46 protein-coding genes and 1 pseudogene (2 of these 47 cut by a window edge) are annotated in these 57,671 nt (G+C 68.7%); 28 read left to right on the top strand and 19 right to left on the bottom strand.

Annotation, left to right across the window (positions count from 1 at the left end; genetic code table 11):
- Positions 1 to 437, bottom strand: partial view of an EspA/EspE family type VII secretion system effector gene (locus A5680_RS02720; protein ID WP_067815858.1) — the 5' portion only. 904 nt of this gene lie to the left of the window's left edge; 437 of the gene's 1,341 nt are visible here — the first part of the coding sequence; its start codon is at positions 435 to 437; its stop codon lies beyond the left edge, outside the window.
- 158 nt (positions 438 to 595) lie between these two features.
- On the opposite strand from A5680_RS02720, the gene A5680_RS02715 reads away from it, so the two are divergent.
- Together A5680_RS02715 and cobN are read left to right on the top strand one after the other, a co-directional pair.
- Positions 596 to 1,264, top strand: coding sequence for a S9 family peptidase (locus tag A5680_RS02715; protein WP_067815856.1), 669 nt, complete (start codon positions 596 to 598; stop codon positions 1,262 to 1,264).
- Positions 1,265 to 1,267: 3 nt separating this feature from the next.
- Complete coding sequence (gene cobN, locus A5680_RS02710) at positions 1,268 to 4,840, top strand: cobaltochelatase subunit CobN (protein WP_067815853.1); 3,573 nt, start codon at positions 1,268 to 1,270, stop codon at positions 4,838 to 4,840.
- A 75-nt stretch (positions 4,841 to 4,915) separates the two neighbouring features.
- Here the strand turns inward: cobN and A5680_RS02705 are convergent, their stop codons facing one another.
- Complete coding sequence (locus tag A5680_RS02705; RefSeq protein WP_231977547.1) at positions 4,916 to 5,422, bottom strand: nitroreductase/quinone reductase family protein; 507 nt, start codon at positions 5,420 to 5,422, stop codon at positions 4,916 to 4,918.
- A 71-nt stretch (positions 5,423 to 5,493) separates the two neighbouring features.
- Between A5680_RS02705 and A5680_RS02700 the strand changes: the two genes are divergently transcribed.
- The 3 genes from A5680_RS02700 to A5680_RS02690 are packed head-to-tail and all read left to right on the top strand — an operon-like array spanning position 5,494 to position 7,300.
- Positions 5,494 to 6,048 carry a TetR/AcrR family transcriptional regulator gene (locus tag A5680_RS02700; RefSeq protein WP_067815850.1) on the top strand — a complete coding sequence of 185 codons (555 nt, stop codon included), beginning with the start codon at positions 5,494 to 5,496 and terminating at the stop codon, positions 6,046 to 6,048.
- A gap of 4 nt (positions 6,049 to 6,052) precedes the next feature.
- Positions 6,053 to 6,439, top strand: a complete 387-nt coding sequence (locus tag A5680_RS02695) for a PPOX class F420-dependent oxidoreductase (protein ID WP_067815847.1) — start codon at positions 6,053 to 6,055, stop codon at positions 6,437 to 6,439.
- A 6-nt stretch (positions 6,440 to 6,445) separates the two neighbouring features.
- Positions 6,446 to 7,300, top strand: coding sequence for a type 1 glutamine amidotransferase domain-containing protein (locus tag A5680_RS02690; RefSeq protein ID WP_067815843.1), 855 nt, complete (start codon positions 6,446 to 6,448; stop codon positions 7,298 to 7,300).
- 5 nt (positions 7,301 to 7,305) lie between these two features.
- Here A5680_RS02690 and A5680_RS02685 read toward each other — a convergent pair whose 3' ends face one another.
- A complete protein-coding gene (locus A5680_RS02685) occupies positions 7,306 to 8,010 on the bottom strand; it encodes a dienelactone hydrolase family protein (RefSeq protein WP_067815840.1) in 705 nt (234 codons plus the stop codon).
- 73 nt (positions 8,011 to 8,083) lie between these two features.
- On the opposite strand from A5680_RS02685, the gene A5680_RS02680 reads away from it, so the two are divergent.
- From A5680_RS02680 to lnt, 3 genes and pseudogenes are all read left to right on the top strand, one after another.
- The gene (locus A5680_RS02680; RefSeq protein ID WP_067815837.1) at positions 8,084 to 8,620 is read left to right on the top strand and encodes an FxsA family protein; all 537 of its coding nucleotides are present in this window, start codon (positions 8,084 to 8,086) and stop codon (positions 8,618 to 8,620) included.
- Positions 8,621 to 8,718: 98 nt separating this feature from the next.
- On the top strand, positions 8,719 to 10,251 hold the full coding sequence (locus A5680_RS02675) for an amidohydrolase (protein ID WP_067815932.1): 1,533 nt from the start codon (positions 8,719 to 8,721) through the stop codon (positions 10,249 to 10,251).
- A 220-nt stretch (positions 10,252 to 10,471) separates the two neighbouring features.
- Positions 10,472 to 13,056 (top strand): annotated as a pseudogene (gene lnt / locus A5680_RS02670) (apolipoprotein N-acyltransferase).
- Positions 13,057 to 13,066: 10 nt separating this feature from the next.
- Here the strand turns inward: lnt and rbpA are convergent.
- Positions 13,067 to 13,402: an RNA polymerase-binding protein RbpA gene (rbpA, locus tag A5680_RS02660; RefSeq protein ID WP_007170328.1), complete on the bottom strand. Its 336-nt coding sequence runs from the start codon at positions 13,400 to 13,402 to the stop codon at positions 13,067 to 13,069.
- A gap of 158 nt (positions 13,403 to 13,560) precedes the next feature.
- Here rbpA and A5680_RS02655 point away from each other — a divergent pair, with 158 nt between their 5' ends.
- The 3 genes from A5680_RS02655 (at position 13,561) to A5680_RS02645 (ending at position 29,369) form a co-directional block, all read left to right on the top strand.
- Entirely contained in the window at positions 13,561 to 13,920 is a 360-nt protein-coding gene (locus tag A5680_RS02655; protein WP_082459704.1) for a hypothetical protein, read from the top strand.
- A 313-nt stretch (positions 13,921 to 14,233) separates the two neighbouring features.
- The gene (locus A5680_RS02650) at positions 14,234 to 26,752 is read left to right on the top strand and encodes a type I polyketide synthase (protein ID WP_067815831.1); all 12,519 of its coding nucleotides are present in this window, start codon (positions 14,234 to 14,236) and stop codon (positions 26,750 to 26,752) included.
- Positions 26,753 to 26,777: 25 nt separating this feature from the next.
- Entirely contained in the window at positions 26,778 to 29,369 is a 2,592-nt protein-coding gene (locus A5680_RS02645; RefSeq protein WP_067815828.1) for a sugar epimerase family protein, read from the top strand.
- A gap of 9 nt (positions 29,370 to 29,378) precedes the next feature.
- On the opposite strand, the gene A5680_RS02640 is transcribed toward A5680_RS02645, so the two are convergent.
- The 9 genes from A5680_RS02640 to A5680_RS02605 all read right to left on the bottom strand — a co-directional run bounded on the left by A5680_RS02640 (position 29,379) and on the right by A5680_RS02605 (position 36,656).
- Positions 29,379 to 29,798, bottom strand: coding sequence for a hypothetical protein (locus tag A5680_RS02640; protein ID WP_055399459.1), 420 nt, complete (start codon positions 29,796 to 29,798; stop codon positions 29,379 to 29,381).
- Entirely contained in the window at positions 29,791 to 31,071 is a 1,281-nt protein-coding gene (locus A5680_RS02635; protein WP_067815825.1) for a cytochrome P450, read from the bottom strand. Before A5680_RS02635 ends, A5680_RS02640 begins: the two co-directional genes overlap by 8 nt.
- 15 nt (positions 31,072 to 31,086) lie before the next feature.
- On the bottom strand, positions 31,087 to 32,139 hold the full coding sequence (locus A5680_RS02630) for a dihydrodipicolinate reductase (RefSeq protein ID WP_067815822.1): 1,053 nt from the start codon (positions 32,137 to 32,139) through the stop codon (positions 31,087 to 31,089).
- Complete coding sequence (locus tag A5680_RS02625) at positions 32,136 to 32,558, bottom strand: hypothetical protein (RefSeq protein WP_055399465.1); 423 nt, start codon at positions 32,556 to 32,558, stop codon at positions 32,136 to 32,138. Before A5680_RS02625 ends, A5680_RS02630 begins: the two co-directional genes overlap by 4 nt.
- A gap of 17 nt (positions 32,559 to 32,575) precedes the next feature.
- Positions 32,576 to 33,181 carry a hypothetical protein gene (locus tag A5680_RS02620; RefSeq protein ID WP_231977549.1) on the bottom strand — a complete coding sequence of 202 codons (606 nt, stop codon included), beginning with the start codon at positions 33,179 to 33,181 and terminating at the stop codon, positions 32,576 to 32,578.
- An 89-nt stretch (positions 33,182 to 33,270) separates the two neighbouring features.
- Positions 33,271 to 33,399 carry a hypothetical protein gene (locus A5680_RS26435; RefSeq protein WP_255353594.1) on the bottom strand — a complete coding sequence of 43 codons (129 nt, stop codon included), beginning with the start codon at positions 33,397 to 33,399 and terminating at the stop codon, positions 33,271 to 33,273.
- A gap of 16 nt (positions 33,400 to 33,415) precedes the next feature.
- A complete protein-coding gene (locus tag A5680_RS02615; protein ID WP_055399468.1) occupies positions 33,416 to 34,222 on the bottom strand; it encodes a CbbQ/NirQ/NorQ/GpvN family protein in 807 nt (268 codons plus the stop codon).
- Positions 34,219 to 35,739: a nitric oxide reductase activation protein NorD gene (locus A5680_RS02610; RefSeq protein ID WP_067815929.1), complete on the bottom strand. Its 1,521-nt coding sequence runs from the start codon at positions 35,737 to 35,739 to the stop codon at positions 34,219 to 34,221. Before A5680_RS02610 ends, A5680_RS02615 begins: the two co-directional genes overlap by 4 nt.
- A 188-nt stretch (positions 35,740 to 35,927) precedes the next feature.
- Complete coding sequence (locus tag A5680_RS02605; protein WP_369827594.1) at positions 35,928 to 36,656, bottom strand: hypothetical protein; 729 nt, start codon at positions 36,654 to 36,656, stop codon at positions 35,928 to 35,930.
- 238 nt (positions 36,657 to 36,894) lie between these two features.
- Here A5680_RS02605 and A5680_RS02600 point away from each other — a divergent pair, with 238 nt between their 5' ends.
- On the top strand, positions 36,895 to 37,185 hold the full coding sequence (locus A5680_RS02600; protein WP_067815816.1) for a hypothetical protein: 291 nt from the start codon (positions 36,895 to 36,897) through the stop codon (positions 37,183 to 37,185).
- Between the two features lie 19 nt (positions 37,186 to 37,204).
- Here A5680_RS02600 and A5680_RS02595 read toward each other — a convergent pair whose 3' ends face one another.
- Positions 37,205 to 37,804 (bottom strand): TetR/AcrR family transcriptional regulator, encoded by a 600-nt coding sequence (locus tag A5680_RS02595; RefSeq protein ID WP_067815813.1) that lies wholly within the window; start codon positions 37,802 to 37,804, stop codon positions 37,205 to 37,207.
- A gap of 211 nt (positions 37,805 to 38,015) precedes the next feature.
- Here A5680_RS02595 and A5680_RS02590 point away from each other — a divergent pair, with 211 nt between their 5' ends.
- From A5680_RS02590 to A5680_RS02580, 3 genes are read left to right on the top strand one after another with little or no spacing between them, the layout of a single operon-like run.
- The gene (locus tag A5680_RS02590) at positions 38,016 to 38,804 is read left to right on the top strand and encodes an SDR family NAD(P)-dependent oxidoreductase (RefSeq protein ID WP_067815810.1); all 789 of its coding nucleotides are present in this window, start codon (positions 38,016 to 38,018) and stop codon (positions 38,802 to 38,804) included.
- A 59-nt stretch (positions 38,805 to 38,863) separates the two neighbouring features.
- On the top strand, positions 38,864 to 39,946 hold the full coding sequence (locus A5680_RS02585) for a dihydrodipicolinate reductase (RefSeq protein WP_067815807.1): 1,083 nt from the start codon (positions 38,864 to 38,866) through the stop codon (positions 39,944 to 39,946).
- 4 nt (positions 39,947 to 39,950) lie between these two features.
- On the top strand, positions 39,951 to 40,766 hold the full coding sequence (locus tag A5680_RS02580; RefSeq protein WP_067815804.1) for a mycofactocin-coupled SDR family oxidoreductase: 816 nt from the start codon (positions 39,951 to 39,953) through the stop codon (positions 40,764 to 40,766).
- Between the two features lie 5 nt (positions 40,767 to 40,771).
- Here the strand turns inward: A5680_RS02580 and A5680_RS02575 are convergent, their stop codons facing one another.
- Positions 40,772 to 41,401, bottom strand: coding sequence for a TetR/AcrR family transcriptional regulator (locus A5680_RS02575; RefSeq protein ID WP_067815800.1), 630 nt, complete (start codon positions 41,399 to 41,401; stop codon positions 40,772 to 40,774).
- A gap of 92 nt (positions 41,402 to 41,493) precedes the next feature.
- Here A5680_RS02575 and A5680_RS26150 point away from each other — a divergent pair, with 92 nt between their 5' ends.
- Both A5680_RS26150 and A5680_RS02565 read left to right on the top strand, forming a co-directional pair.
- Positions 41,494 to 42,708, top strand: a complete 1,215-nt coding sequence (locus A5680_RS26150; RefSeq protein ID WP_067815797.1) for a cytochrome P450 — start codon at positions 41,494 to 41,496, stop codon at positions 42,706 to 42,708.
- Complete coding sequence (locus A5680_RS02565) at positions 42,705 to 43,664, top strand: SDR family NAD(P)-dependent oxidoreductase (RefSeq protein WP_067815795.1); 960 nt, start codon at positions 42,705 to 42,707, stop codon at positions 43,662 to 43,664. The genes A5680_RS26150 and A5680_RS02565 overlap by 4 nt, the downstream gene beginning before the upstream one ends.
- Here A5680_RS02565 and A5680_RS02560 read toward each other — a convergent pair.
- Entirely contained in the window at positions 43,651 to 44,322 is a 672-nt protein-coding gene (locus tag A5680_RS02560) for a hypothetical protein (protein ID WP_067815792.1), read from the bottom strand. The genes A5680_RS02565 and A5680_RS02560 overlap by 14 nt on opposite strands.
- Before the next feature lie 80 nt (positions 44,323 to 44,402).
- Between A5680_RS02560 and A5680_RS02555 the strand changes: the two genes are divergently transcribed.
- From A5680_RS02555 to A5680_RS02545, 3 genes are read left to right on the top strand one after another with little or no spacing between them, the layout of a single operon-like run.
- Positions 44,403 to 45,908 carry a carboxylesterase/lipase family protein gene (locus A5680_RS02555; protein ID WP_067815789.1) on the top strand — a complete coding sequence of 502 codons (1,506 nt, stop codon included), beginning with the start codon at positions 44,403 to 44,405 and terminating at the stop codon, positions 45,906 to 45,908.
- A gap of 18 nt (positions 45,909 to 45,926) precedes the next feature.
- Positions 45,927 to 47,939, top strand: coding sequence for a phosphotransferase (locus A5680_RS02550; RefSeq protein ID WP_067815786.1), 2,013 nt, complete (start codon positions 45,927 to 45,929; stop codon positions 47,937 to 47,939).
- Positions 47,906 to 48,442, top strand: a complete 537-nt coding sequence (locus A5680_RS02545) for a gluconokinase (protein WP_369817978.1) — start codon at positions 47,906 to 47,908, stop codon at positions 48,440 to 48,442. Before A5680_RS02550 ends, A5680_RS02545 begins: the two co-directional genes overlap by 34 nt.
- Here A5680_RS02545 and A5680_RS02540 read toward each other — a convergent pair.
- A complete protein-coding gene (locus A5680_RS02540) occupies positions 48,414 to 49,370 on the bottom strand; it encodes a DoxX family protein (RefSeq protein ID WP_055404999.1) in 957 nt (318 codons plus the stop codon). The two genes, A5680_RS02545 and A5680_RS02540, sit on opposite strands and share 29 nt — an antisense overlap.
- A gap of 95 nt (positions 49,371 to 49,465) precedes the next feature.
- Between A5680_RS02540 and pncA the strand changes: the two genes are divergently transcribed.
- Both pncA and A5680_RS02530 read left to right on the top strand, forming a co-directional pair.
- Positions 49,466 to 50,026, top strand: coding sequence for a pyrazinamidase PncA (pncA, locus tag A5680_RS02535; RefSeq protein WP_082970242.1), 561 nt, complete (start codon positions 49,466 to 49,468; stop codon positions 50,024 to 50,026).
- A complete protein-coding gene (locus tag A5680_RS02530; protein ID WP_067815922.1) occupies positions 50,020 to 50,820 on the top strand; it encodes a ketosteroid isomerase family protein in 801 nt (266 codons plus the stop codon). The genes pncA and A5680_RS02530 overlap by 7 nt, the downstream gene beginning before the upstream one ends.
- A 6-nt stretch (positions 50,821 to 50,826) precedes the next feature.
- On the opposite strand, the gene A5680_RS02525 is transcribed toward A5680_RS02530, so the two are convergent.
- Entirely contained in the window at positions 50,827 to 51,177 is a 351-nt protein-coding gene (locus tag A5680_RS02525) for a DoxX family protein (protein ID WP_067815777.1), read from the bottom strand.
- A 159-nt stretch (positions 51,178 to 51,336) separates the two neighbouring features.
- Between A5680_RS02525 and A5680_RS02520 the strand changes: the two genes are divergently transcribed.
- From A5680_RS02520 to A5680_RS02495, 6 genes are read left to right on the top strand one after another with little or no spacing between them, the layout of a single operon-like run.
- The gene (locus tag A5680_RS02520) at positions 51,337 to 52,332 is read left to right on the top strand and encodes a sigma-70 family RNA polymerase sigma factor (RefSeq protein ID WP_067815774.1); all 996 of its coding nucleotides are present in this window, start codon (positions 51,337 to 51,339) and stop codon (positions 52,330 to 52,332) included.
- Complete coding sequence (locus tag A5680_RS02515) at positions 52,322 to 53,644, top strand: sugar ABC transporter substrate-binding protein (protein WP_055405003.1); 1,323 nt, start codon at positions 52,322 to 52,324, stop codon at positions 53,642 to 53,644. The genes A5680_RS02520 and A5680_RS02515 overlap by 11 nt, the downstream gene beginning before the upstream one ends.
- Positions 53,641 to 54,600, top strand: coding sequence for a carbohydrate ABC transporter permease (locus A5680_RS02510; protein WP_067815772.1), 960 nt, complete (start codon positions 53,641 to 53,643; stop codon positions 54,598 to 54,600). Before A5680_RS02515 ends, A5680_RS02510 begins: the two co-directional genes overlap by 4 nt.
- A 22-nt stretch (positions 54,601 to 54,622) precedes the next feature.
- Complete coding sequence (locus A5680_RS02505; RefSeq protein ID WP_067815769.1) at positions 54,623 to 55,429, top strand: carbohydrate ABC transporter permease; 807 nt, start codon at positions 54,623 to 54,625, stop codon at positions 55,427 to 55,429.
- A 3-nt stretch (positions 55,430 to 55,432) separates the two neighbouring features.
- A complete protein-coding gene (locus A5680_RS02500; RefSeq protein ID WP_067815766.1) occupies positions 55,433 to 56,503 on the top strand; it encodes an ABC transporter ATP-binding protein in 1,071 nt (356 codons plus the stop codon).
- Between the two features lie 12 nt (positions 56,504 to 56,515).
- A complete protein-coding gene (locus tag A5680_RS02495; RefSeq protein ID WP_067815760.1) occupies positions 56,516 to 57,481 on the top strand; it encodes a patatin-like phospholipase family protein in 966 nt (321 codons plus the stop codon).
- 24 nt (positions 57,482 to 57,505) lie between these two features.
- Here A5680_RS02495 and A5680_RS02490 read toward each other — a convergent pair whose 3' ends face one another.
- On the bottom strand, positions 57,506 to 57,671 hold the 3' portion of the coding sequence (locus A5680_RS02490; protein ID WP_055405008.1) for a DUF3349 domain-containing protein. The gene runs 122 nt beyond the window's last position; only the last 166 of its 288 coding nucleotides appear in the window; its start codon lies beyond the right edge, outside the window; the stop codon is at positions 57,506 to 57,508.

Here is a 57,671-nt window from a genome sequence, read left to right as displayed (position 1 = left end):
TTTCCCTCGTTAGGAGGGCCGAATCCCGTCAGCAGTTCCAAGTACCCGACAACGCTGGCCGTCCAGGGGAGGATATTTACCGCTGCGCCCGTACGGCCTTGCATAGGGTTTGCCACATTGAAACCCGGCTTGCCCCGCAAAGCGGTCTGCACCCTGTCGTTTGGGTTGTACAAATACTTGGTATGTTTCGCCCATCTCGCGTCACTGAAATTAGTTCTGACCCCTTTGTTGCGGTCGTATTGCGTGACGAAATCGGTCGCCTTATATACCCCGCCGAGAATTTGACGCGACGTAAATGAGCTTCCCAGACCGCCGGTCATGCCGGTCACGCTGGCTGCCAGGTATTCGCTGCCGCCGTCGGTGTCGGAGGTGGGCGGCGTGAGTTTGGCGTCCAGTCCGATGAACTGCGATCCGAAGTTTCCCAAGTTGGTGAGCATGCGGAGTGCATCGGCAACTATTGACATTCGGCCGTCCTCGGGTCAGCTTGTCGTTCTTGACGTTCAAACAACGCTAACACCGGCTAAGGCACGCGAGCGTCACTAATTTTTTCCGGGTCGGGGATTGGATCGGTGCCGCGCCGGGCACACTCGTCCGCATGCAGACGGTCGAATACGCGCCAGGCCGGTTGGTCGATGTCTACGGCGATCCGGCGCAGCCCACGGTCCTGTTATGGCACGGCATGCAGACGGATGCGCGCGCGTCTTTCGGGCCCCTCGCCGGCATGCTCGCCGAGCGCGGCGCGGCGGTCGTGGCGCCGGACTGGAACTCCCACGCCGAGGACGGCGGCCGCGCGGACCTGTTGGGATCGCTCGACTTCGCGCGCAAGCACGCCGCCGAACCCGACGCCATCGTGCTCGTCGGGTGGTCGATGGGAGGCGTGGCGGCGGCGGCGCTGGCCGTCAGCGGCGATGTGCAGTTGGCGCATACCGTCTGTTTGGCAGGCGCGTTCATGGTCCCCGACCCGATTTTCGGTCGGCGCGTCAGCGACGAACTCTCCCCGGAGCGTGTCGGCGCGCCGTTCACGTTGCTGCACGGCCTGGGCGACGACGTCGTACCGGTGGCGGTCAGCACGGAGTTCGCCGCCAGCCTCCAACGGGTCGGGTGGCCGGTGGAGCTGGTGGAGCTGGCCGCCGACCACGGGTCCATCGCCGGCGCCGACTACGACGCCGCGGCGGATCGCTACGAGCCGGGCAAAAGCGAGGAGGCGCTGCGGGTCGCCGAGGAGGTCGCCGCCCGGATCGCGGGGACGTTCCGGTACGAATAGGGGGTGGCTGAGCCGACCATCCTGCTGCTCTCGACGTCCGACACGGACCTGATCAGCGCCCGCTCCAGCGGAAAAAATTATCGGTGGGCCAACCCATCCCGCCTGGATGAAGCCGATCTGCCCGACCTGCTGTCCGACGCCGCGATCGTCGTGGTCCGCATCCTCGGGGGCTACCGCGCCTGGCAGAGCGGCATCGATGCGGTGATCGCCAGCGGCGTGCCGACGGTGCTGGTCAGCGGCGAGCAGGCCGCCGATGCCGAGCTGACCGGCCTGTCCACGCTCGCGGCCGGCATCGCGGTGCAGGCGCACATCTACCTCGCGCACGGCGGTGTCGAAAACCTGCGCCAGCTGCATGCCTTCCTGTCCGACACCGTGCTGATGACCGGCTTCGGGTTCGGGCCGCCCGTCGTCACCCCCACGTGGGGCGAGCTGGAGCGGCCCGCCGCCGTCGGCGACGGCCCCGCGATCGCCGTCCTGTACTACCGCGCGCAACAGCTGGCCGGCAACACCGGCTACATCGAGGCGCTGTGCCGCGCCATCGAGGACGCCGGCGGGCGGCCGTTGCCGGTGTACTGCGCGTCGCTGCGCACCGCCGAACCCGAACTGCTGCAACGACTGGGCGACGCCGACGCCATGGTGGTCACCGTCCTGGCCGCCGGGGGACTGAAACCGGCCACGGCGTCCGCCGGCGGAGACGATGACAGCTGGAACGTCGAACACCTTGCCGCCCTGGATATTCCGATCCTGCAGGGATTGTGCCTGACGAGCTCTCGGGCCCAGTGGAGCGACAACGACGACGGGCTCAGCCCGCTCGACGTGGCCACCCAGGTGGCGGTGCCCGAGTTCGACGGCCGCATCATCACCGTCCCGTTCTCGTTCAAGGAGATCGACGACGACGGGCTGATCTCCTATGTCGCCGACCCGGAACGATGCGCGCGAGTCGCGGGTCTGGCGATTCGGCACGCGCGGCTGCGCCACATCGCCGCGGCCGACAAGCGAGTGGCCCTGGTGTTCTCGGCGTACCCCACCAAACACGCGCGGATCGGCAACGCCGTCGGCCTGGACACCCCGGCGAGCGCGGTCGCGTTGCTGCGGGCGATGCGCGAGCGCGGATACCGGGTGGGCGACGTGCCCGGGGTCGACGCCGACGATGGTGACGCGCTGATCCACGCATTGATCGAGCGCGGCGGGCAGGACCCCGACTGGCTCACCGAGGGTCAACTGGCCGGCAACCCAATTCGGGTGTCCGCCAAGGACTACCGGGACTGGTTCGCCACGCTGCCCGCGGAGCTGACCGACGCGGTGACAAAGCACTGGGGCCCGCCGCCCGGGGACCTGTTCGTGGACCGCACCAATGACCCCGACGGTGAAATCGTCATTGCCGCAATGCAAGCGGGCAATCTGGTGCTGATGGTCCAGCCGCCCCGGGGTTTCGGCGAGAACCCGGTGGCGATCTATCACGACCCCGACCTGCCGCCCAGCCACCACTACCTGGCCGCCTACCACTGGCTCGACGCCGGCTTCGGTGCGCACGCCGTCGTCCACCTGGGCAAGCACGGCAACCTGGAGTGGCTGCCCGGAAAGACCCTCGGGATGTCGGCGGCCTGCGGATCCGACGCCGCGCTGGGCAACCTGCCGATGATCTACCCCTTCCTGGTCAACGACCCCGGCGAGGGCACCCAGGCCAAGAGGCGGGCGCACGCGGTGCTCGTCGACCACCTCATCCCGCCGATGGCGCGCGCCGAAACCTACGGTGACATCGCCCGGTTGGAGCAATTGCTCGACGAGCACGCCAACGTCGCGGCGCTGGACCCCGGCAAGCTGCCCGCCATCCGCCAACAGATCTGGACGCTGATCCGGGCCGCCAAGATGGACCACGATCTCGGGCTCACCGAGCGGCCCCCGGAGGACTCGTTCGACGACATGCTGCTGCACGTCGACGGTTGGCTGTGCGAGATCAAGGACGTGCAAATCCGCGACGGCCTGCACATCCTCGGGCAAAAGCCCTCGGGCGAAACCGAACTCGACCTCGTGCTGGCGATCCTGCGGGCCCGCCAACTGTTCGGCGGCGAACACGCCATTCCGGGTTTGCGGCAGGCGTTGGGCCTGGCCGAGGACGGCACCGATGAGCGTGGCGTGGTCGATCGGACGGAAGCGGCCGCCCGTGAGCTCGTCGCGGCCCTACAGGCCGGCGGCTGGGATCCCGATGCGGCCGAACGCATCACCGACAACCCCGAGGTGGCGGAAGTGCTGCGGTTCGCCGCCACCGAGGTGGTGCCCCGGCTGGCCGGCACCGCCGCCGAGATCGACCAGGTCCTCAATGCCTTGGACGGCCACTTCATCCCCGCCGGCCCGTCCGGATCGCCACTGCGCGGTCTGGTGAACGTGCTGCCCACCGGGCGCAACTTCTACTCCGTCGACCCCAAGGCGGTGCCGTCGCGGCTGGCCTGGGAAGCCGGTGTGGCCCTGGCCGATTCGCTGCTCACCCGCTACCGCGACGACCACGGGCGGTGGCCGCAATCGGTGGGGCTGTCGGTGTGGGGCACCTCGGCGATGCGCACCGCTGGCGACGACATCGCCGAAGTGCTTGCGCTGCTGGGTGTTCGGCCGGTCTGGGACGACGCGTCGCGGCGCGTCGTCGACCTCGCCGCCATTCCGCTGGCCGAACTGGGCCGCCCGCGTATCGACGTGACCGTGCGGATCTCCGGGTTCTTCCGCGATGCCTTCCCACATGTGGTGACCATGCTCGACGACGCGGTGCGGCTGGTCGCCGAACTCGACGAGCCCGCGGACGACAACTACGTGCGTGCACACGCCCAGGCCGACCTCGCCCAGCACGGCGACCAGCGGCGCTCGACGACAAGGATTTTCGGCTCCAAGCCGGGCACCTACGGCGCCGGACTGCTGCAGCTGATCGACAGCCGCAACTGGCGCGACGACGCCGATCTGGCGCAGGTGTACACCGCGTGGGGTGGCTTCGCCTACGGCCGCGACCTGGACGGTCGCGAGGCCGTCGACGACATGAACCGTCAGTACCGGCGAATCGCGGTGGCCGCCAAGAACACCGACACCCGCGAACACGACATCGCCGACTCCGACGACTATTTCCAGTACCACGGCGGCATGGTCGCCACGGTGCGGGCGTTGACCGGCCAGGCGCCGGCCGCCTACATCGGCGACAACACCAGACCCGACGCCATCCGCACTCGCACGCTGTCCGAGGAGACCACGCGGGTCTTCCGTGCCCGCGTCGTCAACCCACGCTGGATGGCCGCCATGCGCCGGCACGGCTACAAGGGCGCATTCGAGATGGCGGCCACCGTGGATTACCTGTTCGGTTACGACGCGACCGCGGGCGTGATGGCGGACTGGATGTACGAACAGCTCACCGAGCGCTACGTGCTGGATCCCGAGAACCGCAAGTTCATGGCGGAGTCCAACCCCTGGGCGCTGCATGGGATGGCCGAACGGCTGCTGGAGGCCGCCGGCCGCGGCATGTGGGCACAGCCCGACCAGGAGACCCTGGACGGGCTGCGCCAGGCCCTGCTCGAGACCGAGGGCGACCTGGAGGGCTAAGTTTCCCTGCGCGAGCAGACGCAAAATCGCATAAATAAGACCATTCCCGTGCGATTTTGCGTCTGCTCGCGGGGGTCAGTCCGTGAAGTCGATTCGGACGCTGATCGGGTCGGACTGCAGGGCGCGGAAGGTTGCGGCGACGACCGGTGACCACAGCCGCGATGTCGCGAAGGTGCGGGCCCGCTTCGCAGGATCATCGTCGGGCGCGAACCGGGCGATGCCGGAACGCCACCGGTTCCGTTGCCGGATACGCACTTTCGGGTCGGCCGCGACGTTGAGCGCCCAGCCGGAGCGTCGTCCGTGCTGGGAAATCACCCAGGCTCCTTGATCGTCGAACTTAGCGGCAACCGGAACGCGGCGGCGGTTCCCGGATTTTCGCCCGGTCGTTTCGAGCTCGGTCGCGAACGTCGTCCGGACGCCGAGCCGGCTGAGTAACGCCACCACCGGGTTGGCGACGTAACGCCCGATGAGGCGTTCCCTTCGGAATTTTCGGACGGCCTGTCGGGTCGTGATCGTGTCGTCCGCGTTGCTCGACATCGGTAGCCTCCGGTCCTCGTCGCGGTAGATCGGTCGGTCTACCATTGGCGCTAATCTAGTAGAATGATCGGTCTACCGCAAGTGAGTGAGCCGAACTGCGAAGGTGAGGAAAGTCGATGTCTGCACGGGAGCGGTTGATTGCCAGCGCGATTGCGCTCGTTCGCACCGCCGGAGTCGCCGGCGCGAGCGTCTCGGCGCTACTCGACCACTCGGGCCTGGCGCGCAGAACGCTCTACCTGAACTTCCCCGGTGGCAAACCGGAACTCGTGGAGGCGGCAACCGAAACCGCTGCCGCCGAGCTCACCGGAACCATCCAGAACTGCATGAATGACGCCGATCCCGCGCGAGCGGTGGGCGCCTTCCTGCAGAAGTGGGAAGCGATGCTGGCCGACACCGACTACACGGCCGGCTGCCCGATCGTGGCGGCGACGCTGGGCCGCGGGGAGGCGCCCGCCGCCGCCGATGCCGCGGCGGCGGCATTCAGCACGTGGGAAGGCATGCTGGCCCAGTTACTCCGCGAAGCGGGCATGGAACGGTCGGCGGCCGCCGATCTGGCCACCACCGCGGTTGCCGCCGTGGAGGGCGCGGTCATCATGTCTGTGGCGCAGCGGTCACCGAGCCCGCTGCGACGGGTGAGGCGTGTGCTCGCCGCCCAATTTGCCGTAGGTTGACAGCGTGACACCCACCTTCGCCGATCTCGCCAAGGCGCAATACATCCTGCTGACCACCTTCACCAAGGACGGCAAGCCCAAGCCGACGCCGATCTGGGCGGCCCCGGACAAGGACCGGCTCCTGGTCATCACCCAGGAAAAGTCGTGGAAGGTCAAGCGGATCCGCAACACGCCGCGGGTCACGTTGGCCACCTGCACGATGCAGGGCAAGCCGACCAGCGAGGCCGTCGAAGGCACCGCGGCCATCCTCGACAAGTCGCAGACGGCGGCGGTTTACGACGCGATCGGGCAGCGCTACGGCGTCGTGGGAAAGGTGTTCAACTTCGTCAGCAAGCTGCGCGGCGGCATGGAGAACAACGTCGGCCTCGAGTTGAAGGTGGCACAGGCCTAGGGCCTCATGGGCACCGTCCTCGTCCCCATCCCGGACCGCGACTTCGACCCCACCGAGGTCGCCGTCAGCTGGCGCGTCCTGACCCGCGACGGTCATCGGGTGGTGTTCGCCACCGAGAGCGGCACGCCGGGCTCGGCCGATGACATCATGGTGACCGGCCGCGGACTGAACGCCTGGTCCGCCCTGCCGGTGCTCGGCGCCATCCCGCTGATCGGGCTGATGCTCAGGGCCAACAGGGACGGGCGCGCCGCCTATCGAGACATGTTGGCGTCAAACGAGTTTCAGCATCCGATTGCCTGGTCCCAAGCCGGTCTCGACGGCATCGACGCGCTGTTGCTGCCCGGTGGCCATCGCGCCCGCGGAATGCGCAGCTACATAGACAGCGACATCCTGCACCGGCTCGTCGTGGACGTCTTCGCCCGCGGGCTGGTCGTGGGCGCCATCTGCCACGGTGTGCTGCTCGCCGCGCGCAGCATCGACCCCGCGACGGGCCGCTCGGTGCTCTACGGCCGCAAGACCACGGCGTTGACGTGGGCGATGGAGGGCCTGGCGTGGCGATTGACGCGGGTGACCCGATTCTGGGACCGGGACTACTACCGCACCTACACCGAGCAACCCGGCCAGGCGAATCGCTACATGTCGGTGCAGGCGGAAGTGACTCGCGCGCTTGCAGATCCAACGGATTTCCGCGACGTGGTGCGCGGTTCACCGGGCTGGCGGCGCAAGGCCTCGGGCATGGCGCGCGACACCGCGACCGATTCGCGGCCCGCATTCGTCGTCGACGACGGCAGCTACGTGTCGGCCCGTTGGCCCGGCGACACCCACACCTTTGCCGCCGCCTTGTCGCGAAAGCTCAACTGACGCAACTAGGTTGAGGCGCTCGCCAAATGTTCGCCGAAGAACGCGAAAACGCGGCGCCAGGCGTCCTCGGTGGCGGCCTCGTCATAGCCGAAACCGGTGATCCTGAGCAGTGATTGGGCGGGCAGATCGTTGGCGAAGCTGTGCCCGACGCCGGGATAGACCTTAACGTCGGCCGTGATGTTCTTTCTGGCGATGACCTCGTTCAGCTTCTCGGGCGCGCCTCGGCCCAGCGGGTCCTTCGCGCCGAAGCTGGCCACGATCGGGCACGCCCCGTCCAGCGTCTTGTCGAGGTTGCGGGGCAGGGGAGCGCCATAGAACGGTGCGGAGGCGCCGAACCCCTTGGGCGACATCACCAGTGCGAACTGGCCGCCCATGCAGAAACCCGCGATGCCGATTTGACCCGAACATTCGGGCATGGCCTTCAGGTGATCGCGGGCGGCCAGGATGTCGGAGAGGGCGCGGCCGCGCTGCGTCTGCAGCTCCTTCATCACCCGGGTGATGCAACGGATCCGGCCGCCCCGCGCGTACATGTTCGGGGTGATCGACACATAGCCGGCCTCAGCGATGCGCTTGTTCGTCGACTCTTTGTCCCGGCCGTATCCGAACGCGTCGTGAACCACCACGACACCGGGCCACGGGCCCGGGCCCGAGGGCAGGTCCAGCAGCGCGTCGATCGGTCCTTCGGGCGTGTCGATCTCAATCGTGGTCATAGCGTCATCTAACTGCAATCGACCCGGACATCACCATGGGAACTTCGACGCGGTCGGCGGACGTTGGCCAGACATGCTGTCACGGCTGTTTGTCATCTACGCCGTCGTGGAGCTGGCGGCGAGCATCGCCCTGGCTTCGGCGATCGGATGGGGCTGGACTGTGCTGGCGTTGCTGGGCGCCTTCCTGCTCGGCTGGGGCCTGATGGTGCCGATGATGGGATCGCGCGTCCTACGCCAGATCGCTCACCTGCGATCCGGCCTGGCCGCTCCCCGCACCGCGGCGAGCGACGGCGCGCTCTTCGCCCTGGCCGCACTCCTGGTGCTGGTGCCCGGGCTGGTCACCACGGCGTTGGGGCTGTTGCTGCTGGTCCGGCCCGTCCGTTCGGCCGTCGGCCCGGGACTGGCGGCGGTCGCGATGCGCGGGCTGCGGCGGCGGATGCCGTTGCTCGCGGACGCGACGCTGTTCGGCGCGGGCCCGCGCCAGGGCGGCGCCCCCGCGGGCGCCGACTACATCGACGGTGAGGTGGTGGACGTGCGGGATTTCAAACCGCCCGCCCTGCCGAACGAGCCGGTGCGCGGTGGATTCCCGGGACGGCCCGGCTGGGACTGAACATCGCCCGCCGCCCCACGTAGTTTTGCCCTGTGACTGCAACCACGCTGCTGGTCAACGGCCGGGTGCACAGCCCGACCCATCCCGACGCCACCGCCATGGCGGTGCGGGACGGCGTCGTGGCGTGGCTGGGCAGCGATGACATCGGCCGCAGCCTGTTCCCGGCGGCGGACATCGAGGACCTGGACGGCGGTTTCGTGGCGCCCGGCTTCGTCGACAGCCACATCCACCTGACCGCCACCGGCCTGACGCTGAGCGGGCTGGACCTGCGCACGGCGGGGTCGCGCGCGCAGTGCATCCAGATGGTCGCCGACTACGCGGTCGCCCACCCCGGCCGGCCGGTGTGGGGACACGGGTGGGACGAATCGTCGTGGCCGGAGAACGCCGCGCCCGCGACCGCCGACCTGGACGCTGTCCTCGGGGACCGGCCCGCCTATTTGTCCAGGGTGGACGTCCACTCCGCGCTGGCCTCGACCGGACTGCGCCGGCTGGCCGCCGACCTGCCGGCGGCGCCGGGCTTCAGCCCCGACGGTCCGCTCAGCGGCGACGCCCATCACCTGGTCCGCGCCGTCGCGCGCGGCCTGCTGGCCCCCGAGCAACTCGCGGAGGCCCGTGGGGCCGCCCTGCGGGCGGCCGCGGCGGCCGGCGTCGTCGCGGTGCACGAATGCGCCGGACCCGAGATCGGCGGGCTGGACGACTGGCTGCAGCTGCGGGCGCTGGAGCACGGCGTCGAGGTGACCGGCTATTGGGGCGAGGCGGTGACCACCCCCGAGCGGGCGCGCGCGCTCATCGAGGAGACCGGCGCCCGCGGGCTGGCCGGCGACCTCTTCGTCGACGGCGCACTCGGGTCGCGCACCGCCTGGCTGCACGAGCCGTACGCCGACGCCGAGGACCGGCGCGGCACCTGCTACCTCGACCCCGACCTCATCGAGGCGCACGTGCGGGCGTGCACCGAGGCGCGGGTGACCGCGGGCTTTCATGTCATCGGCGACGCCGCCGTCACGGCGGTGGTCGCGGCCTTCGAACGGGTCGTCGCGCGGCTCGGGTCGGTGGCCGTCGCCCGGTGCGGGCACCGCGTCGAGCACCTCGAGATGGTGACCGCCGAGCAGGCCAACCGCCTGGGGCAGTGGGGCGTCATCGCGAGCGTGCAGCCCAACTTCGACGCGCTGTGGGGCGGCGCCGACGGCATGTACGCGCGGCGTCTGGGCGCCGAGCGAGGCAGTCAGCTCAACCCGCTCGCGCTGTTAGCATCCCAAGGCGTGCCCCTCGCGCTAGGTACCGACGCACCGGTAACGGGCCTAGACCCGTGGGCGAGCGTGCGCGCGGCGGTCAACCATCACACCCCCGGCAGCGCGGTGTCCGCGCGGGCCGCCTTCGCCGCCGCGACCCGCGGCGGCTGGCGGGCCGGCGGGGTGCACGACGGCAGGACCGGGACCCTGGTGCCCGGCGCGCCGGCCTCCTACGCCGTCTGGGACGCCGGGGCCCTGGACGTCCACGCGCCCCGCGACGCCGTTCAGCGCTGGTCGACCGACCCGCGCGCCCGGGTGCCGGCCCTGCCCCGCCTGGGCCCGACCGACGCCTTGCCGCGGTGCCGGCGGACCGTGCATCGGGGCGCTGTCATCCATGGCTAGGGACGACGACCCCGTGGACGATCTCGGCGCAACTCGCGATAGCGACCCGATCAGCGACGAAGCGGAATCGGAACGCGACGACGAGCCCGCCGCCGTCGAGCCCCGGCCCGAAACCGACACTTCCGACGCCGGAGCCCGGCCGACCGCGGCCCGTCTGCAAGCCGTGCCGGGCCGGCTGGGCGGGGCGGTGCTCGCGCGGCTGCCCGCCGTCCGGGCCGCCATGCGGCCGCGGCTGGCCCGGCTGGGGTGCGCCACCGCGGGCGGTGTGCTGCTGTTCACCAGCTTCCCCTCCCTGAACTGGTGGTGGGCCGCGGTCGTCGCGTCCGCGCTGCTGGCCTGGGTGCTCAAACACCCCGCGACCACGCCGGCGGGCGGTCTGGGCTACGGGTTCTTGTTCGGGCTCGCCTTCTATCTGCCGCTGCTGCCCTGGATCAGCACCCTCGTCGGCGCCGTGCCCTGGGCGGTGTTGGCGATGACATGCGCGCTGTTCCCCGCCCTGTTCGGGCTGTGCGCCGTGCTGGTGCGCGGGTTGCCGGGCTGGCCCGTCTGGTTCGCCCTGGTGTGGACCGCCCAGGAGTGGCTGAAATCCACCCTGCCGTTCGGCGGCTTCCCTTGGGGCGTGGTGGCATTCGGCCAGGCCCAGGGCCCCTTCCTGCCGCTGGCAAAGCTTGGCGGCGCCGCGCTGCTCTCCCTGGCGATCGTGCTGATCGGCTTCAGCGCGACCGCCATCGCAATCGAGATCGTGAAGTGGTGGCACGCGGGCCGGCGGGCGCGAAGCGGCGAAGAACCGCCGAACGCCGATGCGGCACCGCCGGCGGTGGTCCTGCCGGGCGTCTGCATATGCCTGATGTTGTTCGCGTCGGTCATCGTCTGGCCGCAGGTGCGGCACGCGGGCACCGGGTCGGGCGGCGAGCCCTCGGTCACCGTCGCGGCGGTGCAGGGCAATGTGCCGCGACTGGGCCTCGACTTCAACGCGCAACGCCGGGCGGTGCTCGACAACCACGTCCACGAGACGCTGCGGCTGGCGGAGGACGTGCGCTCCGGGCAGGCGCCGCAGCCGCAATTCGTCATCTGGCCGGAAGACTCGTCGGACATCGATCCGCTGGCCAACGTCGACGCCGCGCTGGAGATATCGCAGGCTGCGACCGCGATCGGCGCCCCGATCCTGATCGGCACGGTGTCCGAAGTGCCGGGCAGCCCACCGGACAACCCGCAATACACCAACACGATGATCGTGTGGAACCCGTCGACCGGCCCCGCGGACCGGCACGACAAGGAGATCGTGCAACCGTTCGGCGAATACCTGCCGATGCCCTGGCTGTTTCGGCATCTCTCCGGCTATGCCAACCGCGCCGGGAACATGGTGCCCCGGCCGGGCAGCGACGTCGTGCACATCGCCGGGGTGCCGGTCGGGGTGGCCACCTGCTGGGAAGTGATCTTCGACCGGGTCCCGCGCAAGGCGGTGCTCAACGGTGCCCAGTTGCTGGCCGTGCCGAGCAACAACGCCACCTTCAACAAGACGATGAGCGAACAGCAGCTGGGATTCGCCAAGGTGCGCGCGGTCGAGCACGACCGATACGTGGTGGTCGCCGGCACCACGGGGATCAGCGCGGTGATCGCGCCGGACGGCGCCGAACTGGTGCGCACGGACTTCTTCCAGCCCGACTACCTGGACATCCAGGTGCGGCTGAAGACCAAACTGACGCCGGCGACGCGGTGGGGCCCGCTGCTGCAGTGGCTCCTGGTCGCGGCGGCCGGAGCGGCCATCCTGGCCGGGATACGGCACAATAGATGGTTCCCGCGTCCCATTCGTCAGAGGTCCGAGGCCCCGGACGAATCCCCGAACGGCGGTGCGCCCGCGGGCGACAGCCCGCCCGACGAGGCCGACTCAGCCAGTCCGCCCGAGGAGGGCGGGGACCAGACGCCGCCGGACACCGACGGTGACTACACTCCGCCCCACGAGGGCGGCCGACGACCGTCGCGCCATTCCGGCCGACACAGAGGAGCTACATGACCACCGGCCAGCCGGCGCCCCGGGTCCCGGGGAGCCGTCCCAGCGAACGCGTCCTGGTGATCATCCCCACCTACAACGAGCGGGAGAACCTGCCGGTGATCCACCGGCGGCTGAAGGACGCCTGCCCCCACGTGCACCTGCTCATCGTCGACGACAGCAGCCCCGACGGCACGGGCGAGCTCGCCGAGGAACTTGCGGCCGCCGATGCCGGTCGCACCCACGTGATGCACCGCACCGCCAAGGACGGGCTGGGCGCCGCCTACCTGGCGGGCTTCGCCTGGGGGCTGAGCCGCGACTACTCGGTGCTGGTCGAAATGGACGCCGACGGCAGCCACGCCCCCGAGCAGCTGCACCTGCTGCTGGACGCCGTCGACGCCGGAGCCGATCTGGCCATCGGTTCCCGCTACGTGGAGGGCGGGGCGGTGCGAAATTGGCCGTGGCGGCGCTGGGCGCTGTCGTGGACGGCCAACACCTATGCGCGGCTCGCGCTGGGTATCGGTGTGCATGACATCACCGCCGGTTACCGCGCCTACCGCCGCGAGGTCCTCGAGGCGATCGGGCTCGAAGCGGTCGATTCCAAGGGCTACTGCTTCCAGATCGACCTGACCTGGCGCACCGTCTGCGGCGGGTTCGTCATCACCGAGGTGCCCATCACCTTCACCGAACGCGAGCTCGGCGTCTCCAAGATGAGCGGATCCAACATCCGCGAGGCGCTGGTCAAGGTGACCCGCTGGGGCATCGAGGGCCGCAGGACCCGCGCCGGCAGCCAGCGCGCCGACAACCGCACCTAAGCGGCCGGGCTCAGCCCCGGCGGCGGGTGCGGATGATTTCGAGCCGCTCCTTGAGCAGCTCTTCGAGTTCTTCGACGCTGCGACGCTCGAGCAACATGTCCCAGTGCGTGCGCGGCGGCTTCACCTTCTTGGGCTCGGGCAGGTCGCCCTCGATCAGGGTGCCTTCCATGCCGTTGCGGCACAGCCAGGTGCCGGGGATCTCGGCGTCGTCGGCGAAGGGGACCTCGAACTCCTCGCCGTTCTCGGTGCGGTACCGCGCGATCTGGCGCGGCGCGAGGTCGTGGTTGCGGTCGGTCTCGTAGCTCACGGCTCCGAGGCGACTGCCCCTAAGAACGCGATCAGCCATGTTGCTACTCCTCTGGGTCCTCTGAGCTGTCGGGCAAGTATGTCCGTTCGGCAAACGTTGCGGCGCTCCGCGTAGTTCCCGCGATGGGCCGCCGGCGTACGCGACGCGGCCTTCAATGATACCGGGATCGCCGCGCAATCCCGATAAAGTCGGCAGGCGTGAGCCGTCGCACCCACCCGCAGCCGTGCCGCTGGTGCGGTCGAGACGTGTCCGACGCCGGGATGGGACGGCGCCGCCAGTACTGCCGGCAGTCGTGCCGGCAGCGGGCATACGAACAGCGCGCCTCGCTGACGCGGGGCGGCGGCGGAGCCGGCCTGGCGCTACCCGCCGACGCGATCGTGCTGTCGGCCGACGACGCGGCCGACCTGTCGGACCGGGTCTACCAGGTGCGGTGCGCCGCGGAAGACGTCGCCACCGCCCTGGAAGAGGGGGCTCCAGCGACCGAACTGCGAGAATTGTGCGACGTGCTGATCAGCGCCGCCCGGGCCGCCGACGGCTGGCGCCGGGCGGGTGTCTGACCGCTCTGACCACCAGCGATGCTCAGCCGGGTACAGTCGCGCCATGGACGGCGCGTCAGTTGTACCGCGGTGCACTCGGGTCCGGGCAGGCCACGAGACCCGCGGGCGCAGCGGCGCGTCGCGCGCGCCAAAGACGGTCCTCCTGTAGCAGCCGGGAGCATCGGACGTTTTGAAATCCCGTCGGAGTTGGCCATACTCACCAGCGACATTCTTGGGCCGGAGAGCAGCACGACTTCGCATCGTGCAGCAATTTCCGTGACTCGGCGAGAGTCGCATCGGGGCAGCTGACGGCCAAGTTAGGCGAGAGGTAGTGATGGTGGATCAACTCCAGCATGCGACCGAAGCGCTGCGCAAAGCGCTGGTCCAGGTCGAGCGCCTGAAACGCACCAACCGTGCGCTGCTGGAGCGGTCGAGCGAGCCGATCGCGATCGTCGGCATGTCCTGCCGGTTCCCCGGCGGAGTCGAGACCCCAGAAGACCTGTGGCAGATGGTCGCCGACGGCCGCGACGTCATCACCGAATTCCCCACCGATCGCGGCTGGGACCTGGCGAGCCTTTTCGACCCGGACCCCGACGCCCGCCACAAGACGTACGCGCAGACCGGCGGTTTCGTGGACGGTGTCGCCGACTTCGATCCGGCGTTCTTCGGCATCGCGCCGAGCGAGGCGCTCGCCATGGATCCGCAGCACCGGATGCTGCTGGAGCTGTCCTGGGAGGCCCTGGAGCGGGCCGGGATCGATCCGAGTGGCCTGCGGGGCAGCGCCACCGGCGTGTTCGCCGGCCTCATCGTCCAGGGCTACGGCATGCTCGCCGAGGAGATCGAGGGCTACCGCCTGACCGGCATGACCTCCAGCGTCGCTTCGGGCCGGGTGTCGTACGTGCTGGGGCTGGAGGGCCCGGCGGTCTCGGTGGACACCGCTTGCTCGTCGTCGCTGGTGGCGTTGCACATGGCGGTGCAGTCGCTGCGCTCGGGCGAGTGCGATCTGGCGCTTGCCGGGGGCGCGACCGTCAACGCCACCCCGACCGTGTTCGTCGAGTTCAGTCGCCACCGCGGGCTGGCCCCGGACGGCCGCTGCAAGGCCTACGCCGGAGCGGCCGACGGCGTCGGTTGGTCGGAGGGCGGCGCGATGCTGGTCGTCGAACGACTCTCGGATGCGCGGCGGCTGGGCCATCCGGTGCTGGCGGTGGTGCGCGGCTCGGCGGTCAACCAGGATGGTGCGTCGAACGGGTTGACCGCGCCCAACGGTCCGTCGCAGCAGCGGGTGGTGCGCGCGGCGCTGGCCAACGCCGGCTTGTCGCCGGCCGACGTCGACGTCGTCGAGGGCCATGGCACGGGCACCACGCTGGGTGACCCCATCGAGGCCCAGGCGCTGTTGGCGACCTACGGCCAGGATCGCCCCGAGCCGCTGTGGCTGGGTTCGATCAAGTCGAACATGGGTCACACCCAGGCCGCCGCCGGCGTGGCCGGGGTGATCAAGATGGTCCAAGCCATGCGCCACGAGATGTTGCCTGCCACATTGCATGTCGACGCGCCCAGCCCGCACGTGGATTGGTCGGCGGGATCGGTGGCACTGCTGACTGAGGCGCAACCCTGGGCGGCCGAACGGCCGCGTAGGGCCGGCGTGTCGTCGTTCGGCATCAGCGGCACCAACGCGCACGTGATCGTCGAGGCGGCGCCGGCGCCCGAGCCGCCGGAGGACCGCCCGAAGCCGGCGGTGGTGCCGTGGGTGGTGTCGGCGAAGTCGTTGTCGGCGTTGAGGTCTCAGGCCGCCCGGCTGGCCGCGCATATTCGCGGCCACGAGAAGCTCGAGGTCGCCGACGTGGCCTGGACGCTGGCCGGCCGCGCGACCTTCGAGCATCGGGCCGTCGTCGTCGGTGGCGACCGGGACCGATTGCTGGCCGGGCTGGACGAATTGGCCGGCTCCGAGATGGCGGACCTCTCCGGTTCGGTGATCCAGGGCTCCGCGGTGCCGGCGGGCAAGAACGTCTTCGTGTTCCCCGGCCAGGGTTCGCAGTGGCTGGGCATGGGCGTCGAATTGCTGGACGCCGCACCGATATTCGCCCAGCAGATCGATGCGTGCGCCGAAGCGTTCTCGGAATTCGTCGACTGGTCGCTGATCGACGTCCTGCGCGGCGCACCCGGGGCTCCGGGTATGGACCGCGTGGACGTGGTGCAGCCGGTGCTGTTCGCCGTGATGGTCTCGCTGGCCGAACTGTGGAAGTCGGTCGGGGTTAGCCCGGACGCGGTGATCGGCCATTCGCAGGGTGAGATCGCCGCGGCGTATGTCGCCGGCGCCTTATCGCTGCGCGATGCGGCCCGGGTGGTCACGCTGCGCAGCCAACTGCTGCGATCGCTGGCCCACTCCGGGGGCATGCTGTCGATCGCGTGCAGCACCGATCGCGCGCGGGAACTGTTGGCGCCCTACGGCAATCGCGTCAGCATCGCCGCCGTCAACGGCCGCTCCGCGGTGGTGGTATCGGGTGACGTGGCGGCCCTCGACGAGCTCGTCGGGTTCTGCGCCGACCTGGAGCTGCGCACCCGACGGATCGACGTGGACTACGCGTCGCACTCGGTCGAGGTCGAGGCCATCCGTGACGAGCTGGCCGAGGCCCTGGCCGGTATCGAGCCGCGTTCCTCGCGCATCGCCTTCTTCTCCACGGTCACCGGAAATCGTTTGGACACGGCCGGTTTGGACGCCGCCTACTGGTATCGCAACATCCGGCAGACCGTGCAGTTCGACCAGGCGGTGCGCGCCGCATGCGAGCACGGCTACCGCACGTTCATCGAGTCCAGCCCGCATCCCGCGCTGATCGCCGGTGTCGAAGACACCGCCACCGACTGCCTGAAAAACGCCGCCGGCGACTCCGAGGCCATCGTGGTTCCCACCCTGGGCCGCGAGGACGGCGGACTCGGGCGGTTCCTGACGTCGGCCGCCGTCGCGTTCGCCGCGGGCGTCAGCGTGAGGTGGCGCGGCGTGTTGGCCGGCGCGAGCTTCGTGGAGCTGCCGACGTACGCCTTTGACCGGCGCAGGTTTTGGCTGTCCGGCGAGGGCATCGGGGCGGACGCCGCGGGTCTGGGCCTGGGGACCAGCGAGCACGCCTTGCTCAGCGCGGTCGTGGAGCTGCCGGCCTCGGACGGGGTGCTGCTGACGGGTCGGCTGTCGCCGAGCCTGCAGGGCTGGCTGGCCGATCACGCCGTCTCCGGTGCCGCGGTGTTCCCGGGCGCGGGCTTCGTCGAGCTGGCGATCCGGGCCGGCGACGAAGTCGGTTGTCCGGTGGTGGACGAGTTGACGCTGCAGGCGCCCCTGATGCTGTCCGCCTCGAGTTCGGTTGCCGTACAGGTGGTTGTCGGCGCCGGCGACGAATCGGGCCGGCGCGCCGTGTCGGTGTTTTCCCGCGCCGACGCCGGTTCGGGATGGGTATGCCACGCCGAAGGCATGCTGAGCTCCCGGTCGATCGAGGCCGCCGCCGACCTGTCGGTGTGGCCGCCCGAGGGTGCGGTCGCGGTGGACCTGGCCGACGGCTACGACCAGTTGGCGGCGCACGGATACGGTTACGGCCCGGCGTTTCGGGGGCTGACGGCGACGTGGATCCGCGGCGACGAAGTGTTCGCCGAAGTGCGGCTGCCGGACGCGGCGGGAGGCGTCAGCGGGTTCGGCGTCCACCCGGCATTGCTCGACGCGGCAATGCACGCCGTCATCATGGCCCAGCAGGCGGCGGGCCGGCCCGTCGATGTGATGTTGCCGTTCTCGTGGCAGGACGTCTCGCTGCATGCCGCGGGCGCGACCGCGGTCCGGGCGCGGATCGCGCCCACCGCCCGGCAGGGCGGCGGGGGCACCACCGCGATCTCGATCGAGCTCGCCGACGGGCTGGGCTTGCCGGTGTTGTCGGTCGGCGCGATGGTTGCCCGTCCGGTCAGCGAGCGCCAGCTGCGGGCGGCGGTGTCGAGCTCGGGTCCCGAGCGACTCTTTGAGGTCGCCTGGACGCCTTCGGCCGGCCCGGCCGCCACCAACCCGGCGCCCTCCTACGAGATCGTGGAATCCGTTGTCACCGAACAGGATCCCGTCACCGCGAGCTACCAGCGCACCCACGAGGCGCTCAGCGCGGTGCAAGCCTGGTTGGCCGAGCGCGACTCCGGGGTGTTGATCGTTGCGACCCGCGGCGCGGTGGGATTGGCGGGCGAGGACGTCAGCGACCTGGCTGGCTCTGCCGTATGGGGCCTGGTGCGCTCGGCGCAAACGGAACACCCGGGCCGCATCGTCCTGGTGGATTCCGATGTGCCGCTGGATGATCAGGCGGCGGCGTCGGTGATCGCGGCCGGCGAGCCGCAGGTACTGTTGCGCGGCGGCCAGCTTTACACCCCACGCGTGCGGCCCAGCCGCGCAGCCGACGACCTTCTGGTGCCCCCGGCCGAGGGACCCTGGCGACTGGGCATCAGCAGCGCCGGCACCTTCGAAAACCTAAGGCTGGAGCCGGTTCCCAACGCCGGCGCGCCGTTGGAGCCGGGCCAGGTCCGCGTCGCGCTGCGCGCCATCGCCGCCAACTTCCGCGACATCATGATCACCCTGGGCATGTTCACCCACGACGCGCTGCTCGGCGGTGAGGGCGCCGGCGTGGTCACCGAAGTCGGCCCGGGCGTCACCGATTTCGCGGTCGGCGACTCGGTGTACGGGTTCTTCCCCGACGGCAGCGGCACGCTGGTCGCCGGCGATGTGCGGCTGCTGCAGCCGATGCCGGCTGATTGGTCGTACGCCGAAGCCGCCGCCATCTCGGCCGTCTTCACCACCGCGTACATGGCCTTCGTGCACCTGGCCCAGGTCAAGCCGGGGCAGCGGGTGCTGGTGCACGCCGCCGCCGGCGGCGTGGGCATGGCCGCCGTTCAGTTGGGCCGGCACCTAGGCCTCGAGATCTTCGCGACGGCCAGCCGGGGCAAGTGGGACACGTTGCGAGCCATGGGTTTCGACGACGACCACATCTCGGATTCCCGCAGCCTGGAATTCGAGGACAAATTCCGCGCGGTGACCGGTGGCCGCGGCATGGACGTGGTGCTGGATTCGCTGGCAGGCGATTTCGTGGATGCCTCGCTGCGGCTGGTGGCCCCCGGCGGCATGTTCCTGGAGATGGGCAAGACCGACATCCGCGATCCCGGTGTGATCGCGCAGGAGTATCCGGGCGTGCGCTACCGCGCCTTCGACCTCTTCGAGCCCGGCCGGCCGCGGATGCACCAGTGGATGATCGAGCTGGCCGGTCTTTTCGACGCCGGCGTGCTGCGGCCACTGCCGGTGACCACCTTCGACATTCGGCGCGCTCGGGCGGCGTTGCGATACCTGAGCCAGGCCCGCCACATCGGCAAGGTAGTCATGACGCTTCCCGTCCCGTGGACCGCGGGCACCCTGCTGATCACCGGCGGGACCGGAATGGCGGGTTCGACGCTCGCCCGGCACCTGGTGACCGAACACGGGGTGCAGAACCTGGTGTTGCTGAGCCGCAGCGGTTCCGCCGCGGCCGGGTCGGCCGAGTTGGTCGCCGAGTTGGAGCGCGCCGGCGCCCGGACGCGGGTGGTCGCGTGCGACGCCGCCGACCGGGAGGCGCTGGCCGCCGTGCTCGCCGAGATACCGGTGAGCCACCCGCTGACCGGGGTCATCCATGCCGCCGGCGTCCTCGAAGACGCGGTCGTCACCTCGTTGACTCCGGAACGCGTGGATGCGGTGTTGCGCGCCAAAGTGAATGCCGCCTGGAACCTGCACGAGCTCACCCGCGGTCTCGACCTTTCGGTGTTCGTCATGTTCTCGTCGATGGCCGGCCTCGTCGGGTCGTCGGGGCAAGCCAACTATGCGGCGGCCAACTCCTTCCTCGACGGACTCGCCGCGCACCGGCGGGCCCACGGGCTGCCGGCCATCTCGCTGGGATGGGGGCTGTGGGATCAGGCCAGCGCGATGACCGGTGGGTTGGACGCCGCCGACCTCGCGCGGCTGGGTCGCGACGGCATCCTGGCGTTGTCGTCGGACGAGGCGATGGAATTGTTCGACACCGCGGTGATCCTCGACGAGCCGTTCCTGGCCCCCGCCCGCATCGACCTGAACGCGCTGCGCGCGCACGCCGCCGCGGTGCCACCCATGTTCGCCGACCTGGTCAACGCGCCCGCGCGGCGCCAGGTCGACGACTCGCTCGCGGCCGCCAAGTCGAAATCGGCTCTGGCCCACCGTCTGCACGGGCTGCCCGAGGCCGAACAGCAGGCCGTGCTGCTGGGCCTGGTGCGCTCGCATATCGCCACCGTCTTGGGCAACACCACGCCGGAGGCGATCGACCCGGACAAGGCGTTCCAGGACCTGGGCTTCGACTCGCTGACCGCGGTCGAAATGCGCAACCGGCTGAAAACCGCCACTGGTCTTGCGCTTTCACCCACCCTCATCTTCGACTACCCGACGCCCAACAGCCTGGCGGGCTACATCCGCGGCGAACTCGCCGGGGTGCCGCAGGAGATTGCGCCCGCCCCGATCGCCCGCCAGGTCGGCGACGACCCGATCGTGATCGTCGGCATGTCTTGCCACTATCCGGGCGGGGTGAATTCCCCCGACGACCTGTGGCAGATGCTTGTCGATCGCCGCGACGTGCTCTCGGAGTTCCCCACCGACCGCGGCTGGGACCTGGCCGGCATCTACAGCCCGGATCCCGACGTCCCGGGCACCTGCTACACCCGCACCGGCGGCTTTGTGGACGGCGTCGCGGACTTCGACCCGGCGTTCTTCGGCATCGCGCCCAGCGAGGCGCTGGCGATGGACCCGCAGCAGCGGATGTTCCTGGAGCTGTCCTGGGAAGCGTTGGAGCGGGCCGGAATTGACCCCGCCGCGTTGCGGGGCAGCGCGACCGGAATGTTCGCCGGCGTGTACACCCAGGGCTACGGCATGGGGGCCGCCCCGGCCGCCGAGGGCTTCCGCCTGACCGGGCAGTCGTCGAGCGTGGCGTCGGGACGGGTGTCATACGTGCTGGGGCTGGAGGGCCCCGCGGTGTCGGTCGACACGGCGTGCTCGTCGTCGTTGGTGGCGCTGCACATGGCGGCGCAGTCGCTGCGCTCGGGCGAGTGCGACCTGGCGCTTGCGGGTGGCGTCACCGTCAACGCCACACCCGACATCTTCGTGGAGTTCAGCCGCATGCGGGGGTTGTCCGCCGATGGCCGGTGCAAGGCGTACGCGGGGGCAGCCGATGGCACCGGGTTCTCCGAGGGCGGCGGAATGCTTGTCCTGGAACGCCTGTCGGACGCGCAGCGACTGGGCCACCCGGTGCTGGCGGTGGTGCGCGGTTCGGCGATCAACTCCGACGGCGCATCCAACGGCCTGACCGCCCCCAACGGCCCGTCCCAGCAACGTGTGGTCCGTGCGGCGCTGGCCAACGCCGGGTTGTCCGCGGCCGAGGTCGACGCGGTCGAGGGCCACGGCACGGGCACCACGTTGGGTGATCCCATCGAGGCCCAGGCGTTGCTGGCCACCTACGGGCAGGACCGCGCCGAGCCGCTGCTGTTGGGATCGATCAAGTCGAACATGGGTCACACCCAGGCCGCCGCAGGCGTGGCCGGTGTCATCAAGATGGTGCTGGCGATGCGCCACGACCTACTGCCGGCCACCCTGCACGTCGACGAGCCCAGCCCGCACGTCGACTGGTCGGCGGGATCGGTGTCGCTGCTGACCGAACACCGGGCCTGGCCGGCTATTCGCCCGCGCCGCGCCGGCGTGTCGTCGTTCGGAATCAGCGGCACCAATGCCCACGTCATCATCGAGGCCGCACCCGTCCAGGACGCACCCGCCGCCGACCGTGAGCGGCCGCCGGTGTTGCCGTGGGCGGTCTCGGCAAAGTCGCTGCCCGCGTTGAGCTCTCAAGCCCATCGGCTGGCCGCGCACCTGCGCGGGCACGGCGAGCTCGACATCGCCGATGTGGCATGGTCGCTGGCGGGCCGCTCCCACTTCGAACATCGGGCCGTGGTCGTCGGTGGCGACCGCGGGCAGCTGATGGCGGGCCTGGACGAGGTGGCGACCGGTCAAGTCGTTTCGGTCGTTCAGGGGACGGCGACGCCCGGCGGCAAGACCGTCTTCGTCTTCCCCGGCCAGGGCGCCCAAATGCTCGGTATGGGAAGGGGTTTGCACGGCGCGTACCCAGTGTTCGCCGAGGCGTTCGACAGCGTCGTGGCGGAGCTGGACCGGCATCTGTTGCGGCCCCTGCGCGACGTCATGTGGGGAGCCGACGAAAACGTCCTGAACACCACCGAATTCGCGCAGCCGGCGTTGTTCGCGGTGGAAGTCGCCCTGTTCCGGCTGCTCGAATCCTGGGGCATTCGCCCCGACTTCGTGCTCGGCCACTCGATCGGGGAGCTGGCCGCCGCGCACGTCGCCGGCGTCCTGTCGCTACAGAATGCGGCGGTGTTGGTCGCCGCCCGGGGCCGCTTCATGCAAGCCCTGCCCGAGGGCGGGGCGATGGTCGCCGTGCAGGCCACCGAGGAGGAAGTGCGCCCGCTGCTCGTGCCAGAGGTCGGCATAGCCGCGGTCAACGGGCCTGCGTCCGTGGTCATTTCGGGCGCCGAGGACGCAGTGAGCGCGATCGCGGACCAACTCCGCGCCGACGGCCGCCGCGTCCATCGGTTGGCGGTGTCGCACGCGTTCCACTCGCCGCTGATTGAACCGATGATCGACGAGTTCGGCACGGTCGCCGCCGGGCTCGCGGTCGGCAAACCGACGATACCGATCGTGTCGAACGTGACCGGGCAGCTGGCGGCCGACGATTTCGCCTCGCCCGCCTACTGGAAGCGGCACATTCGCGAAGCGGTGCGGTTCGCCGACAGCGTCCGCTACGTGCACGCGGCCAGTGGCAACCGCTTCTTCGAGGTCGGCCCCGGCGGTGGACTCACGGCTTCGATCGAGGAGACGCTTCCGGACGCGCCGGTGATCACCATGTCGGCGCTGCGCAAGGACCGCCCGGAGCCGGTGACGCTGACCAACGCGGTCGCGCAGGGGTTCGTAGCCGGGATGGACGTAGATTGGCGCGCCGTGGTCGGCGACGCCCATTTCGTGGAGCTGCCCACCTATGCCTTCGAGCGCCGCAGGTTCTGGCTCTCCGGTGACGGCGCGACGGTTGACGCCGCGGGGCTGGGCCTGGCGCCCGGCGAGCACGCGCTGCTCGGCGCGGTGGTCGAGCTGCCGGCATCCGGTGGAGTGGTGCTGACCGGCCGGTTGTCGCCCGGCGCACAGGGCTGGTTGGCCGACCACGCCGTCGGCGGCGTGGTGCTGTTCCCCGGCGCGGGATTCGTCGAGCTGGCCATCCGCGCCGGCGACGAGGTGGGCTGCGGAATTGTCGACGAACTGAATCTGGCTGCGCCGCTGGTGCTTCCGGACTCGGGCTCGGTTGCGGTCCAGGTCGTGGTCGGCGGCGCCGATGACTCGGGTGCCCGCGCGGTGTCGGTGTTCTCGCGTGGCGATGCGGGTGCGGGTTGGTCGTTGCACGCCGAGGGTGTGCTGCGGCCCGGGTCGGTGCAGCCGAGCGCCGACCTGTCGGCGTGGCCGCCGTTGGGTGCCGCCCCGGTGGACATCGGCGACGGCTATCAGCTGCTGGCCGAGCGCGGGTATGGGTACGGGCCCGCGTTCCGTGGCCTCACCTCCATGTGGCGCCGCGGCGACGAGGTGTTCGCGGAAGTGACCCTGCCCGCCGACGCGGGGGTGTCCGCCGCCGGATTCGGCGTCCACCCGGCGATGCTCGATGCCGCGCTGCACGCGGTGATCTTGGCGTCGGGCGGCGACGAGCTCCCCGAAGGTTCGATGCTGGTGCCGTTCTCCTGGCAGCAGGTCTCCCTGCACGCCGCGGGCGCGACGGCGGTGCGGGCGCGGATCGTGCCGGTGAGTGAGTCGGCCGTGTCGATCGAACTCGCCGACGGGCTGGGCCTGCCCGTGCTCTCGGTGGCGTCGATGGTGGCCCGACCCGTGACCGATCAGCAGCTGCTGGCGGCGGTGTCCAGCTCGGGCCCCGACCGCCTCTTCGAGGTCATCTGGTCGGCGCAACGGTCGACCTCGGTGCAGCCGGTCTCGATCTCGCTCTGGGGCGCAACGGAATCGGACAACTTCGAAGCACAACCGTCGGCGGTCGTGTTCGAGTCGGTGCCGGTGGCGACCGACGTCGTCGCCGACGTCTACGCGGCCACGCGTGCGGTGCTGCCGGTGCTGCAGTCCTGGCTGGCCCGCGACGGGGCGGGCACCTTGGTGGTGGCGACCCGCGGCGCGATGGCGTTGCCGGGGGAGGACGTCACCGACCTGGCGGGCGCGGCGGTGTGGGGACTGGTGCGCTCGGCGCAGACCGAACACCCCGGCCGGATCGTGCTGGTGGACACCGACGGCGCCCTGGACGAGGAGTCGGTCGCCGCGGCTCTGTCGGTCGGCGAGCCGCAGGTATTGCTGCGCGGCGGGGCGGTATACACCGCCCGGGTGCATGGCAGTCGCGCCGTCGGCGGCCTGCTGGTGCCGCCGGGTGACGAGCCGTGGCGGCTCGGCATGAGCAGCCCCGGCACGTTCGAGAATCTACGGCTGGAGCGCATTCCCGACGCCGACGCCCCGCTGGCGCCGGGACAGGTCCGGGTCGCGGTCTCGGCCCTGGCCGCGAACTTCCGCGACGTGATGATCGCGCTCGGGTTGTATCCCGACCCCGACGCCGTCATGGGCATCGAGGCCTCCGGCGTCGTCATCGAAACCGCCTCGGAGGATGGACGTTTCGCGGTCGGTGACCGCGTCATGGGACTGTTCCCCGATGGCACGGGCACGATCGCCAGGACCGACCACCGGCTGCTGGCCAAGATGCCGGTCGGCTGGTCGCACACGGCCGCCGCGACGACCACGGTGGTTTTCGCCACCGCCTTCTATGCCCTGGTTGATCTGGCCGCGGCCAAGCGCGGCCAGCGGGTGCTGGTGCACGCCGCCGCCGGCGGCGTGGGGATGGCCGCGGTGCAGTTGGCCCGCCACCTCGGCCTGGAGGTCTTCGCCACCGCCAGCCGCGGCAAGTGGGACACCCTGCGGGCCATGGGCTTTGACGACGACCACATCTCGGACTCCCGCAGCCTGGAATTCGAGGACAAGTTCCGCGCCGTCACCGGCGGGCGTGGCGTGGACCTCGTGCTGGACTCGCTGTCCGGCGACTTCGTCGATGCCTCCCTGCGCCTCGTCGCCCCGGGCGGCGTGTTCCTGGAGATGGGCAAGACCGACATGCGCGCACCCGAGGCGGTCGCCGAGGCGCACCCGGGGGTGCGCTACCGCGCCTTCGATCTGTTCGAGGCCGGCCCGGACCGCATCGCCCAGATCCTCGACGAGCTGACCGCGTTGTTCGCCGATGACGTGCTGCGGCCGTTGCCGGTGACCAGGTTTGACGTACGACGGGCGGCGGCGGCGCTGCGGTATCTGAGCCAGGCCCGCCACGTGGGCAAGGTCGTGATGACTGTGCCTACTGCGCCAGGTGGTGCCCTGGGGGCCGGCACGGTGTTGATCACCGGGGCCACGGGAATGGCGGGTTCGGCGTTGGCCCGCCACGTGGTGAGCCACCACGACGCGCGCAACTTGGTGTTGGTGAGCCGGCGCGGCCTGGACGCGCCGGGCGCCGCGGAGTTGACGACCGAGCTGACGGCCGCCGGTGCCGAGGTGCACGTGGTGGCCTGCGATGCCGCCGACGGCGAGGCGCTGGCGAAGGTGATTGCCGATATCCCGGTGCACCGGCCGCTTTCGGGGGTGATCCACGCGGCCGGTGTGCTCGACGACGCGGTGATTTCCTCGCTCACCCCCGAACGGGTGGAGGCGGTGTTGCGGGCCAAGGTCGACGCGGCGTGGAACCTGCACGAGCTGACCCGCGACCTGGATATCTCTGCGTTCGTGATGTTCTCGTCGATGGCGGGGCTGGCGGGAGCGTCGGGCCAGGCCAACTACGCGGCGGCAAACTCGTTCCTGGACGGGCTGGCCGTGCACCGGCGGATGCATGGCCTGCCGGCGATGTCGCTGGCCTGGGGCCTGTGGGATCAGGCCAGCGCCATGACCGGTGCGCTCGGGGCGGCCGATCGCGCCCGCTTCGGCCGCGACGGCATTGTCGCGATGTCCTCCGACGAGGCGCTGGAACTCATGGACACCGCGCTCATCGTCGACGAGCCGTTCCTGTTGCCCGCCCACATCGACCTCGCCGCCCTGCGGGTCAAGTTCGACAACGGGACGTTGCCGCCGATGTTCGTCGATCTGATCAACGCACCGACCCGGCGCCAGGTCGACGATTCGCTCGCCGCGGCGAAATCGAAATCGGCTCTGCTGCAACGCCTCGAAGGACTGCCCGAGGACGAGCAGCAGGCGGTGCTGCTGGACCTGGTGCGGGCCAACATCGCCACCGTGCTCGGCAGCTCCAGCCCCGAGTCCATCGACCCGGACCGCGCGTTCCAGGAGCTGGGCTTCGATTCGCTCACCGCAGTCGAGATGCGCAACCGCCTCAAATCCGCCACCGGCCTGGCGCTGTCGCCCACGCTGATCTTCGACTACCCGAACTCCGCCGCGCTGGCCGGTTACATGCACTCCGAACTCGTCGGCACGGCCGAGCAACGGGGTCCGGCCGCCGCGCCGGGGGAGGCGGAGATTCAGCGCGCCGTGGGGTCCATTCCGGTCAAGCGCCTGCGACAGGCCGGGGTGCTGGAGCTGTTGCTCGCGTTGGCGAACGAAGCCGACGGCGGTCGTGTCGACAAACAGGCACCGGCCGACGCCGCGACCTCGGAGAAGGACATCGCGGACATGGACCTCGAGGATCTCCTCAACGCGGCGCTGATGGACGACGACGAATAGCCATGAGCCTGGGCAAGGGTAGCCAGTGAGGATCGCCGTCACCGGGGCCGGCGGCGTGCTCGGCCGGGGCCTCACGTCCCGCCTGCTCAGCGAGGGCCACGACGTCATCGGAATCGCCCGCCATCGGCCTGAAAGCTGGCCGAGCGCAGCCGGATTGGTCGCCGCCGACGTCCGGGACGCCGCGGTGGTCAACCGCGCGCTGGCCGGTGCGGAGGTCGTCGCTCACTTCGCTTGGGCGCACGACGATCGGGCCGGGCGGCAAGTCAACGTCGACGGCACCCGCAACGTCCTGGCGGCGGCGGCCGAGACCGGGGCCAGGAGAATCGTTTTCGCGTCGTCGCCGCGCGTTTATGGCGGCGGCGACGCGCCGAAGACCGAGCACGACCTGAAAGCGCCGGTCGGCGCCGACGGCGAAGACAAGGCGCGGGCCGAACGGATGCTCGAGGAATCGGGTCTGGAATGGGTCACGGTCCGTTCCGCGCTGATTCTCGGCCGGGGCGTCGACAACTGGGTGCGCCGGCTGCTGGCGCTGCCGGCCTTCCCCGATGGGACGGTCGACCGACTCATGCAGGTCGTCCACCTCGACGACGCGCTCCGGTTATTCTGCCGGGCAATCGTGGACGGCGAAATCGGCAGCGGCGCGGTCAATCTCGCAGCTCCCGGTGAACTGACCTTCCGGCGCGTCGCCGCGGCACTCGGACGCCCGATCGTGCCGTTCGGCGTTGAATCGGCCGGGCTGAAGCTGGTGCGCGGCGCCCCGTTCATGGATACCGCGCGGTTGCGCGAGCAGTGGGACTTTCGCCCGGCGTGGAACTCCGCCGAGTGCGTAGAGGATTTCGCGCTCGCGGTACGCGGTCGGATCACGCTGGGCAGGCGGGTGATATCGCTGCCGTGGCGCATGACCTTCATCGCGGACCTGCCCGCTGTCGACGCGCCGAGCGAAGACGGCGTGAAGCCCGAATGGGCCGGCCCACCGGGGGATAACGGGGAGTTCGACACCCCGATCGACCCGCGCTTTCCGACGTTTCTGGCGACCAACTTGTCGGAGGCACTGCCCGGCCCGTTCTCGCCGGCGTCGGCCTCGGTGACCGTGCGCGGGCTGCGCGCCGGCGGCGTGGCCATAGCCGAGCGGCTGCGCCCCGGCGGCATCATCCAGCGCGAGATCGCGATGCGCACGGTCGCGGTGTTCGCCAATCGACTCTACGGCGCAATCACCTCCGCGCACTTCATGGCCGAAACCGTGCCCTTTGCCAAACCCGCGACGATCGTCAGCAACAGCGGATTCTTCGGCCCCAGCATGGCGTCGCTGCCGATCTTCGGGGACGAACGTCCACGCTCCGAAACCAGCCGCACCCGACGACAACTGCGGACCGTTCGGAACATCGGGGTCTTCGGCGTCAACCTCATCGGGTTGTCCGCCGGCTCGTCCAGGGACACCCACGAATTCGTGGCCGATGTCGATCGCCTGGAGCGCCTGGCCGACGACATCACCAGGTTGGACGATCGCCGGCTGCTCAGCCTGATCTCGCTGGCGCGCGACGATGTGGTCCACGGCTGGGTGCTGGCCTCGGCGTCGTTCATGCTGTGTGCCGCGTTCAACGTCCTGCTGCGCGGTCTGTGCGGGCGTGACACCGCCGCGCCGGCGGGGCCGGAATTGGTCAGTGCCCGATCGGTCGAGGCCATGCAGCGATTGGTGGTCGCGGCGCGGCGCGACCCGAAAGTGACGGCGCTGCTTGCCGAACCGGGGGAGCGGCTGGGCAAGCTTGCGGTGGAGGCCCCGGAGTTTCACGCCGCCGTGCTGGCCGAGCTGGCGCTGATCGGGCATCGCGGCCCGGCCGAACTCGAGATGCTGTCCATCAGCTACGCCGACGATCCCGAGTTGCTCGTCCGGATGGTGACCAGGGCGATGAGCGCGCCTGAAACGCCTCAGCCGCAGCACGCCCGAATTCCGTTGCACGCCAGGCCCATTGCGCAGCTGGCGGCGCGCCAGCTCCGCGACCGCGAAGTCCGTCGCGACAAAGTGGTGCGGGCCAACTGGGTGCTGCGCAACCTGATGCGCGAGTACGGGCGCCGGTTGGTTCAGGCCCAAATGGTCGAAACCGCCGATGACGTGTTCTATCTCCTCGTCGACGAACTCGATGCGCTGCCGGCGGATGTCGGCGCGTTGGTGGCCCGGCGCCGTGCCGAGCAACGCCGGCTGGCCGGCGTGGTCCCGCCGACGGTGTTCAGCGGCAGCTGGCAACCGACCACAACCGCCACGGCGGTTCTCGCCAGCGGCGACACCCTGCGCGGGGTCGGGGTGTGCGGCGGCAAGGTTCGCGGCCGGGTGCGGATCGTGCGGCCCGAGACCATCGACGACCTGGAACCGGGCGAGATACTGGTCGCCGAGGTCACCGACGTCGGATACACCGCGGCGTTCTGCTACGCCGCGGCGGTGGTGACCGAACTCGGCGGCCCGATGTCGCATGCCGCTGTGGTGGCCCGCGAATTCGGGTTCCCTTGCGTGGTGGACGTGCAGGGAGCCACCAAGTCGCTGCCGCCCGGCGCACTCGTCGAGGTCGACGGCGCGTCGGGCGAGATCCGGGTGCTGGAAGTGGATCAACCGCTAACCGGCTGAGCCGGCGCCTCAGGGCAGGTTGGTCGACAGGAAGGTCAGCGGCAGGCCGCACACCGAAAGGTCGATTTCCTCCAGGTAATTGCCCTCGCCCTCGAAGCCTTGCCGAAAGCGGGTGATGGAGCCATAACGCTTGGCGACTGCGTCGGCTTGCGACGCCCCTTCGACCTGCAGCACCACCGTGTAGACGCCGTCGCCGTGGCTCGCCAGGAACTCGGCCACCGAGGCGGCCACCCCGGCGGTGGAGGCGGGGTGCGGGCTGATCAGCTCGATTCCCCGGTTCCAATCCAGGAGCACCCGGAGCCCCAGTTCGTCCAGGCTGATCTCGTCGAAGCTGAAGCCCAGCTCCGTGAACAGCTGACCCACGGCGTCATGTCGCTCGCGCGCGACGGCGAAGACGACGTGATGCAGGCGCGGCGACGAGTCATTCATCGGTGACCTCCAGCGGTGCTCGCGAGATGGTGATCGGCCGGGAGAACTCCACGAGAAGGCTTGTCGGACCGCTCATGCCGAGCATCGGCTTCCACGGGGCCGGTCCGACGCGGTGGGCGTCCGGCAGCCGCTGCGCCAAAATCCGCAAACCTTCGGCCAGCTCCAGCCTCGCCAGGTTGGCGCCCAGGCAATAGTGGACGCCGCCGCCGAACGTGAGCACGGCCGGTGCCTCCGTGCGGGTGATGTCGAAGCGGTCCGGATCGGGATAGATGGCCGGATCACGATTGGCGGCAAAAGAATTCACCAGAATGTGGGTGCCGGCGGGAAACGTGTAGCCGCCCAATTCCACGTCCTCGTGCACCGTGCGGATCGTGTTGCACACCGCGGGGGAGTGGCGCATGCTCTCCTCGACCGCGGGCGCGGCGAGTTCGGGGTGCGCGCTCAACATCGCCCACTGCTCGGGGTGATCGAGGAGTACCTGCATCGAGGCGGCCAGCTGGTTGCGGGTGGTGTCCGTTCCGGCCAGCAACAGTCCGGCCACGGTCATCCGAAGTTCGTCCGCGGTGAGCCGGTCGCCTCGACGAGTCGGGTCCTCGGCGCGGATGAGATCGGAGAGTAGGTCGTCCGTCAGGCGGTGTCGTCGCTCGGCCACCATGGCATCGACATAGGCGTCGAGCTCGGCCCAGCCTTGCAGGACCACGGGCATTTCGTCGACGAGGTTCACCGAGAAGTTCACCATCTTGAAGATCGTTTCGGCCCAGTGGGAGAACTGTTCCCAGCTGCCGCGGGGAGCGCCCAGCAGTGCGCAGATGATGGGGATCGGGTACTGCCGGGCGATGTCGGTGACAACGTCACAGCGGCCGGCGCCGGCGACGCCATCGACGAGTTCGTTGACGACTTCGCCGATGGTGTTGTGCAACCGCGCGGTGGCCCGCGGTGTGAAGGCCCTCGACACCAGGCTTCGCAGGCGATGATGTTCGGCGCCCTCGGCGCAGATGATGCTGCCGACGACCCTGTCCCAGAGCGGACCTGAGGTCACGCCTTGCGCCGTCAGATGCAACCCGGGGGGAATCACGAACCGGGTGTCGCGCATGATGCTGCGGGCCAGCTCGTAGGACAGGACTTCGGGTCCGATCGGGCCGATGGCGATCGGGCCTTGCCGCTGCGCGGCCCGGATGCGGGGGTAGACCTCGTGCGGCGATTCGGTGAGGTCGTATTCGAGCGTTGGGAGCCCGGCCTCGAAGACGCTGGGCGCACCGGTTGTCGCGGTCATTTCACTCACGTCCTCTCAGTTGCGTGCCAGCACTCCGCGCGGCAGGAGCAGCGGTAGGTCGTTGTAGGTGGCGATGCCGGGCGGGGCGGCGACGACGGCGGGTATCGCGGTGATCGCCGGCATGGCGGTGATGGTGAGACCCAGCATGATGTAGTCGTCCAACGTATCGCCCTGAAAGTCCGGCGGTGGAAGGAAACTCAGCGTTGTCTTGATGGTCGGTCGCCCGTGGACCTCGATGGTGTAGCCCATATCCAGCGGCCAATCGGGATCCAATGTTTGGCCCTTGCGCCAGCGCCCACGGATCTCGATGACCTCGCGGTCGCCGACGATCCCCTTCCACCGGACGTCCACGCCGGCGACGCACCCCTTTGCGATCGTCCAGTCGCCGGGAAGATGCAGGTCTTCGGTGGTCCGGGCGTATTCGACTTCGCAGCGCACGTCGTCGAGTTCGGCGCCCAGAGCTTCGGCGACCAGCAGCACGCCGTCCCGGAAGACACCCGACCCCTTCGCCGTGATGCCCGGAAGATCGGGCTGGTCGACGGGATACCCGAAGCCCATGGGTATTTCGGTGGCCGGAGAGTTGTAGACCGTCGTGTCAACGGATTCCAGCATGGAAACCTTGTCGACTCGATCCGAGAGCCCCGCCGACACGATCGCGAACAGTTGGACGAATCCCGGGTTGATGCCGCTGCCGAAGATGGTCGATCCGCCCCGCCGGCAGGCCTCGGCGATGCGATCGCGGCCCGCGCCGAGGAAGTGGCCGGTGACGAACCCGGCCGTGCCAACGACGTTGACGCCCGCAGCGAGGATGCGGACCAATTCGTCGACGTCGGCGAACATCGGGTTGTAGACCACGCAGTCGGGTTTCAGCGCGAGCAGCGCCTCGATGTCGTTGGTGGCCTTCACATTGAGCGGTTCGATCCCGCACAGCTCGCCCACATCGCGGCCGGCCTTTTCGGGCGACCAGGCGTAACATCCGACGAGTTCCAGCGCGGGGTTGGCGGCGATCGCCCGGACCGAACTCTTGCCGACGTTGCCGGTCGTCCATTGCACCACCCGGTAGGTCACGGGTGCGCCGAATGCCGTTGAGCCTCCTGGCGGGCGATCCGGTCGTTGTGGATCTTGACGAGTTCGCGGAACCCGAGCCGGTGATACTTCGGTATCGGCTGGATGCCCCAGACGTCCTGCGCGGTGGCCTTCCCCTCGGCGCCCTCCGGCGGCCCGAACGGCGGGTACGGATACTTGCATTCCAGGGTGTCGTTCGAGTAGCGAATCTTGAGCAGCTCGCTGCAGATCTGGGTGAGGCTGAGCGTGGGGTAACCGTAATAGACCGCCATGAACGGCAACGTGAAAGCGCCTTCGATGACCAGTGCCACCAGGCACACCAAGACGGCGCGCTTGATCCATTTGTGCATGCGCGCGTAGTACGGCGTGGTCCCCGGCTCGAGATCCGTAGCCGGTTGCTGTTCTTCGGATGTGGCGGTCATCGCAGGCGCTCCTTGAGCTAGTCGGTGAAGATCTCTCGGTTGACGGTGTGCAGATAGGGGATGGCGAGGAAGGGGGTGATGTAAAAGATGTCGTAGAGCCACCAGCCGACGACGGGGAATACGACGCCGGCGTAACGCACGTCGGCGAACATGGTCATGTTGAACACGTAGGCGCACCAGATCACCACGCCCATCCAGCAGGTGACCACCATCCACTGATGGCCCCACCGCTTCATTTGCAGGAACCCGATCGCAGCGGCCACCCGCATGGAGAACACCGTGAGGATCAAGCCGGCCACATAGGCCTTCTCGCCCGGCCCCGCCGCACCGCCGACCCAGAGTTGGTTGTAATGCCAAAAGTAGCCGGCATCAAACATGTTGCCCCACCCGACCATCAGAACCCGATTGATCAGCGTGTGGTTGGCGACCAGGTCCAGGGCCCAGCCGAGGCTGTTGAGCATGCCGTCGATCAGGACCAGATAACCGATCAGGGTCACGATCATGGGCCGGACGGACAGGCCCGCGCGCAGCGCTTGCCGCTGCAGCCACACCCCGCGCATGAAGATGGGAAATCCGACCAGACCGGGGGCCCACATGCCCATCAACGCGGCGCCGACGATCATCCACTTGTCGGCGCGGCGCTGCGCCCGGTGGGACTCATCGTGGTGATCGTCCAGGCCGGCCGAGCTAACTGGTTGCTCGACAACAGGTTTCACAAGTCCCACCACCCACGGGCGAACGACATGTACAGCTGAATGCCGAACATCACCAGCAGGTAGCCGTAGATGAAGATCTGGAAGACGATCAGCGCCCTCTTGCGCTTCTCCTCCTGTCGGTCCATGCCGTCAGCTCCTTTCCTAGGGCCGTGCACCCGGGGCGTCGGTGGTGGCCAGGCTGGCCGCCGCGACTTCGCGTAGACCGTCGGTGACCGCGCCGTCGGTGCTCAGCGGCGCGAGTATGCACGCTTCGGCCGCATCCAGTTCGGTTGCGCCGGCGGTGATCAGGTGACCCGCCGTGACCAACACCCTGGTCGACGGCGGCTCGAAGTGAAATGCTTCGTCGGCGGTGCGGATCGCGACCGCGCAGTCGACCAGGCGCCGAGCCGTGGCCGGCGGAACGCCGGCTTCGGCGACAATCACTTCGGCCTCGCGCTCGGGCGGCAGGTATGTCATCGCGAGCGTGACGAACCGTTGGCGGAACGACGGTTTGAGCTCCTTGAGCGAGCTGCGATATGCGGGGTTGTACGAACACACCAGCATGAACTCCCCGGGCGCCGTCACCACTTCGCCGGCCCGGTCGAGGAACAGCGATCGCCGGTGATCGGTGAGCGAGTGCAGGATGGCCAGCGAGTCGTGGCGGGCCTCGACGACTTCGTCCAGGTAGCAGATCGCGCCGGCCTTGACCGCCCGGGTCAGCGGGCCGTCGGTCCACACCACGTCACCGCCGGTCACCATGAAGCGGCCGACCAGGTCGGAACTGGTCAGGTCGTCGTGGCAACTGATGGTGACGACCGGTCGTTGCAACAGCAGCCCCATGTGCTCGACGAACCGCGTCTTGCCGCAACCGGTCGGTCCGGTGAGCATCACGGGCATGCGCTGGCGGAAGGCCTGTTCGAACAACTCGACCTCGTTGCCGTTCGCGAAATAACCGTCGACGGCGCTCATGCGGCAACCAGTTCACGATGAACGTGAGCCAACACCCGCGGCAGCTCCTCGATGCGCCTGATCCGCTGAGAACGCCTGGGCCCGAACACCTCCGGCAGCGGATCGACCCGGGTTGGTCCGACGCCGACGTAATACACCGATACCCCGGCGTCGTTGGCCTCCTCGACGGCGTGCGCGGCATCCGCCCATGCGTAGCGGCCCTCGTAGCCCTCATCGGAAATCAGCCCGTCGCCGATGACGATCAGCAGGCGCCGCTCGGAGGCCTGTGCGAGGAGCCGGTTGGTCAAGTGGCGCAGCGGCGCGCCGAGCCTGGTGTATCCGCGGGTGGACAGCCCGAGCCCGCTCGGCACCACCAATCGGCGGTCCTCGAAGTCCTTCAGGCACTGGACTTCGACCCGGTGGCGGGTATTGCCGGTGAAGACGAACACACCGTGCCGCTCGTGCGCGTGCGTCATGGCGCGGGAAAGCGCGTCGGCGCAGGCCAATTCCAGTTCGAAGACGCGCCCGCCGTGCACCCCCAGCGACGAACTGCCGTCGAGCAGCACGGCCGTGGTGACGTCGCGGCCGCTGGGCAGCAACTCACGGAAGATCTTCGGCTCCTTGGCCTCGCCGGTGGTCAGGTCGATGTAATGGTTGACGTATTGGTCGACATCGAGATCGGAGCCGTCTTCGCGGCGGTTTGTCATCGCGCGATGCGTGTGCTCTTCGAACCACTTGCGTACGTCAACGGCGATGGGCACCGGGCGGGCAGCGCGCCGGACGTCCGCACGCTCGAGCACCGCCACGTGATCGCGCATGAAGCGCCGGGTCCACATGTTCCATTCGGGATAGGGGATCCCGGGCCGGTGTTCGGGGGTGACGTCGAAATCGTTGTCCTGCGGGCGGCTCGGTGGCGGCAGGTTCGGGTTGCGGACGCCCCCGTCGCCCCCGACGGGAACCGAGTACGGTCGCGGAAGGCGCTTTTGCGTTGTGGTCCATGGCATCCGGCCGAAGCTGCGCCGTAACCGGTCGGCTAGCCCCCGCGGCATCGTGTGGGCGAGCGGCAGATGGCCCAGCAGCGGATGAATCGTCAAGGCTCCCCTCGTGGCCGCCAACGCAATCGCGCGCTCCAGCATCTGTTCGGCGGGCGTATCGCCGGGTTCGGGATGCAGTTCGGGGAGCAGCCGTTGCAGGTCGGGTAGCAGGCCCGGCCACCTCTCGGCGGTCCAGCCGAGCGCGACTGCGGCCTCGACCAGAGTGAGCGCGCGCAATTCCCGGGCGGATAATTCGTTCAGGCGATATCCCAGGATGCGTTCCTTCGACGGCGAACATTGCAGGGCGACACCGCATGTCAGGTCCCGGCGGGTCCAGCCGGGGGCGGGATAGGGGAGATGAACGAACGTGAGCGCCGCGTTCAAACCGAAGCTTCGCCGTTCCCCGGTGACGAGGCGGACGCCCTCGCGACGTCGCTCGCTGAGCGCGACCGCCGCCACCGAGCAGCTCCGCTCCAGCGCCATCGCGGGTGAATCGTCAGCCATGGGCCAGCTTTCGTTCGGTTCGGCGGTCCGGTCCACCGGTTAGAACGTGCCGATATTGGAGAACAGCCAATACCAGAACCAGATGATCAGCCCGGTGCCGCCCCACGCGGCGACATAGCGCAGGATCTCCCACAGATAAGCCACGATCCGACCTCCTTTGTGACGTCATCGAATTCAGCCCGCGCATGTCAGTCGGAGAACAGTTCTCGGTTGACGGTGTGCAGGTACGGGATGGCGAGGAACGGGGTGATGTAGAAGATGTCGTAGAGCCACCAGCCCACGACCGGCAGCACGACGCCGGCGAAGCGCACGTCGGCGAACATGGTCATGTTGAACACGTAGCCGATCCAGATCACCACGCCCATCCAGCAGGTGACCACCATCCACTGATGCCCCCAGCGCTTCATCTGCAGGAAGCCGATTGCCGCGGCGATGCGCATCGTGAACACGGTCAGGATGAGCCCGACTTCCCAGGCCTTTTCGCCCGGACCGGCCGCGCCGCCCACCCACAGTTCGTTGTAGTGCCAGAAATATCCGGCGTCGAACATGTTGCCCCAGCCGTTGAGCAACACGCGGGCCAGCAGGGTATGGTTCGCCACCAGGTCGAGCGCCCAACCGACGGTGTTGATGGCGGCGTCGATGATGACCAGGTAGCCGAGCAATGTGACCAGCATCGGTCGCACCGAGAGGCCATCCCGGTGGGCCCGGCGCAACAACCGGACGCCCCAGAGGAACAGCGGCAACCCGAAGACGCCCAGGGCCGCGGTGCCGATCAGCAGGCTGCCGGAGATCAACCACTTGTCGGCCTGACGCTGCGCGCGTTGTGAGCGCTCCAGGTGTTCATCGAGTGCCAGCCCCGGCGGCGTCGGGCCGGTTGGGCGGGGCGCCGTGCCAACGCCCGGATCGCGCTGGTGCAGCTTGGGCAGATTCACGAATCCTCCCCGTCATCGTTGGTCGGCTCGTGCACTATAACAGGCTGACTACAGTCAGCAATAGCGCCCGTTGCGCAGCTGCCCCTGTCTCGGCGGAGGTGGCGCCCCGGGCGCGAACGTCGACTGAAATATGGCGGTCTGGCGCCGAACCGCACCGACGGCGCGCGCGTCCGGAGCCAGCTACCAGGCGTGAAGCTACTGACGAGAGTCAGGTTCCGAGTCGTTGACACACCGTTCGGGCGGGGCCTACGCTCAGCGAGCGCTCAACGATGCCATTGAGCCGCAACCGGATTGGGGCGGACACTACCACTACCGCATCGTGATCGAGGGTGATGAGCCCACCGAACTGATCCTGCAGGCGCCCAGGGATCCGAGGGGCAATTACCCCAAGCCCGGCTACACCTGGACAGCGATGGGTCCGGCGAACACCGTTCCCGCGGTATGCGAGGCCGCGCCGGGCTTTTTGACCCACAAGGAGCTCGGCTTGGTGCCGCTGCTCGGTGTGGTGCGGTAGTGGCGAAAGGCCCTGCCGGTCAGGGCTTTAGGCTGCGCAATGACCGGGCGACATAGTCCTCGAGCAGCGCGTGCCCGGTCGGCCAGTGGTTGGTGGTGATCAACAGGGCATAGAGCCCCAGCAGGAAGAACACCGCGCTGTTCATCGGATCGACGAGCGGATCTGTTTCGCCGCGCTCCTGAGCCTGCGCGATCTGCTGGGCGACCAAGACGATCAACGGGTGATCCCGGCCATCCTCGGTTTGCGGCCGCGTCTGGGAGAAATGCAGCGCGAGAAAGTCATTGAACAGCCGATCGCCCAGCCGGCGCTCCAAGCCAACGACCAAGCGGACCGCCTCGTTCAGCGCCGAAGCGAGATCATGCTTGGATTTCAGGAATTGCGCGAACTGCTTGGCGATCCGGTCCTCTTCGCGGCGTTCCAGCTCGAGGAGCACATGCTCCTTGGTGGGGAAGTGAAAGAAGAAGGTTCCGTGGGCAACCCCCGCGGCGGCCACGATCGTGCTGACGTCGGCCTCGGCCATCCCAGCCCTGGCGAACTCCGCGATCGCGGCGCCCATCAGGCGCTCCCTGGTCTGCAGACGCTTCGCCTCGCGTGCCGACAGCCGATCGGTGACAGCCATTTCGTTCCTCACGGTTGACCTGACTCATACAGGAGTTTCGAGGCTAACCAGCCCATTATGCCGTGTCCCGGCCAAAAAGGCTTGCACAACTTGGTCATTGTTGGGCCACCTACGTCACCCACGACCGCAACAGCGGATTTTCATTGACTTTAGTCAGTATCGTTCATAGATTGAACGACGCACAGCACACCCAGGATCGAAGGGGTCCGGCATGGCATTGGAGCAGTTCCGGCTGGACGGACAGGTCGCGATCGTCACGGGCGCCGGAAAGGGCGTCGGGGCGGGCATCGCCCGGGTATTGGCGGAGGCCGGGGTCACCGTAGTCGGTACCGCGCGCACCGAGGCGGACATCGTCGGCACGGTTGCGGGGATCGAGGCCGCCGGCGGCAAGGGACTGGCTCTCGTTGCCGACGCGATGAGCCGGCCGGATGGAGAACGGGTCGTCAACACGGCGATGGAGCGCTTCGGCCGCATCGACATTCTGGTCAACAACGTCGGTGGGTCGACGTACGCGCGGTTCCTGGATATCACCGACGAAGACTTCCGGCACACCTTCGACTGGTGCGTGACGTCGGCCTTCATCATGAGCCAGCTCGTCGCCCCGCACATGCTCAGTGCCGGACACGGTTCCATCATCAACATCTCGTCGGGCTCTGCGCGCTTCGGGATCCGTGCGCTGACCGCCTATTGCGTCGCGAAGGGTGGCCTCGAGGCGCTAACCCGCGCGATGGCACAGGAACTCGCGCCGAAGATTCGCGTCAATGCCATCGCCCTGGGTTCATTCGCCACCGACGGGCTGAAGGGCAGCCTGGACCTGATGCCCGGGTCGCTGGAGAAGATGCAAGAGGCCACGCCCCTGCATCGGCTGGGCGACGTCGAGGATCTCGGTCGCTTGGCGGTGTATCTGTGCACACGCGATTGTTACGCGACGAACGCGACCTTCCACGTGGACGGCGGCATCGACTCGAACAATTCACCTTTGCCGATACCCGATTACTGACCTGCGTTGCGCGAACGCGTCATGATGGGGCGTCGGCACCGCTGGAAGGACGAAGTACCGTGCGCAGAGTCATTCAATTTTCCACCGGGAATGTGGGTCGGCACTCGTTGCGGGCCATCATCGGCCGGCCGGACCTCGAACTCGTCGGCGTGCACGCCGCGAGCCCCGAGAAGGTCGGCCAGGACGCGGCGCGGCTGTGCGGACTGGACGAACCGACCGGGATCATCGCCACGGACGACGTCGACGCCCTCGTGGCTCTCGGCGCCGACTGCGTGGTGTACACGTCTCAAGGCGAAACTCGGCCGATGGAGGCTATCGAACAGATGGCCAAATTCCTTGCGGCCGGCACCAATGTCGTCGGCACCTCAATGGTGTGGCTGGTCACGCCCCGCCATGCCGACGACTGGCTGCGCGAGCCGTTGGAGCGTGCCTGCGCGGCCGGCAACACCTCGCTCTACATCAACGGCATCGACCCCGGCTTCTCCGGCGACACCCTGGTCCATTCGGCGGTCAGCCTGACGACACGGGTCGAGTCAATCACCGTGCAGGAGATCTTCGACTACGGAAACTATGACGACGCCGAGTTCACCGGCGCCGCAATGGGATTCGGGACGACGCCGGACGACGACTCGCCGATGATGTTCCTCCCCGGGGTGATCGTGTCGATGTGGGGCGGTCAGGTCCGCAGCCTGGCGGACAATCTCGACATCAAGCTGGACGACGTGCGCCAGCGCGTCGAACCGTGGTACACGCCGGAACGAATCGAATGCACGATGATGACGGTGGAGCCGGGGCAGATGGCCGCGGTGCGCTTTGCCACCGAGGGCGTGATCGATGACAAGCCGGTGATCACCCTCGAGCACGTGACCAGACTTACCCAGACCGCGGCGCCCGACTGGGAGTTCCCGCCCGATGGGCACACCGGCGTGCACCGCGTCGTCGTGGAGGGCGAACCCAGAGTCGAGATCAACGCACACGTCACGCATCCGGTACTGGATTCCACTGACGCCGGCTGCATCTCGACGGCGGGCCGTGCCGTCAACGCGATCGACTGGGTGTGCCGCGCGCCCCGAGGACTGATCGCGGTGGAGGACATCCCGCTGTCGGCGACGATGCGCGGCCTGATGTGGAACGAGCGGTAGCCGGGTGACCTCGAGCCCTGGACGCGTTGATGGTAAACGCTTTCTGATCACCGGTGCCGCCCGCGGCATGGGCCGCGGCCATGCGCTACGGCTCGCCGAGGAGGGCGCGGACCTCATCCTGGTCGACCTCTGCCGATCCCTGCCGGAGGTGGAGTATCCGCTGGCGACCGAGGACGAGCTGACCGAAACGGTAAGTCTGGTCCGGGATTTGGGCCGACGCTGCGTCGGCCGCGTCGTCGACGTGCGCGACGCGGCGCAATTGCGCTCCGTGGTCGACGACGGCGTCGGCGAATTGGGCGGCCTCGACGGCGCGGTGGCCAATGCCGGCGTGCTCACGGTCGCGTCCTGGGACAAGACGACCGCCGATCAGTGGCGCACCGTGGTCGACGTGAATCTGATCGGGGTGTGGAACACGTGCGCGGCCGCGATACCGCACCTGCTGGAACGGGGCGGAGGGAGCCTGGTCAACATCAGTTCGGCCGGTGCCATCAAAGGCTTCCCGCTTCAGACGCCCTACACGGCGGCCAAGTACGGTGTCGTCGGCTTGACGCTGGCGTTGGCCAACGAACTCGCGGCGCAGAATGTGCGCGTGAATACCGTGCTTCCCACGGGGGTTCCCACCGGGATGGTTCCGCCGTCGTTCGGACCGCTCCTGGGGGAGCAACGCCCCGACCTGATTCCGATCTTCGTCAACGCCATGCCGATACCGGCCGTGGAGCCCGCCGACGTCAGCAGCGCGGTGCTGTTCTTGCTGTCCGATGAGTCCCGATACGTGACCGGGCTGGAATTCAAGGTCGACGCCGGGGTGACGATCAACTAAACCGCTTACAGCGGCCAGCTATTCGAGTCGACCTCGTAACGCAGCGCCGCCGCCGGCGGCAACGGTAGCCGCTCGTTCACCGCTATTGCGTCAACCATCAGCGCGACATACCGCCGCCAGCCGTCACTGCCCGGATCCATTGTGGACAGCACACCGAAGAGCATGGCGATGAGGCGGGGCAGGTCGTCGGCGACGAGGTCCGCGCGGACCCGGCCCATCCGCTGGCCTTCGAGCATGAGGTCGCCCAGCGCCTCATTGAGCGACGCCGAGATGTCGGACGACAACGAACCGGCGCGGCGTGCGGCGGTCAGGAGGTTGTGCTCGCGCGCCCCCAGCGCGATCGCCGCTTCGATCAGTTGGGTGAGACCGCGCAACGGGTCGTCGGCGCGGCGGGCCTTGTCGATCGCCGGCGTGAGGTCCTCGGCGATGCTTTGGTCGAGCGCGGCCAAGACCAGGTCGACCTTGGTCGGAAACCTGCGGTAGAGGGTCCGCTCACCGACCCCCGCGCGGCGTGCGATCGCCTCCACCGGCGCGTCCGGCCCCAGTTCCCCGTACACGTCTCGCGCCGCGCGCAGAATGCGCTCGACGTTGCGCGCCGCGTCCGCCCGTAACGGGCGGTCCTCAACCGCGGTCATGGTGACAGCCTAACTGACGGTTGACTGCCACCTGGGCGAGCTTTACCCTCTATAACTGGCAGACATCTGACAGTTAATAGGAAACGCGGTTCATGTCAACAACTTCCGAGGCGCGCCCCGACGCCGATCTTCCGGTGCTGCCCATCGCCCGGCCCGCCCGCTGCCCGCTCGCGCCCCCGGACGAGTTCGTGCAGTGGCGGGAACAACCGGGGCTGAGAAGGGCGATGTTCCAGGGCAACCCGGTCTGGGTGGTCAGTCGCTACCTGGACATCCGGGCGGCGCTGGTCGATCCGCGCCTGTCCGCGAAGACCATTCCCGACGCGATCATGCCGAAGGACGATGACAACAAGGTCCCGGTGATGTTCGCGCGGACCGACGACCCCGAACATCACCGGTTGCGGCGCATGTTGACCAGCAACTTTACGTTCAGGCGTTGCGAGTCGATGCGGCCGCACATCCAGGACATGGTCGACCACTATCTCGGTCAAATGATCGCCGACGGTGCGCCGGCCGATTTGGTGCGCGAGTTCGCCTTGCCGGTGCCGTCGATGGTGATCGCGCTGTTGCTGGGCGTGCCGCCCGAAGACCTCGAACTTTTCCAACGCAACACCACGACCGGGCTGGACCAGAAGTCCACCGACGCGGAAAAGGGCCAGGCATTCGGGGCCATGTACGCCTACATCGAGGAGTTGGTCGAACGCAAAGAACGGGAACCCGGTGACGACCTGATTAGCCGTCTGGTCACCGAATACGTCGCGACCGGCCAACTCGACCATGCCACCACGGCCATGAACGCGGTGATCATGATGCAGGCCGGCCACGAGACCACCGCCAACATGATCTCCCTGGGAACGGTTGCGCTGCTGCAACATCCGGACATCTTCGCCCGGCTCGGAAAAACGGACGACCCTGCCGTTGTCGTGAACATCGTCGAAGAGCTCATGCGCTACCTCACCATCGTGCACAGTCAGGTCGACCGCGTGGCAACCGAGGACGTGCTGATCGGCGGTCAGCTGATCCGTGCGGGCGAGTTCGTAATGATGAGCCTGCTCGCCGGCAACTGGGACCCCGAATTCGTCGACGATCCCGAGTCCTTCGACCCAGGCCGAAACAGCCGAGGGCACTTGGGCTTCGGGTACGGAGTGCACCAATGCATCGGGGCGAACCTGGCCCGCGTCGAGATGCAGGTCGCATTCACCACGTTGGCGCGCCGATTGCCCGGGCTCAAATTGGCGGTGCCGCCGGACGAACTGAAATTCAAGGCGGCCAACATCTACGGCATGAAAGAGCTTCCGGTCAGTTGGTGACGAACGAGCTGAGATTCGACGATCAGGTCGCCGTAATCACCGGTGCCGGTGGGGGGTTGGGTCGGCAACACGCGTTGCTACTGGCTTCCCGAGGTGCGCGCGTCGTCGTCAACGACATCGGCGGCTCCGTGACGGGGGAGGGCGCCGACAGCCAGGCGGCCGCCGCCGTGGCCGAGGAGATCCGCCGGCTAGGCGGCGAGGCCGTCGCCGACAGCCACAGCGTGGCCAGTCCCGAAGGCGCACAGTCGATCATCGACGCCGCCCTGAATACCTGGGGTCGAGTCGACATCCTGATCAACAACGCGGGCATCGTCGGTGATGCGGCCTTCGAAGACATGACGCCCGACCGGTTCGAACCCCTCCTGGACGTGCACCTGAAGGGCGCTTTTCAGGTGACCCGGCCCGCATGGCGGGCCATGCGCGAGCAGCGCTACGGCCGGATACTCAACACCTGCTCGGCGGCCGGAATCCTTGGGGCCGAGCGCATGAGCAACTACGGTGCGGCCAAGACCGGGTTGATCGGCTTCACCCGGGTGTTGGCCGCCGAGGGGGCCGACCACGGCATCAAGGTCAACGCCATCGCGCCGATCGCCTTCACGCGGATGCTCACGCACTCGCTCGACGGAGCAGGCCCGCAAGATGACCCGGCGGCCCGGGAGGTACTCAATGACCTTGTCGGCCAATACCTTCAGAAGCTGGACCCGGCGCGGGTGGCCCCCGTGGCGGCCTTCCTGACGCACCGGGACTGCCCGGTTTCCGGCGAGATCTACACGGTGGGCGCCGGACATGTCGCGCGCTTCTTCATCGGCAGGACAAGGGGTTTCTTCGATCCGGAGCTTTCGGTCGAGGATGTGCGGGACCACCTCGACGCGATCCGCGACGAAGCCGGCTACACGGTCCCCCGTGGGCCCGCCGACGAGATGGCCGCGCTCTTTGCGACGATCATGAACAGCTGAACGCCGTGCCGATGCCGTCCGGCGCGGGGGCGGGCCGCAGGCAGCCGAACGGCTCGACGCCCGTGGGGCTCAATCGTGCCGCCGACTGGTGTGCGTAGTTCACGCAATACAGACCGGTTTGGTCGGCGCGGCAACGGTAGTCGCCGAACGACAGCGAATCGCCGTTGGCCAGTTCCGGTCCGTTGCCGTTGAGGAACGGTCCGGGATCGGCGCGCGCGGCACCCACCTGCAGATTCTGTCCGTCGAAGGTCACCCACCCGCCCTGCCAAGCGCCGTAGGCGGTCGGGGGCGCGGGCGGCGGATCGGTCAGGCTCACCAGGCAGAGAAGTGTGCCGGCGGTGTGCTTGGAGTCCGTCATGCAGGAGTCCTTGCCGGCCACCGCGCTGAAGGCGATGTCGGCGCCGAGTGGCGTGGTCACCCCCTCGCGGGTCGCGCTGTGATACCGACCCGGATCCGCGGGGTGACCAGCCGCGATCCAGGTGATGACGTCCGACATGGGCGCCTTGGTGCCCGGGGCGCCCGCGGATGGCGGGGCGGCGTTCGTGGGGGAGTATCCCGAAACCGGCGTCGTGTTGGGCGGCTGGCGAGGGCCGCCCACGACCGTGTGGGAGCACCCGGCGACCAGGACCGACGTGGCGAGCAGCGCGGCAATCCGCATCCCGTCAGGCTAACCGCCAGGTACGGAAAAATAAGGCGCTGCGCGCGCGTTACGGCCGGCACGTCGGCTAACGTCGGGTTATGCATCAGCGCACGGTCCGTGCACGCACCACCATCGGCACTGTGGAGGGATTCACCCGCGACGGCGTCCACCGCTGGCGCTCCATCCCGTACGCCCGGCCGCCGGTCGGGTCCCTGCGACTGCGGGCGCCCCAACCGGCACAGCCGTGGTCGGGTGTGCGGCACTGTCACGGCTTCGCCAACTGCGCGCCCCAACAGCGGCGATACACCATGCTCGGGGTGGGCCGCTATCAGCCGATGGGGGAGGACTGCCTCACCCTCAACGTCGTGACCCCCGACGCCCCCATCGAAGAGCCGCTGCCCGTGATGGTCTTCATTCACGGTGGCGGCTACATCCTGGGCAGCTCGGCGACGCCGCTGTACGACGGCGCGGCGTTGGCGCGCCGCGGCTGTGTGTACGTGTCGGTGAATTACCGGCTGGGCGCGTTGGGATGCCTGGACTTGTCGTCGCTTTCGACCCCGCACATCACCATCGACAGCAATTTGTTCCTGCGCGATCTGGTGCTGGCGTTGCGCTGGGTGAAAGACAACATCTCCGCGTTCGGCGGTGACCCGGGGAACGTGACCATCTTCGGTGAAAGCGCCGGCGCGCACATCACCGCCACCCTGTTGGCGGTGCCCGCCGCCGAAGGCCTGTTCGCCCGGGCCATTTCGGAAAGTCCGGCCTCCGGCATGGTTCGGTCGTCGGAGACGGCCGCCGAATTCGCGGTGCGCTTCGCCGAGCTGCTGGGCGCGCGCCCGGAGAACGCCGCCGAGGTGCTGATGCAGGCGTCCCCGGCGCAGTTGGTCGACGCCCAACACCGGCTGATCGACCAAGGGATGGAGGACAGGCTGGGTGCCTTCCCGATCGGGCCGGTCGCCGGCGACGACGTCGTGCCCGTCGATCCCGTCGAGGCGATGCGCCGGGGCAACGCCCACCGGGTGCCGCTCATCGTCGGCACCAACGCCGAAGAGGGGCGCTTGTTCACCCGCTTCCTCAAAATGCTGCCGACCAATCAAACGATGATCGAGGAGCTGCTGGCCGACGCGGAACCGTCTGCGCGCGAACGCATTACCGCCGCCTACCCCGATTATCCCGCGCCGTCGGCGTGCATCCAGCTCGGCGGCGACTTCGCCTTCGGGTCGGCCGCCTGGCAGATCGCCGAGGCGCACAGCGCGCACGCGCCCACCTACCTGTACCGGTACGACTACGCGCCCCGCACGCTGCGCTGGTCGGGCCTGGGCGCCACGCATGCCACCGAGTTGCTGGCCGTCTTCGACGTCTATCGGACCCGCTTCGGTGCGCTGTTGACCGCGGCCGCCGATCGGCGGGCCGCGCTGCGGGTCAGTAACCAGGTGCAACGGCGCTGGCGGTCGTTCAGCCACAGCGGGGCGCCGGGCCACGACTGGCCCGCCTACACCACCGCCGACCGCGCCGTCATGGTCTTCGACCGCAAGAGCCGCGTCGAGTTCGACCCACATCCGCACCGCCGGATTGCCTGGGATGGCTTCTCCCTGACGCGGTGACCTGGCACGCTGACCCTCATGCATGCCGAGACCGAACAAATCATCGAACGACCCGGGGACCTCACCGCCGCATGGCTGTCGGCGGCGATCGGCGCCGGAGATATCGACGACTTCTCCGTGGAGCGCATCGGCACCGGACAGATGAGCGAGTGCTACCGCGTGCGGCTCAACTACGCCGGCGGCGCGGCGACCCCCGACCGGCCCGGGTCGGTGGTGCTCAAGGTGGCGGCCACCGACCCGGTGAGTCGCCAAACGGGGTTGGCTCTGGGCCTTTACGAGCGGGAGGTGCGCTTCTACGGCGACATAGCGCCCCGACTCGGTGGGCCCATAGCGCCCTGCTACCACGCCGCCGTCGACACCTCGACGGGTGCGTTCGATCTGCTGCTGGGCGATGCCGGGCCGGCGGTCGTCGGGGACGAAATCGCCGGTGCGACAACCGAACAGGCCCGCCTGGCCGTCGTGGAGTTGGGCCGGCTGCACGGCCCGTTGCTCGGCGACACCACGCTGGCCGAGGCACCGTGGTTGAACCGTGAATCGCCGCTCAATCAGGCGATGATCGCGCCGCTGTACGCCGGTTTCATCGACCGCTACGGCGACCAGATCGCGTCGGAGCACCGCATGGTGTGCGAACGCCTGGTGGCGTCTTTCGACGGCTATCTGGCCGCCGAATCGGCGCCGGACCGCGTCCAGGGCCTGATGCATGGCGACTACCGACTGGACAACCTGTTGTTCGGCACCGCCGGCGCCGACCGGCCGTTGACGGTCGTCGACTGGCAGACCGTTTCCTGGGGGCCGGCCCTGACCGACCTGTCCTATTTTCTCGGCTGTGCGCTGCCGACGCCGGATCGGCGGGAGCAGTACGAGGCGTTGCTGCGGGCGTATCACGAGGCGTTGGGGCCGCAAACACTCCTCACGCTCGGCGACGTCACCGAAGGTGTTCGCCGGCAGGGCTTTTTCGGCGTGATGATGGCGATCGTCTCCTCGATGCTGGTCGAGCGCACCGAGCGCGGCGACCGGATGTTCATGACGATGCTGCAACGGCATTGCGATCATGTGCTCGACACGGACGCGTTGGCGACGCTGCCTGCCGCCCAGACACCCGAACCCTTGCGGCCCTCGGAGGAGGACGAACTCGCGCACGCTCCGACCGCCGAACCGCTGTGGAGCGAGAGCTGGTACGCCGACTTCGCCGATGCGGCACAGGGATTGGGCGGGTGGTTCCGCCTCGGCCTGGTCGCCAACGAGCGGACGACGTGGGTGCATGCGCTGCTGTGCGGGCCCGACCTGCCGACCGTCGCCCTCGATGCGCAGGTGCCGCTGCCGGCCGACCCGTGGGAATTGCGCACCGACTCCTTCGAACTCGGCCACTGTGCGCCCGCGCCGCTGCAGACCTATCGCGTCGACATCCGGGCGCGGGCGCACGCTTACCCCGACCCGTCGGCGTTGTTGCGCGGGGAGCCGGGCACCCCCGTCGAGATGACGATGAACCTGGTCTGGACCACCGACGGCGTGCCCTACAAGTACCGCTTGACGACGCGATATGAGATTCCGTGCACGGTGTCGGGCACGGTCACCGTCGACGACGCCGCCTATCGCTTCGAGTCCGTGCCCGGCCAGCGCGACCACTCCTGGGGCGTACGCGACTGGTGGAGCATGGACTGGATTTGGAGCGCGCTGCACCTCGACGACGGCGCCCACTTGCACGGCGTGAACATCCGAATCCCCGGCGCACCGGCCTTCAGCATCGGCTACTCCCAGGACGCCGATGGGTCGCTCACCGAGCTGCAGACGTTGGATTCGCGGGAATCCTTCGGCGCCAACGGGTTACCGCTGGGCACCACTTTGACTCTCAGCCCGGGCGGACTCACCGCGGAGGTCGAGGTGCGTGGTCACGCACCCGTGCTCCTGACGGCCACCGACGGGCGGGTGAGTCAGTTCCCGCGGGCCTGGGCCACCGTCAAGACGGCCGACGGCCGGTACGGGGTCGGCTGGGTGGAATGGAACCGCAACCTCGCCGGAAAGGCCGAGTGAACGCAGCGACACCGGTCGTGGTGATGGGCGTCTCGGGATCGGGCAAGTCGACGGTGGGTATGGCGCTCGCGCAGCGCCTGCGGGTTCCCTTCGTGGACGCCGACACGCTGCACCCGCGGGCCAACATCGGCAAGATGGCAGCCGGTGAACCCCTGAACGACGACGATCGACGCCCTTGGCTGGACAAGGTCGGCGAGTGGTTGGCGAGCCACCCCGAGGGCTCAGTGGCGAGTTGCTCGGCGCTCAAACGCAGCTATCGCGACCAGTTGCGCGCGCACTGCCCGCAGGTCGAATTCCTTCACCTCGCCGGCACACCGGAACTGATCGGCGCCCGGCTCGCAGCCAGGACCGGTCACTTCATGCCCGCGACGCTGCTGAGCTCACAGTTCGGCGCGCTGGAGCCGCTCGGCGCCGACGAGTCCGGCACCACCGTCGACGCCGCCCAGGACGTCGACGCGATCGTCGACGAGTACCTCAGGAAAGCTTGCGACGGCCGGCCTTGACCTGCTCGTTGAGCCGGTCGCGCGCGGTGTCCGCCAGGTAGCCGCCGCGTGCGCGGGCCGTGTCGGCGAGGTAGCCGCCCCGCGCCCGAGCGGTTTCGGCGAGGTCCTCGCCGCGATCCAAGGCCGTGCTGGCCAGATCCTCACCGCGCTTGCGCGCCTTTTTGGCCAGCTTCTCACTGCGCTTGCGGGCCTTCTTGGCCAACGGCGCGGCCCAGTCGGCGGCGTCGTCGGCGAGTTCTTCGCCGCGCTTGCGGGCCTTCTTGGCCAGCGGCTTGCTTCGCTCGGCGGCCGTGCTGGCGAATTCACGGCCCCGTTCGAGCGCCGCCTCGGCGTAGGGTGCGCCGCGTTCGGCGGCGGTGCTGGCCAGTTCGCGGCCGCGTTCGGCGCCGATCTGCAGGCCGTGCACGATCTTCTCGCCCAACTCCGAGAAGTCGGTGTCGTCGTCCGAGCCCGGCAGCGCCGACGACACGCGCTCGGAGAGCCGTTCGGCCGCCCGGCGGCCACGCCAGCCGAGCGACGGCTTGCCCGCGGTGTCGGCGGACGCGATCAGCAGCCCGCCCACCAGGCTGAGGTCGGTGAGGAACTGTTGACGTTTCTGGGCTTTCGCCTGCGGATCGCTCTCGTTCCAGAAGGAGTGCGCCCCGAGGTTGGCCGGCAGCACCGTGACCGCGAGCGCGGCCGACGCCACGCGCGGCAGTTTGCCGGTGGCAAGCAGAAGGCCGCCGCCGATCTGCACGGCCGCGTTGATTTGCGCGAACGTCTCGGGGTCGCTCGGGATGTTGCCGCTGACCGAATTCGGCAGCGCCTGCAAACCATCCACCGCGGGCGCGGCGGCGGCTGCGGCCGATTTGGGGTTGAGCAGGGAATTGACTCCCTGGCCGATGAAAGCCACTGAAAGCAACGGGCGCGCGATTCTCCGGATGACCATGGGCGGTGGATTACCCGACTGGTTGGCGGACAAACCGCTCGCCCCATAAGCCCAGCACAACCGCCATCGCGGGCGACACCGATAGGGTGGACCGGGTGAGGGCGTTGATCATCGTCGACGTGCAAAACGACTTCTGCGAGGGCGGCTCGCTGCCGGTGACCGGCGGCACCGCCGTGGCGCCCGCCATCAACGACTATCTGGCCCGCGAGCAGGGCTACCAGCATGTGGTAGCAACCCAGGACTTTCACATCCAGCCGGGCGAGCATTTCTCCGACCGGCCGGATTACTCGTCGTCGTGGCCCCCGCACTGCCTCGCCGGAAGCCCGGGCGCCGACTTCCGGCCCGACCTCGACACCAGCCGCATCGAGGCGGTCTTCCGCAAGGGGAACTATTCCGCGGCCTACAGCGGCTTCGAAGGCGTCGATCCCACCGGCACCCCGCTGCTGGACTGGTTGCGGCAACGCGGGGTCGACCAGGTGGATGTGGTCGGCATCGCCACCGACCAGTGCGTCCGGCGGACGGCGGAGGACGCCGCGCGGGCGGGCCTGCACACCAGGGTGCTGGTGGACCTGACCGCGGCCGTCGGCGCGGATTCGGCCGCGGCGGCGTTGGCGGAGATGCGGTCCGCGGGCATCGAACTGGTCGGCGGATCGTGAGCGAGCTGACACGGGAACAACTCCTCGCCGCCGTCGAACGCTCACCGCGGGCCGCCGCCGCGCACGATCGCGCCGGATGGGTGGCGCTGTTCACCGATGACGGCCGCGTCGAGGATCCGGTCGGGTCGCGGCCGCACATCGGGCACGAGGCAATCGGCCGCTTCTATGACACCTTCATCGGCCCGCGTGACATCACGTTCCACCGCGACCTCGACATCGTCGTCGGCACCGTCGTCCTGCGCGACCTCGAGCTCGAGGTCGCCATGGGCTCCGCCGTCACGATGCGCATTCCGGCCGTGCTGCGATACGACCTGCGAAACATCAACGGCGAGTGGCGCATTGGCGAGCTGCGGGCCTATTGGGCGCTGCCCGCGATGATGCTGCAATTCCTGCGAGGCGGGGCACGCGCCGTCTCGCCCGGGCTGCAACTGTCGCGGGGCCTGCTGACCAATCAGCGGCTGCGCGGCACGGCCGGCTTCCTCGCCGGATTCCGGCGAGCGGGTGCGCGGCACCGCAGACGGGTGCAGACGTTCCTGGAGGCGGCCGCGCGAGGAAACCGGGCGGCCGCCGGGTGCGCGCTATCGCCAAGCGCCACAATAACTCTCGGTGACCAGGACGCGCTCGGCCTCGGTGGGCTGGTCGAGCGACTGGACGGCGCACGGGCCACCAAGGTAATCGGCGCGGGCCCCACGGTCACCGTCTCGGTCGACTCCGGCCATGCGCGCGGGATCCTGTTCGCCGACATGGCCTCGCGGGGCGAGGCCATCCGGCGGATCCGGTATTTCCCCGCCTGACCGCGATCAACGCAGCAGCGTCAGCGCCAGCGCCGCCACCGACATGCCCAGGTACGCCCCCGGAAACGCGATGTTGTAAAGGACGCCGGCCCGCAGGTGCGTCACCACGGCGCCGACGAAGAACAGCACCAGGCCGGTGGCGGCCGCGACGCCCAACACGGGCGGGCCCACCAGGCCCACGACGAGCCCGGTCGCGCCGGCCAGTTTGACCATCCCCAGCGCCGGTAGCCACGACCGCGGCACCCCGACTTCGGCCGAGTTCGCCAGGACGAACTGCGCCGGGACGAGGTCGGCGACACCGACGCCGGCGGTGCCGGCGGCGGTCAACAGCGTGACCAGAACGTATGCGGTGTTCATCTGCGTCAAGCCCTTGCCGGACAGCCGGTTTTGCGGTGGCGAGCCGGATGGTCGCCGCGGCGCACAATCGTTAAGGTCATGGTGCTGGCCTCCTTTGCAACAGAGAGCTCGATGGATGCGGTCAATCTCTTGACGGCTTCTGTGCGGAAAAGGTGACCCATGAGCGCCCCGAAGAACCTGACCGATCTCGCGCAGCGTTTCGACGCGGACCGGCGACACCTGAGGTCGGTCGCTTTCCAGCTGCTGGGCTCGGCGGCCGACGCGGACGACGCGGTTCAGTCGGCGTGGCTGAAGGCCAGCCGCGCCGACTTCGGCACCGTCGACAACCTCACCGGCTGGTTCACGACGATCACCGCCCGCGAGGCCCTCGATCAGCTGCGGAGTCGCAAGAGGCGCGCCGAACAGCCGTTGGCCGACGTTGACGAACTGGACCGACTGGCCGCGGCCCCGTTGGCAGCTGCGGACGAGGAAACGCTGTTGACGGAGTCGGTGAGTAACGCGCTGCTGGTGGTGCTCGACCGGCTCTCGCCGGCGCAGCGCGTCGCGTTCGTGCTGCATGACGTGTTCGCGGTGCCGTTCGAAAACATCGCCGGCCTGCTGGACCGGTCGCCGCAAGCCGCCAAGAAGCTGGCAAGCCGGGCGCGTGGGCGGCTGCAAGCCGATCCGCGCGACGAACCCGAGCGCGTGGCCAAGCACCTCGAGATCGTGGAGGCGTTTCTCGCGGCGTCGCGCGGTGGCGACATCGGTTGCCTGCTCGAGTTGCTGGCTCCGGACGTGCTGCGCACCGTCGACCGGGCGCTGGTTCCCGACGGCGTGCCGACCGAGCTGCGCGGGGCCAGGCAGGTCGCGGAGGAGACCCGCCGGTTCGCCCAGCGGGCCCGCGCCGGTGTGGTGATGCTCATCGACGGGATGCCGGGCATCGTCCTGGCGCCGCACGGACGCGCTGAGGCGATGTTGCTGATCGCCGTCGGAACCGATGACCGCATCCACGCGATCGACATCACCGGGGATCCCGACCGCGTCGGACGGGCCGCATTGACGCTGCCGAACTGGCCGGTCCAGCAACATCACAGCCGCATCGGGTACCAAGGACATCAGACACCGCCGGCCGTGCGGCCGGCGACGGGGCGAGAACGGGAGCGCCATGCTCGATAAGCCGTTCGCGCGGCGTGGCCTGCTGCGCGGTGCCGGCGCACTCGCCGCGGCATCGCTGGTGCCGTGGAGCGGCGGCTGCGCTCCCGAAGAGGACGCGTTGACGTTCTTCTTCGCGGCCAACCCCGACGAACGCGACGCCAGGATCCGCATCGTCGACGAGTTTGCCCGCCGTCACCCGGACATCAAGGTTCGCCCGGTGCTCTCGGCCCCGGGCGTGATGCAGCAACTGTCGACGTTCTGTGCCGGTGGCAAGTGCCCGGACGTGCTGATGGCATGGGACCTCACCTACGCCGAGTTGGCCGCCCGGGGCGTGCTGCTGGACCTCAACACCATGCTTGCGCGCGATCCGGGGTTCGCGGCCGAACTGAAGGCGGACGGCATCGGGTCGCTGTATGACGCCTTCACCTTCGAGGGTGGCCAATACGCCTTCCCGGAGCAGTGGTCCGGAAATTACCTGTTCTACAACAAGCGGTTGTTCGCCGACGCCGGGGTGCCGCCCCCGCCCGGCACGTGGGAGCGGCCGTGGTCCTTCACGGACTTCCTGAACGCCGCCACCGCTTTGACCAAGCGGGATCGTTCCGGACGAGTTACCCAGTGGGGCTTCGTGAACATGTGGTTCTCGTACTATTCGGCGGGGCTGTTCGCCATGAACAACGGGGTGCCCTGGTCCACCCCGCTGAAGAACCCGACCCATTTCAACTTCGACAACGACGGTTTCATCGAGGCGGTGCAGTTCTACGCGGACCTGGCCCACAAACACAAAGTCGCGCCCAATGCGTCCGAGGTGCAGTCCATGTCCACTCCCGACCTGTTCGCGACCGGCAGGGCGGCGATGGCCATGGGCGGGCACTGGCGATACCAGACGTTCATCCGGGCCGACGGCCTGGATTTCGATGTCGCCTCGTTGCCGGTCGGGCCGCGCAGGCAGGGGCAGCCCGCCCATTCCGACATCGGTTCCACCGGACTGGCCATCTCCGCGAGCAGCCAACGCAAAGATGAGGCATGGGAATTCGTGAAATTCGCGACCGGGCCCGTCGGCCAGGCATTGATCGGTGAGTCCAGCCTTTTCGTTCCGGTGCTGCATTCCGCGCTCGACTCGCCCGGGTTCGCCAAGGCCCACCGCAACATCGGCAACCTCGGCGTGCTCACGCAGGGACCCGCGTACTCCGAAGGGTTGCCGGTCACCCCGGCGTGGGAGAAGATCGTCGCCTTGATGGACCGCAGCTTCGGACCCGTGCTGCGCGGATCGCGGCCCGCGACGTCCCTGGCCGGTCTGTCGCCCGCCATCGACGAGGTGCTGCGCAACCCATGACATCGGTCGACACCGCCCCGGCGCCCGGGGCAGCCAGCCGCAACCCCGCCAAGGGAGCGGGCCCGTGGCGACGGCGGGCCTGGGCAGGCCGACTTTTCGTGGCGCCGAACCTGGCCGCCGTCGCGGTGTTCATGCTGTTCCCGCTTGGGTTCTCGCTGTACATGAGCTTTCAGCGGTGGGACGTCTTCAGGCCGCCGAAGTTCGTGGGGGGAAAGAACTTCCAAGAGCTGTTCACCTCGGACCCGCTCTTCCTGATCGCCATCCGCAACACCGTCATCTTCACCCTCGGAACGGTCGTGCCGACCATCGTCGTCAGCCTGGTGGTTGCCGGCGTGCTGAACCGTAAGGTCAGGGGCATCGGCGTTTTCCGCACCATCGTCTTTCTGCCGCTGGCGATCTCGTCGGTGGTGATGGCGGTCGTATGGCAGTTCGTCTTCAACACCGACAACGGGCTGCTCAACATCATGCTGGGCTGGGTGGGAATCGGCCCGGTCCCGTGGCTGGTCGAACCCCATTGGGCGATGGCCTCGTTGTGCGTCGTCAGCGTCTGGCGCAGCGTGCCGTTCGCCACGGTCATCCTGCTGGCGGCGATGCAAGGGGTCCCCGAGACGGTTTACGAGGCCGCCCGGATAGACGGGGCGGGCGAGATGCGTCAGTTCGTGTCCATCACGGTCCCGCTGATCCGTGGATCGATATCCTTCGTGTGCGTCATCTCGATCATCCACGCGTTTCAGGCCTTTGACATGGTTTACGTCCTCAACGGCGCGAACGGCGGCCCCGAAAGCGCGACGTACGTGCTGGGCATCATGCTGTTCCAGCACGCCTTCTCGTTCCTGGAATTCGGGTACGCGTCGGCGCTGGCGTGGGTGATGTTCGCGATCTTGCTGGTGCTGACCGTGGTGCAGCTGCGGATCACTCGCCGACGGACCTGGGAGACATCTCGTGGCCTCAGCTGAGCGGTTGTTCACGCGCAACGCAATGCGCGGTGTGCTGGTCTACAGCGCGCTGATCGCCATCGCCTGGTGTTGGCTGTTTCCCATCGCCTGGGCCGTGTCCGGCTCGCTGAAGCGGGAAGGTGAGATCACCGAGCCGAGGCTGTTGCCCGCGCACCCGCGCTGGTCCAATTACGCCGAGGTGTTCTCGTTGCTGCCGTTCGCGCGCATGTTCTTCAACACCGTGCTGTACGCCGGCTGCGTGACCGCCGGGCAGGTCTTCTTCTGCTCGTTGGCCGGATACGCGTTCGCGCGGTTGCAATTTCGCGGGCGCGACACGCTGTTCGTGCTATACCTGGGCACGCTGATGGTGCCGCTGACCGTGACCGTGATCCCGCAGTTCATCCTGATGCGGACCGTCGGGTGGGTAGACACCCCGTGGTCGATGATCGTGCCGGGCCTGTTCGGCAGCGCGTTCGGCACCTACCTGATGCGTCAGTTCTTTCGGACGCTTCCCACCGACCTGGAGGAGGCGGCGATACTCGATGGTTGTTCGCCGTGGCAGATCTATTGGCGAATCCTGTTGCCGCACGCCCGTCCCGCGGTGATGGTGCTGGCGGTGCTCACTTGGGTCAACGTCTGGAACGACTTCCTGTGGCCGCTGCTGATGCTCCAGCGCAACAGCCTGGCCACGCTGACCCTCGGGTTGGTTCGGCTGCGGGGCGAGTATGTCGCGCGCTGGCCGATAATCATGGCCGCGTCGATGGTGATCATGTTGCCGTTGGTCATCATCTATGCGGTCGCGCAGCGCTCCTTTGTCAGGGGCATCGCCGTCACGGGACTCAACGGTTAAGCCATGGCCTCGGTGACTTTCGAGCAAGCGACGCGCCGCTACCCCGGGACGGACCGTCCGGCCTTGGACAGCCTCGATCTGGAGGTCGGGGACGGCGAATTCGTTGTCCTGGTCGGCCCTTCCGGATGCGGGAAGACGACCTCGTTGCGGATGGTGGCCGGGCTGGAATCGCTGGACTCCGGGCGCATCCGGATCGGCGACCGCGACGTCACCACCGTCGATCCCAAGGACCGCGACGTCGCCATGGTCTTCCAGAACTATGCGCTCTACCCGCATATGACGGTCGCGCAGAACATGGGCTTCGCCTTGAAGATCGCCAAGACGCCGAAGGCGCAGATCCGCGACCGCGTCCTGGACGCGGCGAAACTGCTTGACCTGCAGCCGTATCTGGATCGCAAACCCAAGGACCTCTCGGGTGGGCAACGCCAGCGGGTGGCGATGGGACGTGCGATCGTGCGTCGCCCGCAGGTCTTCCTGATGGACGAGCCGTTGTCGAACCTGGACGCCAAACTGCGCGTGCAGACCCGCAACCAGATCGCGGCACTGCAACGGCGCCTGGGAACCACGACCGTCTACGTCACCCACGACCAGGTCGAGGCGATGACCATGGGCGACCGTGTCGCCGTCCTGCGCGACGGCGTGCTGCAACAGTTCGCAGCGCCGCGTGAGCTGTACCGCAACCCGGTCAACGTCTTCGTCGCGGGCTTCATCGGATCGCCGGCAATGAATTTGTTCACCCTGCCGATCATCGATTCCGCTGTGTCATTGGGGGATTGGCGCATCCCGTTGCCGCGGGACCTTGCCGGCAGCGCGAGCGAAGTCGTCGTCGGGGTCCGCCCCGAACACTTCGAGCTGGGCGGCCTGGGAGTCGAGATGGAGGTCGACGTGGTCGAGGAGCTCGGCGCGGACGCCTACGTGTATGGCCGAATCACCGGCTCCGGCAAGGTCATCGACCAACCCGTCGTCGCGCGCGCCGACGGCCGACGGCCCCCCGAAAAGGGCAGCCGGGTGCGGTTGCATCCAGAACCGGGGCATTTGCACTTCTTCGGTGTGGATGGCCGGCGAATCGGTTGAGGGGGTAGGGCTATGGGCGTGAGCCGCGCCGATCTGGTGTGCGAAGGTGGCGGCGTCCGGGGCATCGGCCTGGTCGGCGCGGTCGACGCGCTGGCGGAGGCCGGTTACCGGTTTCCCCGGGTCGCGGGCACCAGCGCCGGCGCGGTCGTGGCGTCGCTGGTCGCGGCGCTGCAGGTCGCGGGTGAACCGCTGACCCGGCTCGCGGAAGTGATGCGGTCCATCGACTACCGAAAGTTCCTGGACCGCAATTTGATCGGACACGTGCCGCTGATCGGTGGGGGACTGTCGCTGTTAGTGTCCGACGGGGTCTACCGCGGCGCCTACTTGGAACGGCTGCTCGCCGGTGTGCTCGCGGACCTGGGAGTCCGGACGTTCGGTGATCTGCGCACGGGCGAGGAACCCGACCAGTTCGCCTGGTCGCTCGTGGTGACGGCCAGCGACCTGTCCCGGCGCCGACTGGTGCGCATCCCGTGGGACCTCGGTTCCTACGGCATCGACCCTGACGACTTTCCGGTGGCCCGCGCCGTGCACGCTTCATCGGCGATTCCCTTTGTGTTCGAACCCGTCCGGGTCGGCAGCGCCACCTGGGTCGACGGTGGCTTGTTGTCGGACTTTCCGGTGGAGCTTTTCGATCGCCCCGGCGCGCAGCCGCGATGGCCGACGTTCGGGATCCGGCTGTCGGCGCGGCCCGGCATCCCGCCGACCCACCCGGTTCATGGGCCGGTCTCGTTGGGCATCGCCGCGATCGAAACGCTGGTGAGCAATCAGGACAACGCCTACATCGACGACCCGTGCACCGTTCGGCGCACCATCTTCGTTCCCGCCGAGGACGTCAGCCCGATCGACTTCGACATCACCGCCGAGCAGCGCGACGGCCTCTACCAACGGGGACTGCAGGCGGGCCGGGATTTTCTGCGGACCTGGAGCTACCAGGATTACCTGACGGCGTGCGGTGGCCCGTCGAAAGGCGCGCTGTAGCGGAGTCAGAAGCCGTGGCGGCGCTTATCCACGCGCGCAGCGGATCTCATTGAGGCGATGTTCGATGCGCGCGACGTCGGCCGGCAACGGCAACTGGTTGGTGACCCGAGTGATTTCGACGCCGATATCAATGCGGCTGATCGGCCAGAATTGCCGCCTCATGAGTTTGCTTGCGATGGCAGTGATCTCG

This window comes from Mycobacterium sp. E2989, from assembly GCF_001667595.1.
Classification (GTDB): domain Bacteria; phylum Actinomycetota; class Actinomycetes; order Mycobacteriales; family Mycobacteriaceae; genus Mycobacterium.
Note: the sequence above shows the minus strand (reverse complement) of the source record. Positions and strands in the feature narration are given on the sequence as shown.

Coding starts and splice junctions, on each gene's coding strand:
- A5680_RS02715 (WP_067815856.1), top strand. CDS start 596: ATGCAGACGGTCGAATACGCGCCAGGCCGGTTGGTCGATGTCTACGGC.
- A5680_RS02705 (WP_231977547.1), bottom strand. CDS start 5,422: ATGGTAGACCGACCGATCTACCGCGACGAGGACCGGAGGCTACCGATG.
- A5680_RS02700 (WP_067815850.1), top strand. CDS start 5,494: ATGTCTGCACGGGAGCGGTTGATTGCCAGCGCGATTGCGCTCGTTCGC.
- A5680_RS02690 (WP_067815843.1), top strand. CDS start 6,446: ATGGGCACCGTCCTCGTCCCCATCCCGGACCGCGACTTCGACCCCACC.
- A5680_RS02685 (WP_067815840.1), bottom strand. CDS start 8,010: ATGACCACGATTGAGATCGACACGCCCGAAGGACCGATCGACGCGCTG.
- A5680_RS02680 (WP_067815837.1), top strand. CDS start 8,084: ATGCTGTCACGGCTGTTTGTCATCTACGCCGTCGTGGAGCTGGCGGCG.
- A5680_RS02675 (WP_067815932.1), top strand. CDS start 8,719: ATGGCGGTGCGGGACGGCGTCGTGGCGTGGCTGGGCAGCGATGACATC.
- rbpA (WP_007170328.1), bottom strand. CDS start 13,402: ATGGCTGATCGCGTTCTTAGGGGCAGTCGCCTCGGAGCCGTGAGCTAC.
- A5680_RS02650 (WP_067815831.1), top strand. CDS start 14,234: ATGGTGGATCAACTCCAGCATGCGACCGAAGCGCTGCGCAAAGCGCTG.
- A5680_RS02640 (WP_055399459.1), bottom strand. CDS start 29,798: ATGAATGACTCGTCGCCGCGCCTGCATCACGTCGTCTTCGCCGTCGCG.
- A5680_RS02635 (WP_067815825.1), bottom strand. CDS start 31,071: ATGACCGCGACAACCGGTGCGCCCAGCGTCTTCGAGGCCGGGCTCCCA.
- A5680_RS02625 (WP_055399465.1), bottom strand. CDS start 32,558: ATGACCGCCACATCCGAAGAACAGCAACCGGCTACGGATCTCGAGCCG.
- A5680_RS02620 (WP_231977549.1), bottom strand. CDS start 33,181: ATGATCGTCGGCGCCGCGTTGATGGGCATGTGGGCCCCCGGTCTGGTC.
- A5680_RS26435 (WP_255353594.1), bottom strand. CDS start 33,399: ATGGACCGACAGGAGGAGAAGCGCAAGAGGGCGCTGATCGTCTTCCAG.
- A5680_RS02615 (WP_055399468.1), bottom strand. CDS start 34,222: ATGAGCGCCGTCGACGGTTATTTCGCGAACGGCAACGAGGTCGAGTTG.
- A5680_RS02610 (WP_067815929.1), bottom strand. CDS start 35,739: ATGGCTGACGATTCACCCGCGATGGCGCTGGAGCGGAGCTGCTCGGTG.
- A5680_RS02595 (WP_067815813.1), bottom strand. CDS start 37,804: ATGGCTGTCACCGATCGGCTGTCGGCACGCGAGGCGAAGCGTCTGCAG.
- A5680_RS02590 (WP_067815810.1), top strand. CDS start 38,016: ATGGCATTGGAGCAGTTCCGGCTGGACGGACAGGTCGCGATCGTCACG.
- A5680_RS02575 (WP_067815800.1), bottom strand. CDS start 41,401: ATGACCGCGGTTGAGGACCGCCCGTTACGGGCGGACGCGGCGCGCAAC.
- A5680_RS26150 (WP_067815797.1), top strand. CDS start 41,494: ATGTCAACAACTTCCGAGGCGCGCCCCGACGCCGATCTTCCGGTGCTG.
- A5680_RS02560 (WP_067815792.1), bottom strand. CDS start 44,322: ATGCGGATTGCCGCGCTGCTCGCCACGTCGGTCCTGGTCGCCGGGTGC.
- A5680_RS02555 (WP_067815789.1), top strand. CDS start 44,403: ATGCATCAGCGCACGGTCCGTGCACGCACCACCATCGGCACTGTGGAG.
- A5680_RS02550 (WP_067815786.1), top strand. CDS start 45,927: ATGCATGCCGAGACCGAACAAATCATCGAACGACCCGGGGACCTCACC.
- A5680_RS02545 (WP_369817978.1), top strand. CDS start 47,906: ATGGAACCGCAACCTCGCCGGAAAGGCCGAGTGAACGCAGCGACACCG.
- A5680_RS02540 (WP_055404999.1), bottom strand. CDS start 49,370: ATGGTCATCCGGAGAATCGCGCGCCCGTTGCTTTCAGTGGCTTTCATC.
- A5680_RS02525 (WP_067815777.1), bottom strand. CDS start 51,177: ATGAACACCGCATACGTTCTGGTCACGCTGTTGACCGCCGCCGGCACC.
- A5680_RS02520 (WP_067815774.1), top strand. CDS start 51,337: ATGAGCGCCCCGAAGAACCTGACCGATCTCGCGCAGCGTTTCGACGCG.
- A5680_RS02515 (WP_055405003.1), top strand. CDS start 52,322: ATGCTCGATAAGCCGTTCGCGCGGCGTGGCCTGCTGCGCGGTGCCGGC.
- A5680_RS02510 (WP_067815772.1), top strand. CDS start 53,641: ATGACATCGGTCGACACCGCCCCGGCGCCCGGGGCAGCCAGCCGCAAC.
- A5680_RS02505 (WP_067815769.1), top strand. CDS start 54,623: ATGCGCGGTGTGCTGGTCTACAGCGCGCTGATCGCCATCGCCTGGTGT.
- A5680_RS02500 (WP_067815766.1), top strand. CDS start 55,433: ATGGCCTCGGTGACTTTCGAGCAAGCGACGCGCCGCTACCCCGGGACG.
- A5680_RS02495 (WP_067815760.1), top strand. CDS start 56,516: ATGGGCGTGAGCCGCGCCGATCTGGTGTGCGAAGGTGGCGGCGTCCGG.